Origin of the sequence: Parvibaculum sp. (assembly GCF_049671045.1) — a bacterium.
Classification (GTDB): domain Bacteria; phylum Pseudomonadota; class Alphaproteobacteria; order Parvibaculales; family Parvibaculaceae; genus Parvibaculum.
Window position 1 is genome coordinate 1 of the sequence record NZ_JBATUH010000043.1, and the last position, 57,671, is coordinate 57,671.

Genomic DNA, 57,671 nt, shown 5'->3' on the forward strand with positions numbered 1-57,671 from the left:
CGCTGCCCCCGTGCGCGCTGCCCCCGTGCGCGCTGCCGGAGTGCGCGCCGTCTTGCCGCTTCCGCTCCTGCGTCTTTCCGTCATGCCGATCCCCGTTCGATGTTCCATGCACGGCGCCGGCCTCGACGCCTTCATTGATCAGAGTGCCGACATTGCCCCTCCCGTTCAAGAGCGCCATTGTGGGGGCGCGGCCGCGCGGCGATACCCAATTCGATCCGCATTCCGCATAATGTTGGCAGTTTGGTAAGCGTTCCTGTCGTTAAATCCGCTCACACATGGGGAAACGCCGGTGCCCGTTGGCGCGCCCCTTCATTTGGGGATTATGTCCCCCGAGGAACAAAGAGCCGCCACATGGCAAAATTCCTGTCCCTCACCAACGCCCCCAGGCGAGACATTCCGCGCTGCGCGAGCGGTCCTCGGACATGAACACCGCAGACAGAACGCGCATGGGTGACGGCACGCCCGGCGAACGGACGGTCATGCTCATTCACGGCATGTGGAGCGGCCCGCATGTCTGGGAGAATTTCCGGGCCTATTTCGAGGCGAGCGGCTACAGGGTCCTGACGCCCACGCTTCGCCACCACGATGTTGCGCCCGGCGCCCCCGTGAACCCGGCTCTCGCCACGACGAGCCTTGCTCATTATGCGGACGATCTCGAGGCCGGCATTCGCGCCCTCGGCGTCACGCCGTTCATCGTCGGCCATTCCATGGGCGGGCTTCTCGCCCAGATGCTTGCCGCGCGGGGCCTTGCGCGCGGCGCGGCGCTGCTTGCGTCCGCCCATTGCGCGCCTGTCTTCGCGCTCGATCCCATGGTCGCATGGTTCTTCCGCCGGGCATTCCTCACGCCCTTCTGGCGGAGGACGCAGCTTCCCTCCTACGGCACCATGCGCTGGGGCGCGCTCAACGGCCTCGACGAAGAGGAGGCGCGCAGACTTTATACGACGCTCATACCGGAATCGGGACGGTGCCTCGCCGAAATGGCCTTCTGGTATCTCGACCCGCGCCGAGCGGCCCATGTCGATGCACGCAAGGTCACCTGTCCGCTCCTCTTTCTCACCGGTAGCGAGGATCGCCTCACTCCCGCATCCATCGCCTGGTCGACTGCCGACTACTATGGCGGCAAGGCGCGCATCGAATTCCTGCGCGGGCGGGCGCATTGGCTGCCGAGCGAGCCCGGCTGGGAGGAGATCGCCGCGAGGGTCGAGCGCTTCTTCAGGACGGAAACGCCGCTCTCCCGAACGAGAACGGGCGCAGCCGAAGCCGCGCCCGAACGCTTTCTTCCCCTTCCCGCCTGAGCGGACTATTCGGCCGCGCGCAATGCGGGCGCGGGCTGCTCGCCCCGCACGAGCCTGCCCGGAAGGGCGCCCGTCGCCTCGCCATCGCGATAGATCACCTGTCCGCTCGCGATGGTCACGACATAACCTTCCGCTTCCTGCATCAGACGGCGTGCGCCCGAAGGCAGGTCATAGACCATATGTGGCGGCTTCAGGCGCAGGCGCTCGAAGTCGATCACATTGACGTCGGCCTTGTAGCCCGGCGCGACGACGCCGCGATCCCTGAGGCCGATCGCCTCTGCGGTATCCTTCGTCTGACTCTTCACCACGAAAGGCAGATCGAGCCTTTCGCCGCGCGTGCGGTCGCGGCACCAATGGGTGAGCATGTAGGTCGGCACGCTGACATCGCAGATCGCGCCCACATGCGCACCACCATCCGACAGGCCGAACAGCGTGTTCGGATTGCGCATCATGGTGAGCGTGTTGTCGAGGTTGAAATCCGTGTAGTTGTGCAGCGGGAAGAACAGGAATCCCGTGCCGCCATTCGCCGTCAGAATGTCATAGACGATGGCATCGGGGTTCTCGCCCGTGGCCTTGGCGCGCGCGGCGATGCTCTCCTCGGGCGCGGGCTCGTAATTCGGCGGATCGCCGAGATCGAACATCTTGTGATAGGCGCCGGCGAGCGAATTGACGAAGGGATGGCCCGCCTCCGGCGCCTCGGCGATGAGCTTCGCGCGGAAAGCCGGATCGCGCATCACCGCCATGCGCTCGGCGAGCGGCAGATGAGCGATCGCCTGATAGGAAGGCCGCGTGACGAAGGGATGGACCGAGCCCTGAAGGCCGAGCATGAGGCCCACGGGGCGCCCCTGCACCTGCGCCTTGATGGGCAGGCCCTGCGATGCCGCTCCATCGAGGCGCCTCATCAGCTCGCGCCACTGGTCGGGCATGACGTCTGCCTGCACCATGGAGAAGCTGAGCGGCCGCCCGGAAACGCGCGTCAGTTCCTCGATGAGCCCGAACTCGTGATCAATCTCGCGGAAATCTGACACCCATTGCAGAACGCCCGTGCCCGCATCGCGCAGCGCCTCGGCGATGGCGACCATCTCGGCATCGGCGGCGCCGAGCGTCGGCGTGAGGTCGCCATCGGCCGTCCTGTGCACCATTGTCCGCGTCGTCGAGAAGCCGATGGCGCCGGCATCGATCGCCTCGCGCGTCAGCCGCTTCATCTCGGCGATCTCGTCGGCGGTTGCCGGCTCGCGCTTCGCGCCGCGCTCGCCCATGACATAGACGCGCAGCGCGCCATGCGGCACCTGCGTCACGATGTCGATGTCGTGCGGCAGCTTCTCGATCGCATCCATATATTCGGCGAAGCTTTCCCACTGCCAGGAAAGGCCCTCATGAAGCGCCGCGCCCGGAATATCCTCGACGCCTTCCATGAGGCGGATGAGCGTGTCGTGATCGCTTGAGCGCACGGGGGCGAAGCCGACGCCGCAATTGCCCATCACGACCGTTGTCGAGCCATGAATGGAGGACGGCGTGACGCGGCTCTCCCAGGTCACCTGCCCGTCATAATGGGTGTGGATGTCGACCCAGCCCGGCGTGACGAGAAGACCCTTCGCGTCGATCTCCTCGCGGCCCTTCGCCGCTACCTTGCCAACCTCGACGATACGGCCCTTGTCGATCGCCACATCGGCCTCGCGCGGCGCGCTGCCGGTGCCGTCAACAAGCATTCCGCCTCGAATGACGATATCCACTTCCGCCATGTCGTTACCTCCTGGAGTTTCGATTTCTTGTTGGGAGGCAGTCTAGACGGGGGAGGCGGCTGGGGGAAGACGTGCAAACCTCCCCGAACCGGGCGCAGATCCGCGCGGATCGATGCCTTGCCGGGTCAGAACCTGAAGGTGATCTTCCCCACCTCCGCCAGTTCCTCGGCCGAAAGCTCCCACTCGCCCGCCTTCACATTCTGCTCGACCTGTTCGGGCCTCGTCGCACCCGCCATGACGCTCCCGACATGCGGTTGCGAGGCGAGCCAGCCGATGGCGAGATCGAGCAGCGAGCGGCCGCGCGCGGCGGCGAAGGCTTCGAGCTTCTCGACGAGGTCGAAATTCGCCTCCGTCAGGATGGCTTTCGCGCGGTCGCCCATGAGGGTGAGGCGGCCATCCCCCGGCCCGCCCGTTCCGCGCCTGTACTTGCCTGTCAGCATGCCGCTCGCCAGCGGGAAGTAAGGAAGGATGCTCGCCCCATAGGTCCTGGCGGCGGGCACAAGCTCCAGCTCGATCTTGCGGTCGAGGAGGTTGTAGTGGTTCTGCGCCGAGATGAACCTGGCGCCGCCTGCCTCCCCTGCCAGATACCACGCCTCGACGAGCTGCCAGCCCGCGAGATTGGACGAGCCGATATAACGCACCTTGCCCGAGCGGACGAGATCGTCGAGAGCTGCAAGCGTCTCCTCGATAGGCGTCTCGGGGTCGGGGAAATGAAGCTGGTAGAGGTCGATATAATCCGTGCCAAGACGTTTGAGGCTTGCCTCGACGGCCTGCACGATATAGCGGCGCGAGGCCCCTCGCATATAGTCGCCATCGCCCATCGGCAGGCCGAACTTCGTCGCCACGACGACATCCTTGCGGCGCTGTCCCAGCGCCTTGCCGAGCATCGTTTCGGAGCCGCCCTTGTTGCCATAGGCATCGGCCGTGTCGAAGAAGGTGATGCCGAGATCAAGCGCCTTTCCGACCACCGCGTCGGTTGCCGCCTGATCGCATTTCATCCCGAAATTATTGCAGCCGAGACCGACGACCGACACCTTGAGGCCCGACCGGCCAAGCACCTTCATGCGCATCGCATCCTCCCGAAATTTCCCGCGACCGAACCGGATGCAGCATAGCGCCATTGGCGTCCGCCTGCGCTAACAGCGCTGTCAGCAATGGCACATGCGGCGCAATTGCACCCCCTGGGCAAATTGACTAGAATCCCGGCCTAGGGGAATTACCCTAAAAACAAGGACGGGCCGCAACAGACCCGAAAATGGGCGCGCTCCCCCGGGGCAAGCGGACCGGGCCTGTCTCAGGAGGAGGAGACGCATGAAGTTCACATGGTTCAATCTGATGCCATGGCCCTATCTGCCGGACGACTTCCGCGAGAAGTACCGCTCGGTCTGGGTCGACATCCCCTCGAAACTCTTCGATCCGGCGAAGAGCCATGAGGTCTACAACACTCATATCGACCTGCTCGAATATGCCGCGACGCTCGGCTTCGATGGCATCGGCGTCAACGAGCACCACCAGAACGGCTACGGTATCATGCCGTCTCCGAACATCATCGCGGCGGGGCTTGCCCGGCGCACGAAGGATGTCGGCATCGTCGTACTCGGCAACTCGATCGCGCTCTACAATCCGCCGGTGCGCGTCGCCGAGGAATTCGCCATGCTCGACTGCATCTCGGGCGGCCGCCTCGTCGCGGGCTTCCCCGTCGGCACGTCGATGGACACGAACTATTGCTACGGCCAGATCCCGGCGCTGACCCGCGAGAAATATCAGGAAGCGCACGATCTCATCATGCGCGCCTGGCACGATCCCGAGCCCTTCGCCTTCAACGGCCGCTACAACAAGCTCCGGCATGTGAACATCTGGCCGCGGCCGATCCAGCAGCCCAATCCGCCGATCCACATTCCCGGCGGCGGCTCGGTCGAGACCTACGACTTCTGCATCGACAACACCTATTCCTATTCCTACCTCTCCTTCTCGGGCTATATCCGCGCGCGCGCCCTTCTGCAGGGCTATTGGGACCGCGTCGCCCAGCGCAACGCGCCCGACACCTCGCCCTATCGCGCGGGCTTCGCGCAGACGATCTGCGTCGCCGAGACGGATGAGGAAGCCGAGCGTCTCTACTCGGAGCATGTGAGCTACTTCTACAATCGCTGCCTCCACGTCTATCCGGGCTTTGCCGACGCGCCGGGCTACCGCACGATCAAGACGATCCAGACCGGCGCGCTCTCGCAATACGCGCCGCCCATCGGCGGCTATGCGTCGCTCACCTGGAAGGACCTCGTCGAGCAGGGCCACGTCATCGCCGGCAGCCCCGAAACGGTGCGCCAGCGCATGGAAGAGCTCATCAAGGGCCTCCATGTCGGCAACATCTTCTGCCTCCTGCATGTCGGCGACATGCCGAAGGACAAGTGCATGTATTCGACCCGCCTCTTCGCCGAGAAGGTCATGCCGAAGCTCCGCAACATGTTCCCCGAACATGCCGATGACGGACGTTTCTGGTGCAAGCCGCTGGCGAAGCAGGTAACGCCGGGCAACCTGCCGAGCGAGGCGGCGGTGGCGGCGATGGTGGGAGGAAAGGACTGATGGAAACGAAAACCGTCAAGACGCATCACGCGCCCGTTCGCTACTTCGAAGGCGGAAAAGGTGCGCCGCTCGTCTATCTGCATGGCGCGGGCGGCGTCACCGCGGAGGACCCGCTGCTCAACAAGCTCGCGGAGAGCCATCACGTCTTCGCGCCGCTGCTGCCGGGCTATGGCGATTCGGAAGAATGCGGCGAAATCCGCGACATGCTCGACTTCACGCTGCATACGGCGGATGTGGTCGAGGCTCTCGGGCTCAAGGACCCGATCCTTGTCGGCCATTCCATGGGCGGCATGATCGCCGCAGAGATGGCCGCCATCGCGCCCAACGACTTCTCGCGCCTCGGCCTCATCTGCCCGGCGGGTCTCTGGCTCGACGATCATCCGATCCCCGATCTCTTCGCCATGCTGCCCTATGAGATGCCGCAATATCTCTTCCACGACGTGGAGGCGGGCACGAAGCTCATGACGGCGGGCGTCGCGCTCGACGATCCGGAATGGCTCAAGGGCTTTCTCGTGCAGAACGCCCGGCAGATGGGCATGGCGGGCAAGATCCTCTTCCCGATTCCCGAGCGCGGCCTCTCGCAGCGCCTCTACCGCATCAAGGCGAAGACCGTGCTCGTCTGGGGCGACAGCGACAGGCTCATTCCGCCGGCCTATGCCCATGCCTGGAAGAAGGCGATCAGAGGCGCGGAACTCGTCTCCATCCCGGAGGCGAGCCACATGGTGACGCTGGAAAAGACCGCCCAGGTCGCCGCGGCGCTCGCCAGGCTCGGATAGCCGGACACGACATCGACATTCGGCGTCACATAATAAGAAACGGACGTTGGATAGGAGCGAAGGGCCGTCCCGAAAGGGGCGGCCCTTCTGCTATGCGGCGCCCTCTTCTCAGAGATGCGTCGCGATGGCTGCCATCACCAGGGCGATGAGATCGCCGACGACAAGGATCCCCGTCGCGATGATGCCGATGCTGAAGCCCAGCTCGCGCTTTTCGGCGGCCTTGTAATAGCCGAGCGCGTAAACGACCCGGCCGATCGGATAGAAGACGCCGACAAGCGCCGCCCAGAGATCGCCGATGGTGAGCGCGAAAAGCCAGAGCGCGGGCAGGAAGAGCACGAGACCTTCCAGCGTGTTCTCATGCACACGGATGACGCGCATGAGTTCGTCCGGCCCGCTCATCGCGGGCGCGGGCACCTTGTGCCGGCCACGGGCGCGGCCGACCTGGAGGGCCATCCAGAAATAGACGAAGAGTGCGAGCAGGGTCACAAGACCCGTATGCGGATAGGCAAATGACATGCGTTGCTCCCCCTGAGCCGGTTCGATGGAACGAGGTTACACGGCCGCTTGCGCGCGCCCAAGAGCCATGCCGGGCGAAGCCCTCTCAGATCTTCTTCTCGCCCTGCCAGTAGCGGTCGCGCACCGAGCGCCGCACGATCTTGCCCGAGGGCATGCGCGGCAGATCGTCGGTGAAATCGACCGAGCGCGGACGCTTGTAGCCCGGCAGACGCTCGGCGGCGAAGGCGAGGAGCTCCGCCTTGAGCGCGTCGCCGGGCTCGACCCCCTCATTGAGCTGCACGACCGCCTTGATCTCCTCGCCCCATTCCTCATTGGGCACGCCGACAACGGCGACATCATAGACGGCGGGGTGCTTCAGCATCTCCTCGTCGATTTCCGCCGGGTAGATGTTGACGCCGCCCGAGATGATGACCTCGGCGCTGCGTCCGGTGAGGAAGAGGAAGCCGTCGGCGTCGAGATAGCCCATGTCGCCCATGGTGAAGTAGTCGCCGCGATAGGCGCCCTCGGTCTTCTCCGGCGCCTTGAAATATTCGAAGCGGCCCTGCGCGGGCGCCTGGAAATAGATGGTGCCGACCTGATCGGGCCCGAGCGCGCTCCCCTCCTCATCGACCACCTTCATGACGACGCCGGGGAGAGGCTTGCCGACCGTTCCCTTCTTCTGCAGCCATTCGCGGCTGTCGACGAAAATGCCGCCGCCCTCCGTCGCCGCGTAATATTCGAAGAGGATCGGCCCGAGCCATTCGATCGAGCACTCCTTCACATGCGCCGGGCAAGGGGCCGCGCCATGCAGCACCCAGCGCAGGCTCGAATAATCGTATTTCTGCCGCAGCTCCGGCGCGAGGCTCAGCATGCGGTGGAGCATGGTCGGCACGACATGGGTGTGGGTGATGCGGTGCTTCTCGACGAGACGCAGCGTGTCCTCCGCGTCCCATTTGTCCATGAGCACGCAGCCGACGCCCGCATTGAGCGGGAAGTTGAGATTGAGCGCCAGCGGCGCCGCGTGATAGAGCGGCCCGGTGACGAGCGCCATGTCCTCGCCGGGGCGGAATTGTGCCGTCTCCGCGAGCTTCGCGTTCAGCGGCGTCACGGGCGGCGCCTCGCGGCGGAAAACGCCCTTCGGATGGCCCGTCGTGCCGGAGGTGTACATCATCTGCGTGCCGAGCACGGGATTGTCGATGTCGTGCCCGGCCTCGGCCTCGACCATGGCGTCGTAAGGGGCAAAGCCCGGAATCTCTCCGCCGACGGAAAGCCTGATCGCGGCGAGCGGCGACATGGCGGCCGCCTCCTGCGCGCTCGCTGCAAACCGCACATCGGCGACAAGCGCCTTCGCCTCGCAATTACCGACGATATAGCCGACCTCGGAGCCCTTGAGGTGCCAGTTGATCGGCGTCAGCCGGAAGCCGCCGCGCTGGCAGGCGGCCACCACCTCGGCGAATTCCGGGCGATTGGAACAGAGAAGCGCCACCGCATCGCCGGTCTTGAGCCCCGCGCCGCGCAATGCGCGCACCAGGCGGTTCGCCCGCGCGTTGAGTTCGCCATAGCTCCGTCCGCCCGCCTGCGAGATGATCGCCGGCCTCTCGGGCGCCTGCGCCGCGTGCCAGGCGATGAGCATGCCCTTCGCCTGCGCTTCCTCCCTGCTCATGCGAGCCGCTGTTCCAGCCACATTCATGTCATCCTCCCCAATTGCGGTTTCATGTTATTTTCTTCCGCGCGATCATTGGACAGCGGCCGGTTTCCCGCCGTCAAGCTCTCCTCGAAAGGCCACTGGACTCCGGTATGACGAACACGCCCGGCCCTGCCCTCCGTCTGATTGCTCTTTCCCTCCTCGCCACCATCCTGACCGCTTTTCAGCCCGCCTCGGCGGAGAGCGCGGAGCCGGCCGATAACGGCTTTCTGACCGTTCAGGCCGAGAACGACCTCTTCGCCAAATTCGCCAATACGGACCGGCATTACACGAACGGCGCGCAGATATCCTGGCTGTCGGGCCCGCGCGACGATCTGCCGGAATGGCTGCGGACGCTTTCCGCGCCGCCGGTCTTCGCTCTTTTCACCGACGATGCGGAGGTCGTCCGCACGAGCCACCGGATCGGCGTGAGCGTCGCCCAGGCGCTTTTCACGCCGGATGACACCAATCAGAGCGCGCCCATTCTCAACGACCGGCCCTATGCCGCATGGCTCCACACCACCTTCACGCTGCAAAGCGTGCGCGAGAACGCGGCGCATGAAACCTGGCAGGATCAGTGGAAGCTCGATCTCGGCGTCGTCGGGCCCTGGGCGCTCGGACGGCAGACGCAGAACGGCTGGCACCGGCTCATCGGCGTCGATCAGGCGAGCGGATGGACGAATCAGCTTCGCAACGAGCCCGGAATCAATCTGAGCTTCGAGCGCGCCTGGCGCTCGGCGACCTTTTCGACGCCGCGCATGTTCGGCCTCGAAACGGATATCATCCCCTATGGCATCGTCGCGCTCGGCAATGTGCAGACCTATGCGGGCGGAGGCGGCACGTTCCGCATCGGCCCCGCGCTGCCCAATGATTTCGGCCCGACGCGCATCTATCCCGGCATTGGCGGTTCGGAATGGTTCCACAGCGCCAACGGTTTCGACTGGTATCTCTTCGCGGGCGCCGAGGCGCGCGCCATTGCGCGCGACATCTTCCTCGACGGCAACACTTTCCGCGACAGCCAGAGCGTCGACAAGAAGGTCTTCGTCTTCGACGGCAAGCTCGGCGCCGTCGCTGTTCTCGGCGCGACGCGGGTGAGCTTCACCCATGTCTTCCGTACACGGGAATTTTACGGCCAGCCCAAGCCCGATCAGTTCGGCTCGATCTCCGTGAGCTTCGGCCTCTGAAGCTCGACCCTCGCCCCAGCCGGCTTGTAATTCGCCCGACGTTCCGCATGATGAACGCCATTGAACGAGTTACGCGGGAATGGACATGACGGGCTCACTCATCTCGGCCGATAACAGTTTCGGCCTCGTGGCCGCTTTTTTGTGCGCGGCGGCCTTCGGCGTCTGGTCGGAGGGAACGAGGCTCGGCAAGGTGCTGTCCGGCGTCATCCTCACCATCGGCGCGGGCGCGCTTCTCTCCAATCTGCGCATCCTGCCCTTCGCCTCGACCTTCCACGATCTCGTCTGGAGCTACGCCGTTCCGCTCGCCATTCCGCTTCTCCTCTTCAAGGCGGATCTGCGGCGCATCATTCCGGAGACGGGACGCCTGCTCTTCGCCTTCGCCCTTGCCTCGGTCGGCACCATCGCCGGGGCGATCGCGGGATTTCATCTAATCGATCTCGGGGCTGACGGGCCGAAGATCGCCGGCACGATCGGCGCAAGCTGGATCGGCGGCTCGGTGAATTTCGCCGCCGTCTCGCAGATGCTCGAGCTGAAGGACGGAGCCGTTCTCGGCGCGATGGCCGCGTCCGACAATGTGGGCGGCACGCTCTTTCTCACTCTGCTCGTTCTCCTGCCGGGCTCGGCGCTCATCCGCCGCCTCTTTCCCTCGCGCGTGATCGACGAAGCGCCGGTCGAGGACGACGCCATCGAGGCGCAGGAGCGCAACCATTTCCATATCGCCGATCTCGCAACGGCGCTTGCTCTCTCGGCGCTTTGCTGCTTCGTGGGCTATGTGGTCGCGGGCCTTGCAGGCATTCCGCAGTTCGGCGTGCTCTTCGTCACCATCGCGGCGCTCGCGCTCGCCAATTTCTTTCCGCGGCGCATGCACAGGCTCAATGGCGACTTCGATCTCGGCATGTACTTCATGTACATCTTCTTCGCGGTCGTGGGCGCGGGCGCCGACGTGCTGCTCATGGTGCAGACGGCGCTTCCCATCTTCGCGTTCACGGGCGTGATGGCGGCGGTGCATCTTGCTTTCGTCCTTGGCGGGGCGAAGCTCTTCCGCATCGACCTCGCCGAAGCGCTCATCGCTTCCAATGCCTGCGCGCTCGGCCCCGCAACGGCTGCCGCGCAGGCCGCGAGCCAGCGCTGGCGGACGCTCGTCACACCCGCCGTGATGTTCGGCGTGCTCGGCTATGCGATCGCCAATTTCATCGGCGTGGCGCTGGCGCAGTTCCTCGGTTGAAATGAGGGCCGAGGCGGTCAGACCTCGGTCTTGGTGCCCAGTTCGACCACGCGGTTCGGCGGGAGCTGGAAATATTCCGTCGGCCCCAGCGCATAGTCCATCAGCAGAATGAAGAGCCGGGACTGCCAGGCCGGCATCTTGGACGAGTGCTCATGCACGAGCGTCTGGCGGCTGACGAAGTAGGACGTCTCCATTGGCGGGAAATCGAGGCCGAAGGTGCGGCAGCGCTCGAGCTGCTCGGGCACGTCCACCTGCTGCATGAAGCCATGCCTGATCTCGATGCGGGCGAAACCGTTCGACAGGGTCTCGACCTTGAGCTGCTCGGCGAGCGGTACGCGCGGCGTGTCCTCCGTGCTCACGCGCAGCAGCGCCACGCGCTTGTGCAGAACCTGATTGTGCTTGAGGTTGTGGAGCAGCGCCGTCGGCACGACATCGAGATTGGCGGTGAGGAAGACGGCCGCGCCCTTGACGCGCTGGATCTTCTGTTCGGATGCCTGCCGGAGCAGCGTGTCGAGCGGCACGGCGCCGTCGAGGAACTGCTCGGCGAGGAGCTTGCGCCCGCGCCGCCACGTCTCCATGACGATGACGATGCTGATGCCGACGGCGATTGGAAGCCAGCCGCCCTCCAGCACCTTCGTCAGATTGGAGACGAGGAAGCTCAGATCGACCGTCAGCAGCAGGAGCGCGAAGGCGGCGACGGGGATCAGCGGCCATTTCGCGATGCGGTAGTAATAGTAAAAGCCGATGCAGGTCGTCATGACCATGGTGCCGGTCACGGCGATGCCATAGGCATAGGCAAGGCGCGAGGACGTCTCGAAGCCGAGCACCACGGCGAGCACGCCCACCATCAGCGCGGCGTTGATCTGCGGAACATAGATCTGGCCCGATTCGCGCGCCGAAGTGTGGCGGATGCGGAAGCGCGGCAGCCAGCCGAGCTCGACCGCCTGGCTCGTCACGGAGAAGGCGCCCGAGATCACCGCCTGCGAGGCGATGATCGCCGCCATGGTCGCGAGGATGAGCAAAGGCACGCGCAGGATTTCGGGCGCGAGGAGGTAGAACGGATTTTCGATGGCCGTGGGTTCGTAGAGAAGAAGCGCGCCCTGGCCGAAATAGTTGAGAATGAGCGCGGGCCAGACGAGCGATATCCAGACACGGCGGATCGTCGCGCGTCCGAAATGGCCCATATCGGCGTAGAGCGCTTCCGCGCCGGTGATGGCGAGGACGACCGCGCCGAGAAGCGCCAGCGGATGCGTGTGCCCGGCTATCAGAAGCGCGAAGCCCGGCCGCGGATCGAGCGCGGCGAGCACGGCCGGATGCTGGACGACACCATAAATGCCGAGCGCACCGATCGCCACGAACCAGGCGGTCATCACCGGGCCGAAAAGCGCGCCCACCCGCGCCGTTCCGTTGCGCTGGGCGAGGAAAAGGCTGACGAGGAGCGCCGCGGCAATGGGCATGGTCATGCCGCTGAAGACGGGCGAGATGACTTCAAGACCCTCGACCGCGCCGAGCACTGAGATCGCCGGCGTCAGAATGCCGTCGCCATAAAAGAAGGCCGCGCCGAGCATGCCCGCGCCGGTGATCGCGGTGGCGAGCAGGCTTCCCGAGCGCGCCTTCTTGAGCGCGAGCGCCGTCAGCGCCAGCACGCCGCCTTCGCCCTTGTTGTCGGCGCGCAGAATGAAGACGACATATTTGATCATCACGACGAGCGTGATCGCCCAGAAGACGAGCGACAGCACGCCGGTGACGGTTTCCGTCGTCGGCTTCAGGCCCACTGCGGGATCAAAGCACTGGCGGATGGTGTAAAGCGGGCTGGTCCCGATATCACCGAAAACAACGCCAATAGCTGCGACATGGAGAGCAAGCCTGAGCGGCTGGCGCTCGACTTCGGACGAGGCGATGCTCAACGGCTGGAGCCCCCTGGGTTGCGAGGGGGCGCATGCTGTCCGATGAGCGCCCCAAGGTCAACACACTCCGCCCGCGAACGAGCCGGGCGGATTGCGGCGTGTTGTCTCCTCTGTTAGAGCAAACCTATCGCAATTTACCAACCCGCACCAATGATTATGGAGAATGTACATGGCTGAGGATCCGGTGCTGCTCGTTGAAAAGTCGGATGGCATCGCCACCGTCACCCTGAACCGTCCGACCGCCATGAACGCGCTGTCACGCGAGCTCCGGCAGGCCATCGCCGAAACCTTCGAGGCGCTGGAAGCTGATCCGGAGGTCCGCGCCGTGATCCTGACCGGCGCGGGCAAGGCCTTTTGCGCCGGGCTCGACCTCAAGGAACTCGGCTCGGGCGCGAGCACGGTCAACGGCACCGTGACCGACAAGGACCCCGTGACCTCGATCGGCCATTTCTCCGGCCCGGTCATCGGCGCGATCAACGGCGTGGCCATTACGGGCGGTTTCGAGCTGGCGCTGGCCTGCGACGTCCTCATCTGCTCGGCCAATGCCCGCTTCGCCGACACCCATGCCCGCGTCGGCATCCTGCCGGGCTGGGGGCTCAGCCAGAAGCTTTCGCGCGCCATCGGCATCTACCGGGCGAAGGAACTGTCGCTCACCGGCAATTTCCTTTCCGCCGAGCAGGCGGCCGAATGGGGCCTCATCAACCGCGTCGTGGCGCCCGAGGACTTGCTGCCCGCCTGCCGCAAGCTTGCCGAGGACATGCTCTCGGTGGTGCCGGACTGCCTGCCCGCCTACAAGAAGCTCATCGACGAGGGCTTCGCGCAGAGCTTTGGCGAGGCGATCCGCACCGAGAGGCGCTTTTCCAGCGAGCGCAATGGCAAGGTCGAGGCCGGCGCCATCGAGGCACGGCGCGAAGCGATCCGCCAGCGCGGCCAGCAGCAGAAGAACTGAGCCCCGTCGGGCTCCTTTTGCTCCACGGAGCTGAAACCGCTAAGCTCCCCGGAAACGCCATTCAGAGCATTTCCGGGGAGACAAAACATGCACGATCTCGTGATCCGCGGCGGCACCGTTTACGACGGAACCGGGCGAAAGCCCATCGAGGCCGACATCGCCATTGACGGCCGCACCATCGTCGCCGTCGGCAAGGTCGAAGGCGGCGGCCGCGAGGAAATCGACGCGCGCGGCCAGATCGTGACCCCCGGCTTCGTCGATGTGCACACGCATTATGACGGCCAGGTCACCTGGGACCCCTATCTCCAGCCCTCGACCTTTCACGGCGTCACCACCGCCGTCATGGGCAATTGCGGCGTCGGCTTCGCGCCCTGCAAGCCCGAGCAGCGCGAATGGCTGCTCGGCCTCATGGAGGGCGTCGAGGATATTCCGGGTACGGCGCTTGCCGAAGGCATCAAGTGGAACTGGGAAAGCTTCCCCGAATACATGAATGCGGTCGAGGCATCGCCGCTCGCGCTCGATGTCGGCTTGCAGGTGCCGCATGCGGCCGTGCGCGCCTATGTGATGGGCGAGCGCGCGCCTGCGCTCGAGCCCGCGACGGAAGCCGAGACTGAAGCCATGGCGCGGCTCGTGGTCGATGCGCTCGATGCGGGCGCGCTCGGCTTTTCGACCTCGCGCACGCTCAAGCACCGCGACAAGCACGGTGCCTCGACGCCGACCTTGAAGGCGGAAGCCGACGAGCTTCACGGCATCGCGCGCGCCATGGGCAAGGCTGGCAAGGGCGTCCTCCAGCTCATCGCCGACTTCAAGGACACGGACGCCGAATTCGCCATGCTGCGCGGCATGGTCGAGCTGTCGGGCCGCCCCATGTCGATCACCATCGAGCAGGATGACCGCTGGCCGACCGTGTGGAAGCGCGTGCTCGACAACATCGCCGCCGCCAATGAGGCCGGACTTCCGATCAGGGGCCAGGTGCCGCCGCGCGCGACGGGCCTTCTTCTCGGCCTCACCGCCTCGCTCAATCCCTTCGTCATGCATCAGACCTTCCGCCAGATCTGGGGCGCGCCGCTCGCAGAGCAGGTGAAGGCGCTGAGGGATCCCGAATTCCGCGCGAAGCTCCTCGCCGAGGAGCCCGCCTATCCCGCGGGCGAGATCATCGAGATGATCTGCACCGCCTATCACAAGATGTTCGCGCTCGGCGAGAAGCCGAACTACGAACCGGCGCCCGAGGAGAGCGTCAAGGCGCGGGCCGAGCGGGCAGGCAAGAACCCGCGCGAGATCGTGCTCGACCTCATGCTCGAACGCGACGGCCGCGCGCTCATCTATTTCCCGCTGATGAACTACCATTGCGGCAGCCTCGCCGATGTCGAGACGATGCTCACCCATCCGAACACGGCCTTCGGCCTTTCGGATGGCGGGGCGCATTGCGGCATCATCTGCGATGCGAGCTTCCCTTCGACGCTGCTGACCCATTGGGGACGCGACCGTACGCGCGGACGCAAGCTGCCGCTCGAATGGCTGATCCACGGGCTCACGGGCCGCAATGCGGAACTCGTCGGCCTCAACGACCGCGGCGTGCTCGCGCCCGGCATGAAGGCCGACGTCAACGTCATCGACTTCGACGGGCTCACGCTCTATTCGCCGCGCATCGTCAACGACCTGCCGGCGGGCGGCAAGCGGCTCATCCAGGAGACGGACGGCTATACGGCGAGCATCGTTTCGGGCGTCGTCGCGTTCCGGAACGGCCAGCCGACGGGCAAACTCAACGGCAAGCTCGTGCGCGGCGCGCAAGCCCGCCCCGCGGGAGCGAGGATTTCTGCCGCTGCCGACTGACAGGCGTCCGGAACATGACGGAGTGGATGGATGGGCCGGCAATCGTGCCGCTCGGAAAATCGCCGTAACGCGGCACGGCCGCGCCCGGCCTCGGCGCGACAAGGCGCCGCTGCGGGCCGGGCGGCCCCTGCCATTCATCGACGGTTCATCGCCCGTCACCTATCTCTGACGATGAAAAAGTCCGATCATGCGGTTTTCACGGCCGCATGCCGGAAGTGATACGTGGCGGACGCGGCAGAGCTGGGCTGCCGGACCGCAGGCATTTCGTAACTTTCCCCCAGGCGGTTTCTCTTACGGTAGTTTGAATGGACAACCCCGCCTCACGCACTTCGAGCAGGTCCCCGCTTGCCCGCGTCGCGATTTTCTTCGTCTTCGTGCTTCCGGTCGTGATCGCTGCCAATCTGGCGATCTGGGCCTCGTTCAATCAGCCTCACGAGGCCGAGGCATGGACCGGCGAAATCGTCGGCTTCTCCTACAGCCCCTATCAGCTCGGGCAGGACCCGACGAAGAACGTCAATCCGACGCGCGAGCAGATCGAGTCCGATCTCAAGCTGCTTGCGGGCACTGTTCAGGCCATTCGTACCTACAGCGTCATTCGCGGGCAGGAAGACATCCCCGATCTCGCGGCGGGTCATGGCCTGTCGGTCGCCGCCGGCGCCTGGATCGGCACCGACGAGAAGCGCAATGACGAGGAAATCGCCAACCTCATCAAGCTCGCGCCGAAGCGCAACGTCGTGCGCGTTCTGGTCGGCAACGAGGCGCTGCTCCGAAACGACCTGCCGGTGAGCGAACTCATCGACAAGATCCGCGAGGTAAAGAAGAAGGTCTGGAAGCCCGTTTCCACCGCCGAGCCGCCGCATATCTGGCTGAAGCACCCCGAACTCGTGAAAGAGGTCGACTTCATCGGCGTGCAGATCCTCCCCTACTGGGAAGGCATTCCCGTGGACCGCGCGGTCGATGCGGTTTTCGAGCGCCTCGACGAACTGCACAGGGCCTATCCGGACAAGCCCATCGTCATCACCGAAGTCGGCTGGCCGAGCCGCGGCAAGATCATTCCGCGCAAGCCCTATCCCGGCATCCCCGAGGCCGAGCTTTCCGGCGAGGCCGTGCCCTCGCTCGTCAATCAGGCGACCTTCCTGCGCGAGTTCCTCAACCGCGCGAAGAAGGCCGACCTCACCTATTACGTGATGGAAGCCTTCGACCAGCCCTGGAAGGCGGCCGAGGAAGGCGCGGCGGGCAGCTACTGGGGCATCTACAATGCCGAGCGCCAGCCGAAATTCCCGATGGCGGGCAGCATCATCGAAGCGCCGCACTGGCGCTTCTGGGCCTCGATCGCGGCGGGCCTCGCGCTCGTTATGGCCGTGGTCTTCATGCTGCGCCGCCAGCATGTCGAGACGGCGGGCGTCGTCATCTTCACCATCATGACGCAGATCGCCGCTTCCGCGCTCGCCTGGGCGGGGCTCTCGGTCACGGGTCTCTATCTCACCTCGGTCGATACCTTCGTCTGGAGCTTCCTCTTCCTTGCGCAGGGGCTGCTGCTCATCGTGCTTCTCGCCGAGGCGATCGAATTCGTCGAAGTGATCTGGACGCGGCATGGCGAAAGACATTTCGAGCCCTTCGAGAAGGCGGAAGCCTATCCGCCGAACAAGGTTTCGATTCACGTCCCGATCCACAACGAGCCGCCGGAAATGGTGCGCGAGACGCTGCTGGCGCTCTCGAAGCTCGACTACCCGAATTTCGAGGTGCTCGTTCTCGACAACAACACTGTCGATCCGGCCGTCTGGCAGCCCGTGCGGGACTATTGCGCGCAGCTCGGGCCCCGCTTCCGCTTCTTCCATCTTGAGAACTGGCCGGGCTTCAAGGCGGGCGCGCTCAATTTCGGCCTGAAGATGACCGCGCCCAACGCCGACATCATCGCCGTCATCGACAGCGACTATCAGGTCTCGCCGAACTGGCTGCGCATGATGGTTCCCTATTTCGCCAAGGAAGATGTCGGCTTCGTGCAGTCGCCACAGGACTATCGCGACCGCCATGAGAGCATGTTCAAGAACATGTGCTACTGGGAATATGCCGGCTTCTTCCATATCGGCATGGTTCAGCGCAACTACTTCAACGCCGTCATTCAGCACGGCACGATGACGCTGGTGCGCAAATCGGCTCTGGAAAAGGTCGGCGCCTGGGCCGAGTGGTGCATCTGCGAGGACGCGGAACTCGGCATCAAGCTTTACCGCTCCGGCTATGACAGCGTTTACGTCAACCACTCCTTCGGCCGCGGCCTCACGCCCGACACGCTTGCGGGCTATATCAGCCAGCGCTTCCGCTGGGCCTATGGCGCGGTGCAGATCGTGAAGCATCACTGGGACGCGCTCGCGCCCTGGGCGCGCAAGGGCGGGCTCACCCCGGCGCAACGCTACTATTTCCTCGCAGGCTGGCTCCCCTGGTTCGCGGACGGGCTGGCGCTGCTCTTCACCATCGCCAGCATCGGGCTTTCGCTCTTTGCGCTTTACGCGCCGAAGATGGTGCAGCTCCCCGTCGCGGCGTTCCTCATCCCGACGATCGGAAGCTTCATCTTCAAGTTCGTGCGCTCGCTGCTGCTCTACGCCGTGCGCGTGAAGGATTGCAGCTTCATCGAAAGCCTCGGCGCGGGCGTCGCAGCGCTCGGCCTCACCCATACGGTCGCCAAGGCCATGCTCAACGGCATGATCACCACGAGCAAGCCCTTCATCCGCACACCGAAATGCGAGGACAAGCCGCCGCTTGCCGCCGCGATCATCCAGGTGCGCGAAGAAGCCGTGATGCTGACCCTGCTCTGGGGTCTCGCCATCGCCTTCTTCCTCAATCAGGATTTCTCCGACAGCCTGTCGCGTCTCTGGATCTGCGTGCTTCTCGTGCAGTCGGTGCCCTATGCGGCGGCGGTGCTGCTCTCCTTCATCAACGTGCTGCCCTCGCTCTTCAAGCGCACGAAGAAGGAGCCGAGCGGCGCGCTGTCGCCAGCGGAGTGAGAAACTCACCGTAAGAAGAAAAAGGCCGGCATCTCTGCCGGCCTTTTTTATTGGCTCCGGGCCGCACGTGCGACGCCCTGCCAGAAAATGGATGGCGGGACGCTCTGAAGAGCGCCCCGCCATCCTCGCCCGGGTACATGGGGGGTACTAGGGGTTCCCGGGGTCAATCCATCCAGTTCGGAAGGATTTCTGTCGCCCACAGTTCCAGATTGCGCATCTGGATGTGGTGCGGGACGGGGCCGGCGTACTGCCACATGAGGAAGTATTCCGGATTGTGCAGCTTCACCATCTTCTCGATCTGACGGTTCACCTGGTCCGGATTGCCGACGAACTCGAAGCCCTTCTCGACGAGGTAGTTGTAGTCGCACTCAGGCCCGATGCGGCCCGTCTCGCCCTTCTTGCGGAACGCCTCGTTGAAGCCGATCGGCGCGAACCAGGCCGGCCAGACGAAGCCATTGCCCATGGCCGCATATCTGTGCGCCTCGGCCGCGTCGTCGAGTACGAGCGCGTCACGGAAGATGCCGATGTTCTGGCCGAGCTCGTAATTGTGGCCAGCGGCCGCCGCTTCGTCCTTATAGGCGTGGAAGAGATCGCTCAGCGTATCGTCGTCGGTCGCAAGCGCGAAGGGCACGATGCCTTCACGGGCGCAGAAGCGGAAAGTGTCCTCGCTGAAGGAGAAGGGCTGGAAGATCGGGGGATGAGGGCGCTGGTAGGGTCGCGGCGCGATGCCGATCTCCGTGATGATACCGTCCTCATTCTGACCTTTGCCGAAACGATTGACCACGTCGTGATGGAAAGCGAGATTTTCCGGCGGGATCGCCCAGTGCTCGGAGCGATGGCTGAAGACGTCGCTCGTCCAGGCCTTCTTGATGATCTCGTAATGCTCGAGGAAGAGCTGGCGGTTCTTCTGGTCGACCTCGGACTTGTCCGACATCGTGCCGCCCACGCCATAGACCTGGCCCATCACGTCGGCCCAGCGCTTCTGATAGCCACGCGCGATGCCGAAGAAGGTGCGGCCCTGCAGCATCTGGTCGAGCATCGCCATGTCTTCGGCGAGACGCAGCGGATTGTGGAACGGCAGCACATTGGCGAGCTGGCCGACGCGGATACGCTTCGTCTGCAGGCCGAAATAGAGGTCGAGCAAGATCGGGTTGTTCGAGGTCTCGATGCCTTCGATGTGGAAATGGTGCTCGGTGAAGGCCGCGCCCCAGAAGCCGGCATCGTCGGCGAATTTGATCTGATCGCGGATCTGCCAGAGCATGTTCTGGTAGTTCTGCGTCTTCTGACCGGCCATGCCGTTATGCGTCTGCGCCACGGTGCCGACCGAGGGCAGATAGAAGAGGATAAATTTCACGATCTCACTCCCTTTCCTTGAGATGTTCGTGCTTGGTTTTTGGTGCCAACAGGCGCCTGAGTTTCTCGGCTGCCGTCATCCGCCCTGCCCATCGGGGGAAGCGCGACCGGCGCCTTTCTGTCCGGTTTACATCTCCGCCTCCGGTCTGATGTCGCGTTCGACCCGCTCACGCAGGGCGCGCTTGTTGATCTTGCCGACGCCGGTCTTGGGGATTTCGCCGACGACCAGGTAGTGATCGGGGAGCCACCACTTCGCGAAACGGGGTTCGAGCCAGGCGCGCAATTCCTGCGCCGTGAGGACCGCGCCCTCCTCGCACACCACATAGGCGCAGGGCCGCTCGAGCCATCTCTCGTCGGGCACTCCAACGACCGCGGCCTCGCGCACGCCGGGATGCGCGACGAGCGCGTTCTCCAGATCGACCGAGGAAATCCACTCGCCGCCGCTCTTGATGAGGTCCTTCGCCCGGTCCACCAGACGCAGAACGCCGTCCGCATCGACGGTCGACATGTCACCGCTCTTCCAGTAGCCGTCGACGAATGCATCCGCGGTCCGTTCGTCGCGGTAATATTCGGTGGCGCTCCAGGGCGTGCGCACATAGATCTCGCCGATCGTCCTGTCGTCCCAGGGAACCAGGCGGCCTTCCTCGTCGAGCACCTTGAGCTCGGCTCCCGGAAGCGGAATGCCCTGACGCACGCGCGTCTTGATGTGCTGGAGCTGGGGCTTGTGGAGATCGGCGCGGCGGATATGAACACTCGTCGCCAGAGGCGCTAGTTCGGTTGAGCCCCACGCCGTCTGGATCGGAATTCCAAACTCGTTGATGAAGAACTCCATCACCGCGGCGGGCGTCGCCGATCCGCCGAGCATGAGAGCACGCAAGGATGACAGATCGCGGCTCTGGCGCTTCAGCTCCGCCACCATATCGATGCCGACGCTGACGGCGGCGGCCGCGAGCGTCACGCGCTCCTCCTGCATCAGCTCGAGAATATCGGGCGCATGCGGACGCTCGCCCGGCAGAACGAGCTTCGAGCCCATGCCCGTTGCCGCGAACGGAAGTCCCCAGGCATTGGCGTGGAACATAGGCACGACCGGCAGCACGGTGTCGCGCTCGCGGATGTTGAGCGCATCGCCGAGCGATTCCGTGATCGAGTGCAGATAGATGTCGCGATGGGTGTAGACCACGCCCTTCGGCAGTCCCGTCGTCGCGGAGGTGAAGCACATGCCCGCAGGCGTGCGCTCGGGAAGCTCATGGAACGGAAATTCCGGATCGCCCGCGGCGATGAGATCCTCATAGGCGACGACGTTGGAGAGCGACGTCGGCGGAATGCGGTCCGCCATGACGACGACGATCTTGACGGATTGAAGCTGCGGCGCGAGGCGCTCGACTGTCGGCAAAAGATCCGGATCGACGAAGAGCACCCGGTCTTCTGCATGGTTGATGATGTAGACGAGATGCTCGTCGGCCAGCCGCAGATTGATCGTGTGCAGCACCGTACCCGCGCAAGGCAGGGCGAAATAGAGTTCGAGATGGCGGTATGTATTCCAGGCGATCGTGCCCGCGCGATCACCGGGCCTGAGGCCGAGCATCGCAAGGCGGCTCGCGAGACGCCGCACGCGCGCGTCGAGATCGCGATAGGTGTAGCGATGCATCCTGCCGTCCGGCAGGCGGGTTACGATTTCATTGCCCGGAAAATACCGCGCGGCCCTTTCGAGCAGCAATCGAAGGTTCAGTTCCACCGGGTAGCTCCTCTCACTTCACAACGAGCGGGGAGCGGGGAGCGGCGCGCCGAAGCGCGGCGCCTCTCATCCGCCTCAATCAAATTCGTTTTCCAGCGCGCCACGTCCTTCATCCCGCGCTCACGCCGCCATCGACAGTGAGAGCCTCGCCGGTGACGAAGGCGGACTTTTCGGAGACGAGCCAGGCGACAGCCGCCGCCACCTCGTCGGGCGAGGCCATGCGGCGAATGGCGGCGCGGTCGATGCCGGCCTGCAGCTTGCGCTTGGGGAAGATGGAGCCGTCGCCGACCGTCATGGCCGTCTCGACATAGCCGGGGCAGACCGCGTTGATGCGAATGCCGTCGCGCCCATATTCGAGCGCGGCGGCGCGCGTGAGCCCGATGACGCCGTGCTTGGCCGCGCAATAGGCCGAGCCGCCCGGCGCGCCCAGCTTGCCCATGATGGAGGCCGTGTTGACGATGGCGCCGCCCGCCGCCTTCATTGCCCTGATTTCATGCGTCATGCAGTTGAAGACGCCGGTGAGGTTCACGTCGATGACGCGCTGCCAGTTCTCCACGCCGTAATCGGCGGTGAAGGCCGCGTAGCCGATGACGCCCGCATTGTTGAAGGCGATATCGAGACGGCCGAAGCGCTCGAGCGCCGTGGCGACGAGCGCGGCGCAGTCGCTGTCCTTCGTGACGTCCGTTCGCACGAAGACGGCCTCGCCGCCGCGCGCGCGGATGAGGTTCGCCGTCTCCTCGCCGCCCGCCTCCCCGACATCCGCCACGACGAGGCGGGTTCCTTCTCCCGCCAGCAGCAGCGCTGTCGCCCGGCCAATGCCGGATGCGCCACCCGTGACGATCGCAACCTTGCGCGAGCCCGAATCCATCGAACGTCCCTCCGGAAGCATGCGCGATCAGACGCTGACGGACAGCGGATCGAGGCCGGTGCGGATGTTCGGAATGACGACTTCGGCGGGCTTCATGCTTTTCTCCTCCCCGTTTCTCCGGGAAGCGAAATCCTCCGCATGCGCACCTCGGCGTTCCGGCCGAAGCAACACAGGCGGAAGAAAACTTCCGACGGATTTTGAAGAGAGAAAGGCATGTTGCATGCCAGATGCTCGCGCATCCGGCTGACTGCCCATGTTTCAATGGTTTAGGCGTTTCGCGCCGCCGCGCGCGAGGGGCGTGGACCGTCCGCGTTTCGGACGCCGAACGATCGATCGTCCGGCGTCCGGACGCAGGCTTCGTCAGGCGTCGTTCGGACGCTTGCCCTCATAAGCCGCAAGACGCAGATAGAGCGTCGAACGGGCAATGCCGAGCTTCTTGGCGGCGCGTGTCAGATTGCCGCCGCAGGCTCGGATGGCGGCCTCGATGCTACCACGCTCGACATATTTCAGATTCAACCCGAGATGAGGCATCGGCGCGGCATCGCCGCCCGGCATCGGCCCATCGGCCGCATGGCAGCGTATGTCTTGCGGCAGATCCTCGAACCGTACTTCCGCCGCCCTGGACAGCAGCATGTGCTCAGCCGCATTGCGCAACTCGCGCACATTGCCCGGCCAGGGATAGCTCAGCAGCGCATCCTCGACCTCGTCGCTCAGCCTCGGCGTCTGCCTGTCCTGGCGCCCCGCGATCTCGCGCAGGAAGTGCTCCGTAAGTAGGAGTATGTCATCGCCCCGCTCGCGCAGCGCCGGAATGCGGAGCTGCAACGCGCCGAGACGATAGTAGAGGTCGCTGCGGAAGCGGCGCGCCTCCACCTCCTGCCGCAGGTCGCGGTTCGTCATGGCTATGAGCCGCAGATTGACCTGCCGCGGCTCATTGCTGCCGACGCGATAGATGATGCCATCCTCGAGCACGCGCAGCAGAAAGGGCTGCATTTCGAGCGGCAGTTCGCCGATTTCGTCGAGGCAGAGAACGCCATTGTCGGCGGCCTCGACCTTGCCCACCCGCCCGTCATCGCGCGCGCCCGTGAACGCGCCCTTTACGTAGCCGAAAAGCTCGCTCGCGATGAGCTCTCGCGGCAGCGCGCCGCAATTGACCGGCACGAACGGACCGGAGGCAACATCGCTCAGGCCGTGAATCGCACGCGCGAATAGCTCCTTGCCAACTCCCGTCTCGCCGGTGACGAGAACGGGCGCGCCGCTCTCCGAAAGGCAGAGAACGCGCTCCTTCGCCTCCCTGATGGCGGGGCTTTCGCCGCGTATCTCGTCGAGGCAGATAACCTTTTCGGTGTGGGCCAGGGTGGCCATGGTCCGGCTCGACGAGCGCGCTGCGCTCCGGCGGCGATTATGCAGGACGACGATCGCGCCGATGCCATCGCCATCCTGCTCGACAAGCTCCACGCCCGCATTCGGCACCGCATCGTTGATGCGCGAGCGCCAGGACGAGAAAGGCGCCGATTTGAGGAACGGCATGGCGCCCGAACAGATGGCCTCCGCATTCTGCCGGTTCACATCGCGCAGCCCGCGTTCGGAAGCGTGGACGATGAGCCCGCGCCGGTCGACCATGATGAACTCGTCGCTGGACCAGCGGGCGCGCTTGCTCAGAAAGTGACGCAGTAGGACGTCGTGATCGCGCTGCGTCGCGCGGGCGACCTCGGCCGACACCTGCTGGCTTGTGACCACGGCGAGCGCGAGGCTCTGCGGATTGAAGTGCGCCGCCATGCCGGCGATCACGATGGCTCCCATCACATGCCCATCGGCCGGATGGTGAACCGGGCTGCCGGCGCAAGCCCAGCGCTGGAATTCAGGACAGAAATGCTCGCTGCCATGGATCTGGACCGGGCGTCCGAGCGCGAGCGCGGTGCCGACGCCGTTCGTTCCCGTATCATCCTCGTTCCAGCGCCCGCCGCGCGCGGCATGAATTTCATGGCCGAGATCGATTACGCGCTCGTCGCCCGCCGTCTCGATGATGACGCCGGTGGCATCGGTGAGAATCATCATCGCGCCAGCCTCCGACAGGAAGTGACGCGAGGATGCGAGCGCGGTCTGCGCCGCATGCAGGAAGGTGTTGTTCTCCGCCTGACGACGGAACAACTCGGCTTCGGCGACCAGCGCCGCCCGCTTCTGCTCGAGGTCGATGCGATGCCGCTGCGACCGTTTCCAGGATTCGATGACGGCGTCCCTGACGCCAGCCTGAATATGCCGACCTCCGACGAAGTCCTCCCAGGCTTGTCTTACGTGTCGATCATCCACTTGCAATATTCCCTCCCTCCGCCGAGTTGACCTCCCCGGAGCGTCTAAGCTGAATTTTGTGTCGTGGCGGCCTGGACGCCCCTCCCCGGCAATTTTTTCATTGCTCGAAAAGCGTCTCGGCCCTCTCTCCCATCTATATTGTGGCTTGCCTCATCAGCGCGGTCTAGCAATTTATAATCACTCAATTAATGCGGGTATTAGCGAAGTAAAAAAAGCAGCCGCGGCGGACGAAGATTGGTTCATCAGGCGCGCCCTCCGGACCATTTGAAGATGTTGTTGCGCTGGACCGCGGACGATCCGCCGATGATCGGCAAAAGAAGCGCGTCGCGCACATAGCGCTCCGTATCGAAATCCTTCACATAGCCATAGGCGCCGAAGACCGTCTGGCTCTCGAGCGCAATATATTTTGCGGCCTCGGTTGCGAAGAGTTTGGTCATCGACGTTTCGACACCGCAGCGGGTGCGGCTGTTTGCCAACCATGCCGCGTGGTAGAGCATCAGCCGCGACGCATGAAGCCGCGTCTTCATGTTGGCGAGCTTGTGCTGGATCGACTGATAATTGCTGATCGTCTTTCCGAATTGCCGCCGCTCGAAGGCATATTCCCATGCATCGTCGAGCGCGGCGCGCGCAATGCCGACCGCGATCGCCGCAACTTCGAGTTTCTCGACGTCGAGACCGGCTCCGACGATCATCCGCCAGCCATCGTTCCAGCCCTCCTCTCCGCCGACGACATTGGCAAAAGGAACCTCGACATCCTCGAAGGTCACGTCGGTGGTCGCGGCCCCTTTCATCCCCAGCCCTTCGATGGTCGAAATGGACACGCCGCTTGCCGTCGGCGGGATCAGAACCAGAGAGAGGTTCCTGTAGCGCGCTTCCTCGGGCCCCGTGCGCACCAGAGCGTAGATATAGTCGGCTATGGCCGCGCCCGAGCAGAAGCGCTTCGCCCCGTTGATGCGCAACATGTCGCCCGAGCGTTCGGCCCGCGTCTTCACGCTTGCGAGATCGGCGCCGACATCGGGCTCCGTCCAGCCATAGGCGAAGATGAGCGAGCCATCGACCACCCTCGGCAGAAGCTCGCGCTTCTGCTCCTCGGTCGCGCATTCCTCGATATTCATGCCCGCATAGCAGGTGGCCATGATGTAAGGCACGGACACGGCGAGGCTGCGGCGCGACAATTCCTCGATCGTCACCATGGTGGCGAGGATATCGCGCCCCGTGCCGCCATATTCCTCGGGCACGGTCAGCCCCATCATGCCAAGATCGGCGAGCTTCCGGAACACTTCGCGCGGGAAGTGATTGTCCTTGTCCCACCGGCCGGCCTCGACACGGGGCATTTCCCTGTCGATGAAACGGCCCAGCGTCGCGCGAAGCTGACGGATGTGATCGGGCTCGGCGAAGTTCATCACTTCCCCCGGCCGAAGACGGGCTGGCGCTTCTCGCGGAAGGCCGACACCGCTTCCTGATGGTCGGCGCTGATATTGGACAACGCCTCATAAGCAAGAGAGGCGTCCATGATCGAATGGGCGAGCTGCTTCAGGCCGATATTCGCCGACACCTTGCTCCATCGGATTGCCTTGGTCGCGCCGCGCGCCAGCCGGTCGGCAAAGTCGTCGACGCGCTTGTCGAGTTCGCCCGCCGGAACGGCATGGTTGATGAGACCGATACGCGCGGCCTCGACAGCGCTCATGAGATCGCCCGTCATGAGATATTCCTTGGCGCGCGCATAGCCGATGAGCTGCGGCCAGATCACCGCGCCGCCATCGCCCGCCACAAAGCCGACGCTCACATGCGGATCGCCGATCTTCGCCGTTTCGGCCGCGAAGATCACGTCGCAGAAAAGCGCGATCGTGGCGCCGAGCCCTGTCGCATGTCCGTTCAGCTTGGCGATGACCGGCTTTTCGCAATCGAGCAGCGAGAAGACGATCTGCTTGCCCTCGCGCGCGGTCTTCTCGAAGAGCACCGGGCGGTCGATCATGCCCTGCATCCAGTCGATATCGCCGCCTGACGAGAAGGCGCGGCCAGCGCCCGTGATGACGATGATGTCGCTTTCCGCATCGTTCGCCGCATCGACGAAGACGCGGGCCAGCTCCTCATGCATGAGCCCATCGACAGCGTTGAGCTTGTCGGGGCGGTTGAGCGTGATGGTCAGCACGCGCTCGCGACGCTCGAAAAGCAGCGTCTGGTAGTTGGAAAAATTCATGATCGCCTCTCGCTTCCGGATTGGGTTTCCAGCCTCCGCGCCTCTGGAAACAGCTTCAGGATTGCCACGACGCGGATTCGCTTTCCGGAAACCCCGATTTGGCCAAATGGTAGGCATCCGAGAATTATGAGTCAACAGTCACTGACTAATGATTCATTTTTTGACGCAAGGGAAGCGCTGCCTCGCGGCACAATTCTTCAGACGTCGGATGACAGAAGGAGCGCGCGCCCCTGAATGCGCGCCCTTGCGCCCGCGTACGAGACGCTAGGAGAGACCACCCCGGATGATCTTCATATAGGCCCTGACGACCTTTTCCGGCAGCTTCCTGTGTCTCTCATTGCCCTTGACGTAGCGCAGGTAGAGATAGCTGCGGGCCGCCATCATCATATAGGCGACCGTCTCGAGTTCGTCGCGATCGAAATTGCGGATCTCGCCTCGCTTCACGGCGCGCTCAAGCGCCACGAGATAGCGATCGGCGAGGATCTTGAAGTGCTTGCGATGCGCGAGCGGCGCGGCCGTCTCCGCCTCGTTCAGAACGCGGATGAAGCCCGGATTGGCGTCCAGATATTCGAAGAAGGCGCGAAAGCCGCGCTCCTCCATGTCGTAAATGTCCCTGGAGCCGCGCACCCGCTCGCGGATGAAGTCGAGCATGGCGACGCCGGCATGGGGAAGAAGCTCGTCGAACAGCTCCTGGCGAGAGCCGAAATAGAGATAGAAGGTACCCTGCGCGAAGCCCGCCGCCTCCGTGATCCGGGAAATCGAGGCGCCCGCATATCCATGCTGGCGTATCACGCGCGTGGCCGCATCGAATATGGCCTCACGCACATCCGCCGAGCGTTCCTCGCGCGACAATCGCTTGCGGGGACGAACGGGGGCTGGCGGCACGGATTTTTTGTTGCGGACTTTCTCAGCGGTCTTTCTCACGGTGTCCTCTCGTCGCGCGCGCCACATCGAGGGTTTGGGCATACAGGGGCCGGGCGAGATATTCCGTCCTGGCCGCTTCACCGGCTTGCTCGGGGCATTGCAGGCCGCCTCTGGCTTGCGCCCTGTCTTCCCGGCAAGGAAAGCGGGCGGAAAGCCCCGCTCCCGCCCGGCGGTGAACGTACAACTTCGCGCCCGAAGACAGCAAGGGCAGCAGCCAACTTCGTGAGCTTCTTCGCAAATAAAGTCCGCGGCGGCGTTCCGAATCGCCCCGGCGGGCGGCCATGCGCCTTTCGGGCGCGATTCGGAACCTGGTGAAGGCCGGCCGATGCGCCTCAGGCCAATCCGAGCCTCGGGCGCACCCACTCGGCCATGCGGGCGATCGCGTCATCGGCCTCCGGAGCATGCCCGGCCATGAACTCGAAGACGTGCTGCATGTCGGGGAAGAGATCGAGCCTGACCTCCACGCCGGCCTGCTTGGCGCTTTCGGCAATGCGACGGCTGTCGTCGAGAAGGGTCTCGGCCTCGCCAACCTGGATATAGATCGGCGGAAAGCCTCTGTAGTCCGTGTAGAGAGGGTTGGCCAGCGGATGCTTCGGATCGCCGTTCTCGCCGATGAAGAGGCTTCCAAGCGCCGTCGTCGTCTCCCGCGACACCAGCGCATCGCGATGACCGTTGCTGTCATAGGTCGCGCCCGACGTGTCGAGCCCCGCCCAGGGCGACATCGGCATGGTGGCGACGGGGAGCGGCAGCCCCTGCTCGCGCGCCCCGGCGATGGTCGTCAGCGCGAGCGCCCCGCCCGCCGAATCGCCCGTGAGCGCGACATGCTCCGGCTTCAGCCCTTCGCTCGTCAGGAGCCAGCGATAGGCCCGCACCATGTCGTTGACCGGGCCGGGATGCGGGTTCTCGGGCGCAAGGCCGTAATGCACGATGAGCGCGCGGCAGCCGACGGCCTTCGCGATATGCGCGAAGAGCTTGCGATGGCTGTACATCGAGCCGACGACATAGCCGCCGCCATGCGAACAAAGGAGCACGCGGTCCGTAGCGCAGCCTTTCGGTATGGCCCACATGGCGGGAACGCCGCCCGCATCGACCTCGATGTAATCGACGCCGCCGGGCTCCGCCGTCACGTCGCCCCAATGACCGAAAAGGCGCCGCAGCTCCTCCACGGACATGTCGGGATTGGCGGTCATCGCATCGACCCACCCCTTGTACAAATTCTTCAGATCATCCGATTCCCGGCTCGCCATGAATTCCTCCCGACATAAGTTCCGGATTGGCAACATGACGAAATACTAGTGAGCGAAATTTCTCTGAGTCAACAGTCAGTGACTATCAACTCATATGAACAGCAAGCGTGCACGATTTTCGCATGGACGTAAAAACGTCCGAATTTCAGACACTATTTGATCTTCTGCACCAACGACCGCGCTTTTCCGTAATTGAACACTCGTTGTATCTATTTACAACGAGCGTTCAACATGCGCATGCTTTCAGGGAGATCGGGGAGAGATCGACGAGCCGGCAGCGCCGGCGCCACAAGGGAGGAACTGCGTCATGCCCATGACCGTCAATCGCATCGTCACCGGCCACAACGCAGAGGGGAAATCGACCATCCTCTTTTCCGACAACGGAACGAATGTGACGCATATTCCATCGTGGAAGGGCCTTTACGTGACCGAACTCTGGGTCACGAACGAGACGCCGGCCGACAATTCCGGCCATGAGGACCGCTCGCTCCGACCGATGAGGCACGATCCGGCGCCGCGCGGCACGATCTTTCGTCTGGTCGAGATTCCGCCCGAATCGCAGACGACCTTTGACGCTGTGGGAATCTTCGACGAGCTGGGCAGCGAGAACAAACCTACCTCCGAGGACAGCGCCCGCCACCCCTCCATGCACAAGACGAACTCCATCGACTATCTCGTCGTCATCAGCGGCGAGTGCATCATGGGCATGGATGAGGGCGAGATCGTCGTGCGTCAGGGCGACTGCATCGTCCAGCGGGGGACGAATCACGCCTGGATCAACAAGACGGACAAGCCCTGCCTTCTCGCAGTCATTCTGATCGACGCAGTCCCGGCGCCATGACAGGCGGCAAGAGCGGTTGTCTCCCGCCGTCCGGCTTGCTATCGGTGTCGAGGTTTCCGCTCGATGCCGGACGTGTCACGATGAAGAGCCGAATATCAGGACGCGGCGAGAAGACGGCGAAGGACGCCCTCCGGGGAACGCGGCGCGACGGGCGCGCGACGAGGCAGGCGATCCTCATGACGGCCGAACGGCTCTTCGCCGAGTCCGGGCTCGATGGCGTCTCGATCCGCGAGATCACCAGCGCCTCGGGTGTCGATCTCGCGCTGGTGAACTACCATTTCAAGTCGAAGGAAAATCTTTTCGCTGCGACGCTGTCGATGCGCATCGACGAGATGAACGGCAAGCGTCTCGCGCTTCTCGATCAGGTCGAAATCGCCGAATACAGCATGCGCACGCTGCGCGACATACTCGATGCGTTCACGAAACCCTATGTGGGCCTGACGCGCAAGGAACAGCGCGATCTGTCCAACTATCGCCGCCTCGTCGCGCTGGTCGCCAACTCCCAGCGCTGGCAAGCAGTGATTTTCGAGCAGCATTATGACCCGACGACGAAGCGCTTTATCGAGGCGCTGCACCAGACGCTGCCGAGTGCTGACCCGGCCAAGCTCTACTGGTCCATGAGCTTCTTTCTCGGCGCGATGGTGAACGCCTTTGCCGAGACGGGGCGCGTCGACAGGCTCTCCGGCGGCCTTTGCCATTCCGGACGGCTCGAGGACATCCGCCGCAACATCGTGGATTTCATGATCGGCGGCCTCCTGCAAAGCGCCGGCATTGGCGAAAGACAGATGAAAGGAGGCCGCGCATGAGGCTCGTCACCGTCGCGTCCCGGGAGGACGGACGCGAATGGATCGGCGTCATCCGCGAGGGAGCGGACGGCCGGATCGTCGATCTTGCGAGAGGCGCGGCCGCGACCGGCGCGCATGCGGCCGAAGGCTTCTTCACCTCCATGCTCGCCCTCATCGAGGCCGGCGAACCGGGCCTGGAGGCGGCACGCACACTTCTCGCACGCGCCGAGCGCGGAAATGCCGGGGGCTCAGGCGCGGACTGGGGCTCGGTCGATCCCGCAAGCGTCCGCCTGCGAACGCCGCTGCCCAACCCGCCGCAAGTCCGCGATTGCCTGATCTTCGAGGACCACCTGAAAAATTCCTTCACGGCACTGCGCAGGAAAGCCGCCGCCGCCGCGCCCGATCCCGAAGCGGCCTTGCGCGAATATGAGGCAAAGGGCCTCTACACCATCCCGCCGGTCTGGTACCAGATACCGATCTACTACAAATGCAACAGGAATTCGGTCATTGGCGGCGGGGAGGACATCGTCTGGCCGGCCTATTCGGACCTGCTCGACTTCGAGCTGGAGCTTGGATGCTTCATCGGGGCGCGTACGACGGACGTCGACGAGGAAGAAGCGGAACGGCGCATCTTCGGCTATTCGATCTTCAACGATATGAGCGCGCGCGACACGCAGAGCGTGGAAATGCAAGGCATGCTCGGGCCGACAAAGAGCAAGGACTTCGACACCGGCAACATCATCGGCCCCTGCATCGCAACCGCCGATTCGGTCGACATCAACAATCTCACCATGATTGCCCGGGTGAACGGCGAGGAATGGGCGCGCGGCAACTCCGGCAGCGCCTATTGGAGCTTCGGCAAAGTCATCTCCTACATGTCGAGATCCGAAACTCTGGTGCCGGGCGAGTTCATCGGCTCCGGCACGGTCGGCAGCGGCTGCGGTCTGGAGCTTGACCGCTTCCTTCAGCCGGGAGACGTGATCGAACTCGAGGTCGAAGGCATCGGCGTCTTGCGCAATCGCGTCACCCCCCCGCCAAAAACGCGCTGACGCGCTCTGCCCCCTCTACAACCACCAGCATAGGGCGCGCCTTGAATGCGCCCGGCATTTCGCCCTGCCCGCCCCTCCTGTCGGCGTCGCTAGGAGAAGCGCCTTGTCGTCCGTACAAAGAAAAATCCCCGCTAGTGAGGGGCACTAGCGGGGAAGTTGGGGAGGAACGCCTCAGCTAGGCGTATCTGCGCCGCCGGATGTTGGCAACGGCGCAGGCTATCGGGCTCCTTGCAAAGCCCGATCCTTTGAGACGCGCGGACACACTCTCCCTCAGTCCGCGACGTCCATGCTCACCACGGAGCAATCTGAAAATTCGCCGCCGGCTCGTTTGCGCCAGAGCGGCCGGCGCTCACGCGATTTCGTCCGGCCGGTCCTCTCCGCTCTTGCAGCGGGCGCGAAGCACATGCTTCAGAACCTTTCCGGACGCCGTGCGCGGCATTTCGGCGATGACGAAAAGGCGCTCAGGAATCTTCTGCCTTGCGAGCTTCGCTTCCTCCAGGAAGCGCGCCATCTCCTCAAAGCCGAACGAGGCGCCCGGACGCGGCACCACATAGGCAGCCGGCGTTTCGCCCATGCGCGGATGGGGCATGGCGACGACCGCCGCTTCTGCAACGGCGGGATGCTTGTGAAGAATGTCCTCGATCTCCTTGGCGCTGATGTTTTCGCCGCCGCGAATGATGAGATCCTTCTTGCGGCCGCTGATCGTGAGGTACCGGTCATGGCTGATGAAGCCGATATCGCCGGTGCGGAAATAGCCTTCCGCATCGAAAGCATCGAGCGTGTCCTGCCAGCGCGTATAGCCGAGCATGAGTTCGGGGCCGCGGGTCAGGATTTCGCCTTCCTCGCCGGGCGCGACCAGGCTTCCATCCTCCGGGTTCACGATGCGAACCTCGTGATTGACGATGCAGCCATCCGTCACGGCGCCAAGCTCGAGCGGATCGCCTTCCGCAACGCCGAGCGAAACGGTCGGCGCCTCGCTGCTGCCATAGACGCGGAACGCGAGGCAACTCGGCAGAACGCGGCCGGCGCGATGGATGATCTCCGGCGGAACGGGCGCGCCGCCGCAGGCGAAAAGCCGCAAGGTCGGTAGCGTCGCCTGGCGCCGCTCAAGCTCGGTCACGAGCTCGACCAGGAAGGGTGTGGCGCCGATGCTGAACGTCGCCCCGTGCCCGGCGATGAGGTCCACCGCGTCCGACGCATCCCAACGATCCATGAAGACGATCTTGATGCCGAGCGCGAAGCACAATTCAAGCGCGTAGATGTAGCCCGTGATATGGGTCACGGGCGAAGGCATGAGCACGACATCGCCGCGCTTCAGAGCCCAGAAGCTCGACACGGCGTCGACTTCGGCCTGGAGCGTGTTGTGGCTGTGAAGGACGCCCTTCGGATCGCCCGTTGTACCCGATGTGTAGAGAAGGAGCTTGATAGCGTTCGGATCGACGCCGCTCTCGTCGGTGTCGCTCTCGTTCGCCGTCCAGGCGGAAAAGGATTCGTATCCCTCCCTTTCCGCGCGCACCAGCACGACATCGCGCAGCTCCGGAAGGTCCGGCTTCAGGCGCTCCACCATTTCGAGATAGTCGATGCTGCGGAACCGCTCGGGAATGAAGAGCGCGCGCGTTCGCGAGTTCTTCAGAATGAAGCCGACCTCGGCGTCGCGGTAGATCGGAACGATGGGGTTCACGATGAAGCCGCCAAGGCTCGCCGCGACATTCAGGATCGCGGTTTCGTACCAGTTGGGGAGCTGGAAGCTCAGGACGTCGCCGGCCTTTAAGCCACGCTGGCGCAGCGTCGCGGCAAGCGCGTGCGCCTGCCTCAGCACATCGGCGTAAGTGAGCTTCTCCGCGCCATCCACCACCGCAATCTCGGTGCCCATGTCGCGCGCACGGGCAGTGGCGCTTTCCGCAAGCGTCACACCACGCCACTCGCCGCTTGCCGTGAAGCGCTCGATCATCTCAATGGTAAGCCGCGTCTTCCAGCCGCTCACATCCGCGACCGGGTCAGCCTTTTTTCCCGGCATCGGCTTACACCTCCGCCATATCGGCGGCCGGTACCTCGACACGCACGGCCTCGATCGCACCGGCGCGCTTGCGGCAATGAATGTCCTCAAGCTCGCCCGCGAAGGTGCAGCAGAAAAGCGTGCGGCCGTCGCTGCCGCCAAGCTGGCAGGCCACGGCGCGCTTGCCTTCGCACTTCACGACATGTGTCACCCTGCCACCCTCTAGGACGCGCACGAACTCGCCGGTATTGAAGCAGGATACCCAGATGCCGCCTTCCGCATCCGCGCAGATACCGTCAGGCGAGCGGTCGCCGAGATCGGCATAGACGCGGCGGCGCGAAAGCCTGCCATTCGCCGCCCGGTCGAAGGCCGTGAGGCGGTTCGACCAGGTTTCGGCGACGACGAGCGAGCGGCCGTTATTCTTGATGACCATTCCGTTCGGGAAATCGAGTCCGTCGGCCACGACGCGCACCGAACCGTCCGTGTCGACAAGCAGCAGATCGGCGAGCTTCTGCTCCGCGCCACCAAAGAGATCGTAGCCGAAATTTCCGACATAGATGCGGCCATTCGGATCGACGATCATGTCGTTTGCGTCGCCCCGCGCATGTTTCGAGAGGTCGGCATATTCCGCGAGGCCGGGCCCGACGATCTTCATCAGCTTGCGGTCGCTCATGGAGACGACGATCGGCGTACCGTCATTGAGGAAGCCGAGCCCGGAAGGCCGCCGGGAAACGTCGCAAACCAGTTCGCGGTTCCCGTTGGCGGCGATGCGATAGACGCGGAAGTCCCACATGTCGGACACCCAGAGGCGATCCTTGTGCCAGCGCGGTCCTTCCGGAAACACGAAACCGTCAGCCAGCATCTGCGCTTTAAGAAGCTTCATTCGATCACCTCACAAAATCTTCGTAGTTCCGTCCCTGGGCAGCCGATCGGCATCGGCGCTCCGGCCTCTGTGGTGCTGTCACCGGCGCTGAACGAGTTCCACAACATTGCCGTCCGGGTCCCGCAGCATCGCGATCACGACACCGGGTAGCAGTTCCTGTTTTTCCATTTCATAGGTTCCGCCCGACCTGTCGAAGCGCTCGCATGCCTCGTCGATATTCAGGATCGCAAAGGTCAGATAGCGAATGCCGAGCGCGGCCATGAGACCCTGTGGGACCGCCATCGGAACCGTCTTCGGATCGACGAGCTTGACGAAGCTCTCACCGAAGCGGAGCCGGTGCATCAGCCCGAAGGGCAGCGGAACTTCCTCGAGCTTTTCCAGTCCGAGCACGCCGCAATAGAAATCGAGACTCCTCTCGATGTCCCTCACGACGATGCCGATATCGACACATTGCTTTGCCGGCTTGAGCGCCATTCTTTCCTCCATTCCGGTTTCAGGCTTCGGGAGCCGGAGAAGTGTGATCGAGGCGGGAGCGCGGATGCGGACCCGCCTCGACCTTGAGTTTCGAGCGTTACTTCGCGGCGGCTTCGAGCTTGCCGAGGGTCACGTCGTTTTCCGTCACGCCGCGCCGGTTGGCCATGGCGTCGGCCTCCTGCAGATAGACGAAGCCTTCCTGCCGCTTGATGTCGAAGCAGAGGCCCTGCCTCGGCGTCATGGACAGGATGCCGTCGTCACCCTTGATCGGCGTCGTCATGACGAAGGAGATCTTCGCGAACTCGCCCGACTTGTCGTAGTGCTCGACGTTGTAGATGCGCGGGAACTTCGTATCCATGTAGAGGATGCGCTTGCTGTAGGGATGCTCACCCGGCATGCCGAGTTCGATCGCCCAGACTTCGCGCGGCTCCCATTCGACGTTTTTCGCCGGCATGGAGAAGGGCTTTTCCTGCGTGTTGACGGTCGGATACTTCTCCGCGTTGGTCGCGCCCGACGGGTTCACCAGCGTCAAGGGAAGATGCGCGACAGCGAGAACGTGCCGCTTGCCGATGAGCTTGGCCGTGGGATACCAGCTCGGGCGTCCGCTGAGGCCGTCATACTCGTCATTGAGCTGCACGCTGCCCGCCATGTTATCCATCCAGGAGCTGCCCGAAAGCTGGCGCGTGCGGCGGACCGACTTCACATAGGCCCAGTTGTCTTCCAGACGCTTGCTGTCATAGCGGACCGTGAAGATGCCAAGCCCCTTGATGTCGAAGGGCTCGACGGCGAAGAGAAGCTGCTTCTTCACGAGCGTGCCATCGCCGAGCACCGGCTCGCCGGTCTGGCGGCCCTTCATCTTCAGCGAGAAGGTCCACCAGCGCTGCGCGCGGTCGAGACCACGGTTCGAGTCGACGAACAGGAACGTATAGCTGCCGTCGAAGCTGTTGCCGTAGGTGTTCTGATAGTAATAGTTGTTGAGCGCCTTGAAGCCCGCCAGCGGATCGTTGACATCGATATCCGGGAAGGGCGTGCCCGCCTTGTAGCCGGTCACTTCCTTCGTTTCCGGGTCGATCTTCACCTCGCCGGCATATTTCTTCGTGTTCTCGATGTCCTCCTGCGGCACCGGAATCTCTTCCGAGGCGCGGAGCGGAATCTTGAGATTGTAGTTCTTGATCAGGACCTCAACCTTGTCGGTGATGAGATCCTTGATCTTGTGCCCCTCGAAGGTGTCTTCCTTCACCTGGTCGAAGTTGCTCGCGTCGATGACATCGCCGGGCTTGAGCTCGGCGGCGTTCGCCGCGGACATCGCGAAGACTGACGCAAGAGCAACGAGCGTCGAGCTTCGGAGAATGACTGACTTCTTCATAACGTTTCTCCTGGAGTTAAGCGTGCTCTCGGATCAGAACAGCCGCGTGATGCGCACAACGAACTGGTTGTGGCCTGCGAAGTAGCCGAAGAGGTGGGCGTCATCGGAATTGACAGGGAAGCCCGGCGTGGGGGTTGCCTTGCCGCGCGAGAAGAAGATGTCGGCCTCGGCCCGGAAGCGCCAATTGTCACCGGCGACCACTTCGACCGACGGAATGATGAAGCCGCCGGAATTCCACGGATCGATGCCCATGGCGAGCGTCGGATTGATCGTGTTGCTCGCGAAATTGGTCGCGAGGATCGCCGTGAGGACGGTTGAATGCTCCGCCTTCGGCGCCGTGAAGCCGGCGAGATCGACGATCTGGTCGGACTTCTTGTAGTCGAGGATCCACTTGTCGAAGACCTGGAACGACAGGAAGGAGTCGCCGCTGGTGCCGAGTGTCGACTTGAGGTCGATGGGCTTGTCGATGCGCAGCATCGACATGATCGTCTTCTTCTTGATCACGCCGCCAAAGCCGGCCGGGAAGGTGAAGCCCACATTGTAGGGAGCGTTCTTCGTGTAGACGATTTCGGTGCTGACGATCGAGTCGATGGCTTCGACCTGCGTGCTCGCGGTCACGCCGAGAAGATCGATCTCGGGGAAAATCCAGTCGCCGAACGGCCCCGACGGCGTCTTGCTATAGGGCGCGAAAGCCGAATTGACGATCGGGTCGGGATTGAAGGTCCGCATCGCGGCGATCGAGTAAGTGACGCCGCCGGCATCGCCCTTCCAGCGCACGCCGCCCGTTACATGGTCGGCATCACCTTCCGGGTGATTGTAGTCGTACTGCATCGTCTGCAGGCCGTTGAGGAAATCGAGGCCGCCGAAGCCCGACGGCGTCCAGCGTCCGCCATAGAGATCGTAGGTGTTGCCGATGTCGCGCTTGCGGTCGAGGCCGGGACGCACAATCACCTGTAGCGCGCCGTTCGCCGACGGCACCTGAATCATCGCGTTTGCCAGCACGAGCGGCTTTCTCAGCTGCTCGTTCTCGGGCTCGAGGAACGAACGCCAGCGATAGTCGTAGCCATGGATGAGGTCCATGGCGCGGAAGAAGTCTGTCTCGCCCCAGACGACCTGCTGCTTGCCGAGGCGCAGCTTGATGTTGTCGCTGACGTCGATATCCGCATAAAACTCGCGAAGATCGGTCTCGTCATACTGGTCCATGACCCGGCTGCCGGGGCCGCCAGGGAAGACGCCGTTCGTCTTCGATTCCAGATCGCGAATATAGGTCGTCTTGACCTCCTTGTTCGCGCGGACAATGGCCTTCCACGCGATCGGGCCGGTCTTGAAATCGGTGTCGAAGAGCGCCTCGCCGCGGAGCATCGAGAGGCTGCCGCGATCGTTCTGTGTCGTCTGCGAATCATCCTGCAGATTGATCGACGCCCAACCACGGAGCCAGCCATTCACCTGGATGTCGCTGATCGGATCTTTCAGGCTGAAGTCGCCGGCGGCCGCCGCGTTTGTCATCGTCAGGCCAAGCCCGACGGCAAAAGCCGCTCCAATCGCAACTGAACCGTATTTTGGTCGTACACTTCGTTTCACGGGTAAACCTCCCCCTTGTGAAGATTGGACTCGAACAGTTTCACCAACCTCGTCACTTGCCGGCCGGGCCGGCCGTCATGCGGCGCCGACGAGACCCGCCGTCATCTTGGCTGCACCCTGCCGGCGACCCACGACGAAGGCCGGCTTGAAGACGTAGACGAGTGCAGGCATCAGGATCAGAGCTGCGGCCGCCGAAATGGTCAGCCAGATCGCGATCAGCGCGGCCATTTCCGACTGGAGACGCAGCGAGGAGAACGACCACAGGCTGACGCTGACGACGAGCGTGAGCACGGTGGTGAGCACACCCATGCCCGCGCTATGCAGCGCATCCCGGATCGAACGATTGAGATCGCCGTCATGGTGCATCTCTTCGCGGATCGCATCGACGACGTAGAACGAGTAGTCGACGCCGAGACCGATGCCGAGAGCGACGACTGGCAGCGTGTTGATGTTCATGCCGATGCCGTAATAGGCCATGTAGCTGAACGTCAGCGTGTTCGAGAGCACGACCGGGATCATGAAGAATGTTCCCGCGGCCAGCGAACGGTAGGTGACCGCTGCCAGGAGGACGAGGATGAGGAGCGCGAAGGCGATCGCCTCGATCTGGCCAGCAAGGATCACGTCATTGACGGCAGCGAGCACACCGGCAAGACCACCGGCCAGCAGATACTCGCCCTGGGGCGGCGGATTGGCGGCCGTGAACTCCTGAATACGCGCAACGGTGCTGCGGATCGTGTCGCCCTGATGATCGCGCAGGAAGAGCGTGACCGAGGCATTGCGATAGTCCGGCGAGACATAGCGCTGCAAGTCGCCGGGATCGGAACCCGACACGAAGAGATAGCCGAGTTCGCCGTTGACGCCGGCATTGGGGCCGGGCTCCAGATAGCGCGGATTGCCTTCATGGAGCGTGCGGTTCACCGCGGGCAGCACGTCGACGATCGAAAGGCTGCCGCCTACCTCCGGCTGCGCTTCCATGTAGCGCTGCAACGCTTCCATGTTGGAAAGCATCGCCGGATCCTTGATCGTGTCGCCCTTGTCGCCGGAAAGCACGACGAACATGCGGTCGGCGCCCTGGAAGACAGAATTCAGCGCCCTCGCATCCACGTTATAGGTCGCGTCGGAATGGAGGATCGGCGAGCCCGGATTGGCGTCGCCCACTTTCAGGTTGAGGGCGTAGATGCCGGAGCTCATGAGGATTGCGAGCGAGGCAAGGATGACGGCGTGGCGCCACTGCGACGTTGCGAGATAGGAGCAGCCGCGCAGCAGGACATGCATCGGCCCCTTCAGATTGATCGGATGCGCAAACCGGATCGGACCCTTGATCCATGTCGTCGCGACACCGGGAAGAATGACCGCGCAGAAGGCGAGGCTCAGCACCCAGAAGCCGCCGATGAAGGCAATCTTCTGCAGAACCGGAATGGGCGTCATCGCGACCACGATCATGCAGCCCGCATCGGCGACGACGGCAAGCATGGCGGGCCTGAAGAGCTTTTTCAGGGCAGCGCGCGCGGCGCCCTCGGATGTCGGTTCGATTCCGGCCGTGAGCTTGTGATCGAATCGCTGGACGATCTGGATCGAATTCGAGATCGCGAGCGCGGTGATCAGAAAGGCGACCACGACCACGAGCGGATCGAGGTTGAAGCCGAGCGCTCCGGCAAAGCCGATCGCCCAGACCGCGCTCGTTCCCGCGGCAAGCAGCGGAATGATGGTGCCGTGCCAGGTGCGCGCGATCACGAAGAGCACCAGGAAGAGACAGACGATGGTGCCGAGGAAGAGGCGCTCCGTCTCGCCGAAATAATGGATCACCCAGCCATAGAGCATCGGCTCGCCGACCACGCGGATCTCGATATCCGGCGTCTTGTTCTCGTTGATGATGTGCGTGATGCTGTCGTAGAAGACGCGGTAATCGAGCAGGTGGTCGTAGAAGTCGACCGTGATGAGCGCCGCCTTGAAGTCACGCGACACATAGGCGCCATAGACGAGCGGGTTGTTCGTGATCGCGCGGCGAAGCTCGTAGAGATCCTCATCCGTCCTGGGAAGGTCCGGCCACATCAGCGGATTGGTGGCAATGCCTTCCGTCGTCGCGGTGATTTCCTTGAGCTTCTTCGAGGCGAGCGACGTTACCTGGAAGGGATCGGCGCCGGGAATGAGGGCGACCTCCTCCGTGATCTTCTTGATCTTCGCGAGCACCGGGAGGTTGAGGATATCGCCCTCTTTCACCTCGATCATGATGCTCACGATGTTCGAGCCGCCATAGGCCTGCTTGAACTGCTCGTTGACCTTCACGAAGGGATGATTGCGCGGCAGGAGATCGCCGAAGACCGTCTTGATCTCGACGCGGCTCGCGAAGGCGGCCATCACCGCCGTGACGATCAGCAATGCAACGACGACTGTCTTGCGCGATGCGCAGCACCAGTCCAATACCTTGTCAATCACGGGACTGCTCCGTTGTATCGTTGTTTTCGGACGGCATCTTCACGATGTTGACGCCACGGCCGACCAGCGCGTATTTGCCATCCGACCCGGCGCCCTGCGTGTGCCAGCCGGAATCGGTGAGGCGCGATCGATCGGTCCACTGCTTTCCGTCGGCCGAGCCGATCAGCAGCAGGCCCTTGTCGCCGGAAAGCACCCAGCGGCCGCCATCCCAGAAGGCATCAAAAATGTGCTGTTCGGAGAGTTTCGGGACGATGCTCCAGCTCTCGCCGCCATCATGGGTAACGAGAACGACACCTTCCGTTCCCGCCGCGACGCCGTTCTCCCTGTCGCGGAAATAGACGCTGTTGAGGCTCGACTTCACCGGGCTTTCGATTTCCACCCATGTCGCGCCCGCATCCGTCGTCATCTGGATATGGCCGAACTCGCCGACGACGATGGCCTTGTTCTCATCGACGAGCGCGACGTCGTTCCACGAGGCATCGACGGGCGTCGAGACGGCATGCCATGAGGCGCCGTAATCGCGGGAGGCTATGATGGTGCCGAATTCGCCGACCGCCATGGCCTGGCCGTTGGCAAGGATGCGGACGCGGACGAGCTTGTTCGTCTTGTCGACGCCTTCGGGAGCGGCGGAGGGTTCCCACGACTTGCCGCCATCGGAAGTGAGGAGGATGGTGAGATTGTTTCCGACGACGACGGCGCGCTCGCCGTCCCATGTCGCGATGCTCTGAAGGTGCGTCGTCGCGCCTGACGGCTGACGCTCCCAGTTCGCGCCCTCATCGCTGCTGCGGATGATCTTGCCATTGCTGCCGACCGCCCAGATCTGATCCCTGGCGGGCATCACCACGCCGAAAAAGAGATCACGCTGTTCGATCGAAGGCGGCTCGACGCCGACCGTGCGCACCGTCGGCTTGATGAAAAAGGCGCCGTACAAAAGGAGCGCGACGATGACCGCCGGCAGCGCGCCTCCGACGAAGGAGGCCAGACGCTTTGGCGCGGAGGTGGGCTGCCCACCCATTGATGGGGTGACTTTCTGATGCATCTTACTTTCCGGATTTGGGTTTTCGGAGTTGAGGAGCCCGGCCGGCGCCCCTTCAAGGATGCGCCGCCTGCCGGGGGTCCCCGTCAGCCGCCGCGATCGCGCTCAGGACGCGATCCCGGCCCGGCCGGTCCTCGCACCTACACTGCCTCGGCGATCCGCGTTTCGGCGCGGCGCTCCCCGTTGCGGCTCGCCCGTCCAGCGAGAACGAAATCCGCATATCCGCTGGCGGCGGCTTCGGCGCAGTAGCGCCGGTAATTGCCGATGCCGCCGAAATAGGACAGGCCGGTGCTGGATTTGCCCGGCACATTGGCGCCGACATACCAGCTCTCCGTCAGCGGAAACAACGTCGCGCCGACCGCTTCCGTGCACAGCTTGCCCCAGTTGTCCTCGGCTTCGGGCCTGGGCTCGAGCGCGGCGAAACCATATTTGTCGAGAAAGCGGATGGCGTTTCCGACCCAGTCGATCTGCTCCTCGCACAGCAGCATCGGCTGGAAGAGCGGTGCCGGGCTTCCCGCCGCCGCGATGATGTACATGTTCGGAAAGCTGGCGCTCATCAGGCCGAGATGCGTGCGCGCGCCGCCGTCCCAGTGATCCTTGAGCGTGACACCGCCGCGGCCGCGTATGTCCATGCGCGTGAGAGCACCCGTCAGCGCATCGAAACCGGTCGCGAGTATGATCGCGTCGAGTTCATATTCCTCATCGCCGACCCTGAGCCCCTTCGGCGTGAATTCCTCGATCGGCGTCTTCCTGACGTCGACAAGGCTCACATTGTCGCGATTGAAGGCTTCGTAATAGCCATTGTCCGCGATGAGGCGCTTCGTCAGGACCGGGATGGTCGGCATCAGCAGTTCTGCCGTTGCCCTGTCCTTCACGCGCGCCCTTATCTTCTCGCGCAGGAAGTCGGCGAGCGTGTCGTTCGCCTCGCGGTTCGAATAGATGTCCGGATAGGTGTTGTAGAAGGCAAGGCCGCCGTTCTGCCAGCGCTCCTCGAAATGGGCGCGGCGCTCCTCCTCGCTCACTTCCAGCGCCGATTGCATGACGAGCGGCACCTGCTCGTAGTTGAGCGCAATCCACCCGCCGAACGATTGGTAGCGCTCCTTGTAGCGCCACTCGCCGTAATTCGCCTTCACCTTCTGCTGGTATTCGGGCGGCATCGGATGGTTGCGGAGGGGTACGGCGAAGGCGGGCGTTCTCTGGAACACATAGAGATGCGCCGCCTGCTCGCCGATGATCGGCGTCATCTGCACGGATGAGGAGCCCGTGCCCACGATGCCGACGCGCTTTCCGGTGAGGTCCACACCTTCATGCGGCCATTCGCCGGTGTGGTAGATCTTGCCTTTGAAGCTCTCCATGCCCTTGAAAGCGGGCTTGTTCGGCGCCGAGAGAAATCCCGTCGTCATGACGCAGTGGCGTGCGATGATGCGCTCGCCATTGCTCGTGCTCAGCACCCAGTGGTTCGCTTCCTCGTCGAAGATGGCGGAATTGATCCGCGTGTTGAACTGCATGTCCTTGCGCAGGTCGAGACGGTCGGCCACGAAGTTGAAATATTTCAGAAGCTCGGCCTGCGAAGCGTAGCGTTCCGTCCACTCCCACTCCTGCTGGACCTCATCGGAAAAGGCGAGCGAATACTCCATGCTTTCGATGTCGACGCGCGCGCCCGGATAGCGGTTCCAGTACCAGGTTCCGCCGACGCCGCTACCGGCTTCGTAAAGCCGCGCGCTAAGACCCATGCGCGGAAAGTGATAGATGGCGCAGAGCCCGGCGCAACCGGCGCCGATGATAGCAACGTCGAGTTCGGTCGTTTTGCCGGCGGCCGACTGCCCGCCCCGATCGATATTCGAGCTCACCAGGTCCTCCTCCCGCGTTCCGCAAGCCCGGCAACCCTCCGCCCCGGGCTCACTGTGACGATCTTCACATCACGGCTTATTTTCGTCCGTACACGTTGCGATCGTTTCCATTCGGTAAAAAAGCTAAGCCTCATTTTTTTATGAGTCAATAGTCAGTGACTGACTATTCATTTTCTCACTGGTCGCTTTTTCGCTTTATTGGCGGGCTTTTTTGCGCGCTCTCACTCGCCGCACACACAGCCGCCATGTGCGGGCCTCGCCTCTCCACCGGGCCCGCATCCCCAACGCATGTTTCGTCATCCCTTCCTCTGCGTTAACCGCATGAAGCGTGCCAATTGGGGCCAATCGATCTTCGGAGCCGGCATTTCAACGGCTTAGCGCGCGATGCTGACAGGGGGCCGCGTCGCAATGTGTCCGCGGTTCGGACAGTCTGTCGGACACTATGTCGGACAGGCAATCGGACAGTCCGCCGACAGAGGAGACCGGGCGAGGCAAAGAAAAAGGCCGGCATCTCTGCCGGCCTTTCTTGTTCGTGCCTTGCGGGCGTATCAGTTGCCGCCGCCGTCGATGTTGAGTTTCTGTCCGTTGGCGTATGGATTCGCGTCCGAGACGAGATAGACGACCGCCGCGGCCACCTCTTCGGCCGAGCAGACGTGACCGAAGGGGTGTTTGTCGTCGAGCTCGTGGATGTCCATGTCCTTCTTGCCGGCGCGCGCGGCGGCGAGCCTGCGGCCCATGTCGGTATCGGTGAGGCTCGGCGCCACGATGTTGGTGCGGATGCCGTATTTGCGCTCCTCCTTGGCAAGCGTCAGCGCCAGCGCTTCCGCCGCCGCCTTGCCCATATTGTAGGGCCCGCCATTCGCTGACATGTAGAGCGTCGCCACCGACGAAATGATGATGATGTCGCCGCGCTTCTCCTTGCGCATATGCGGGAGCACGAGCTTCGAGACGAAATGCGGCGCCATGGCATGCACGCGCAGCACGCGCTCGAGCTCCTGCGGATCGGTATCCGCGACCGCCTGGCCGCGCGAGGCGATGCCCGCATTGTTGACGAGGATGCCGATCGAACCAAAATCCTTCAGCACATCGGCGACCATCTTCTGGTCTTCCTCGAAATTCTCGACGGAGGCCGCATAGGCTTTTGCCTTGCGTCCGAGCTTGCGGATCGCCTCGACGGTTTCGTTCGCGGCTTCCTCGTCGCGGCGGTAATTGACCGCAACATCGGCGCCTGCCTGCGCGAGCGCAATGGCGATGGCCCGGCCGATGCCGCGCGAAGCGCCCGTGACGAGCGCGACGCGCCCGCTCAGTGAGATTTCCATCAATCCTCCCGTTTCTGGTTGCCGGCCATCCGCTTCTTCGGCGGCGGCTCAGTTGGTCGCATATTTCTTCATGTCCTGGCGCAATTCCGTTTTCAGGATCTTGCCATTGGCATTGCGCGGCAGCGGCTCATGCCGCAGCTCGATCTTCACCGGCACCTTGAAGGCGGCGAGGAGCCTGCGCACATGCGCCTTAAGCTCTTCCTCGCTCACCTCCTTGCCCGGCGCGATCTGCACGACGGCGCCGACCTCCTCGCCGAGCACCTTGTGCGGAATGGCGACGACGGCAGCATCCATCACCGCGGGATGGGCGTAGAGAGCGCCCTCGACCTCGACGCAATAGATGTTCTCGCCGCCGCGAATGAGCATGTCCTTCGCGCGGTCGAGAATGAAGACGAAGCCTTCCTCATCCACGCGGACGAGATCGCCGGAATGAAGCCACCCATCCGTGATCGCGGCGGCCGTCGCTTCGGGCTTGTTCCAGTAGCCCTTGACGATGTTCGGCCCCTTGATCCAGAGCTCGCCCACCTGGCCCGGGGCCACTTCATTGCCCTTCTCGTCGACGACCTTGAGATCGCAGACGGGCACGGCCGGGCCCGCGCTTTCCGGCCGGTTCTCGTAATCCTCGGCCGAGTTCTGCGTGGTGATGGACGAGGTCTCGGTGAGGCCGTAGCCATTGCCCGGCTGCACCTTCGGGAATTGCTGCTTGATGCGGGTGACGAGATCGGGCGCGGAGGGCGCGCCGCCATAGCCGATCGCCTCGACGCTCGATGTGTCGTGAAGCGCGAAGTTCGGGCTTTCGAGCACCTGCCAGACCATGGCGGGCACGCCGCCGAAGGATTGGATATGCTCCTGCTCGATCAGTTCGAGCGCGCGCTCGGGATTCCATTTGTGCATGAAGACGAGCTTGCCGCCGCCCGCATACATGGGAACCAGGATCGAGTGGCAGCCCGTGGCGTGGAAAAGCGGCACGGAGAGGAGCATGGAGCGCTGCGGCGCGTCGGGATCGGGCGCTGGCGGCGTCTCGCCGCGGCGGAGACAGGCGCGCGCCGGCGCATAGGCCGCGCTCATCAGATTGGTCATCATGTTGCGATGGGTGCCGAGCGCCCCCTTGGGCTTGCCCGTCGTGCCGGATGTATAGAAGATCGTCGCATCGTCATCGGGCTCGAGCCCCGGATCGGGCAGCGCGGCATCCGAGAGCTTCGCATAGTCTTCCGGCTTGCCGATCAGATTCTCGAGCGCGAGCGCATCGCCCAGCGGCTCGCGCGAGGCGCGCGCCGCGATGATGCCGGCGACCTTGAGGTCACCCATATGCGGCCTCAGCCTGTCGAGCCGCTCGCCATCGACCACCACGACCTTCGAGCCTGAATCCGTGATGCAATATTCAAGCTCCGCCCCGCTCCCCCAGGCATTGATCGGCACGGTGATGGCGCCGATGGCGGCCGCCGCCCAGAAGGCGATCGACCATTCGGGGAAATTGCGCATGGCGATGGCGACGCGGTCGCCCTTGCGGATGCCGAAGCGGTCGGCATAGACGCGGGCCAGCGCGCAGACGGCGCGATAGTGGCTGTCGAAATCGAGGCGCTCGCCCTCATAGACGATGAAGTCGCGCTTGCCCCAGCCCTTGCCGAGTTCGAAGATCGCGCGCAGATGCGGCGGCGCATTCTTGTAGACCCGGGTCGGAATGCCCCGGATCGTCACCGTCTCCATTTCGAAGGGCATACCCGGCGCCGTCAGCAGCCGGTTCGCTTCCGCGATGCTCATCGCGGGCCATTTCGTGTCGGCCATCTTCTCCTCCCCTAAGCGCGGTCAGCCAAAGCAAGCCCTCGAGCGAGGCTTGGGGAAAGGGCTTTGCGATGGCCCGCAAATTCGACCTGTCATTCGGGAGCAATTTCGCTGCCCGGAGGGTACCTCCGCCCACCGGACCACGCTCCCCATGCGGTCTTGTTTCAAATGCCGCCTGACATATGAAATAGACCTTTTGAGCGCGGATTTGAAGGCGGGAGGCGGCGCGCCGAAGCGCAAGCCGCCTTCCCTTGCGTCAAGAAGCGGGGGATATCAGAGGCCGAGCTTGCTGACGAAGCCCCGCTCCTCCGCGATCACGGCGGCAAAGCTCGGCCGCGCGTGGATCTCATTCAGATAGCGAACGAGATTGGGCCATGTCTTCGCGTCCGGTGCGTAGCCCGCATGGGCGAGATTGACGAAATGCGTCGCCACGGAAATGTCGGCGACTGAAAATGCGCCGCCCGCGAGAAAGGGCTTCGAGCCTATCGCGGCATCGAGATAGGTGAAGTATTTCGGCAGCTTTTCCGCGAGGGTCTTTTCGGCGGCGGCGCGATCGGGCTCCTTGCCCATCATCTTGGCCAGAACGACGGGGCGGAAGACGCCCATGCCGACATTGGCGGCGAACTCGGAGTCCGCATATTCCTCGAACCAGAGCGCGCGGCCATAGGCGAGATTGTCCTTGGGGTAGAGCGCGGGCTCGGGCTTCAGCCGCTCAAGATAGGCGCAGATGACGGAGCTGTCGGGGAGCGTCGCATCCGGCCCCGCCGCCTCGTCGCGCAGAACCGGGATGCGGCCGAGCGGCGAAATCTCCCTGAACCATTCCGGCGGCTGGAACGGGCTCACCTGCTCCAGCTTGTAGTCGAGGCCCTTCTCGGCCAGAAAAACCCGCACCTTGCGGACGAAGGGCGAGATAGCCCCTCCGTAGACGATCAATGACATTTTACACTCCCTGATGACGATGCCAGATGCTGCGTCGGCGGCTTTGCGCGAGGCAAGTCATTTGTAGATCCGAACGGTGCCGCTCTCCGCCGCCTTGCGGACGCGCCGCTTGCCTGAAATGACACATAGGATCACACGAGCCTATAATCCGGGGTGAATCGATAACCGGCAACGGGTGCAGAGGCCATGGGCAAAGTACTGGTGATCGAAGACGAGCCGCTCGTGCGCGACACGATCCTCCTCGCGCTCGAATCCGACGGGCACAGGGTCGTCACCGCGTCCGACGGCCGGGAGGGCATGATGAAGCTCGGCCTTCAGCCTTTCGACGTGGTGGTGACGGACCTCATCATGCCGGAACAGGAAGGGCTCGAATCGATCCGCATCATCCGCCGCGACTATCCCGGCACGCGCATCATCGCCATATCGGGCGGCGGGCGGCATGTGGGGACGGACTACCTCAAGGCGGCAAGTTTGCTCGGCGCCGATTACGCACTGCAGAAGCCCTTCTCCATGGCGCGGCTGCGCCAATGCGTGGCGGAGTGCCTCGCCCCCTGATCGGGCTCGAATTTCGGGGAGGGAATGGTACAGGCGCCCCGGATCGAACGGGGGACCTCTAGATCCACAATCTAGCGCTCTAACCAGCTGAGCTACGCCTGCACCGGCGGCGCGGGCTCCCTTGTGGGGACTTGCGGCCGATGCGGCCACCCTCGCGATGGCCGGGAACTTAATTCGACCTCCCCGCGAAGGCAAGGGCCACAAATGCAGGTTCGGCCACGGGCATCCGGGATCGCTCGGCCCCCCGCTCCGAGGCGCCGGACGGACGGCCTTGCATCTTGCCGCGCGCCTGAATCGCGTATAGTCGCCGGGGCCGATAATCCAGAAGGCAAATCATGAGCGAGCATCCGATCAGGACGGCATATATCGAGGCGAACGGCCTCGCCTTCGAAGTCGATATGTGCGGCGAGGGCGAGAAATTCGCGCTCTTTCTGCACGGATTCCCCGAGAACAAGTTCTCCTGGCGCTATCAGCTTCCGCTCCTCGCCGAGCTCGGCTACACGGCCTGGGCGCCCAATCTCAGAGGCTATGGGGGCACGTCTCGGCCCAAGGGGGTCGCCGCCTACCGCATGGAGAATCTCAAAGCCGACGTGGCGGGCCTCATCGACGCTGCCCGGGCGCGCGGCATCAAGGGGCCGGTGACCCTCATCGCCCATGACTGGGGCGGCGCCATCGGCTGGGCCTTCGCGCTTTCCGGCGACAGGCCGCTCGAGCGCTTCATCGTCATGAACCTGCCGCACCCCGCCCTCTTCCTTAAGGGCCTCAAGAGCTGGGCGCAGATCAGGCGCTCCTGGTACATCTTCTTTTTCCAGCTTCCCTGGCTCCCCGAAAAACTCTTCACCGCGCGCAATGCGGAGGCGATCGCGCAGGCCTTTGTCGGCATGGCGGTGACCGAGAGCCGCTTCCCGGAAAGCGTGCTCGCCGAATATCGCAAATCCGCGCTCATTCCCGGCGCGATGACGGCGATGATCAACTACTACCGCGCGAGCTTCCGCGACCGCAGCGGCGCCAGCGCGCTCAGCGAGCCGCCGATCCTCGAAACGCCGACCCTCATGCTCTGGGGCGAGGAGGACGCGGCGCTCGGCCGCGAGCTCACGCTCGGCACCGAAAAGCTCGTGAAGGACTTCACCATCCGCTATCTGCCGCAAGTCTCCCATTGGGTGCAGCAGGAAGCGCCGGAGGCGGTCAACGCCATGATCCGCGCCTGGATCGAGGGCCGTCCGGTGCCGCAGGCGGGTCCCAGAGGTCAGCTCCTCATCGAAGGCGGGAGCACGGCCCCGGAGCGCCAGGGCAACTAGAGAGCGAAGCGGCCCAGCGCGCCCGCGACGCCGCGCACGATCCATTTTGGCGCGGCGCGTGCGGCGATGCTCGCCGCGAAATTGATCGCACCTGGCACGCGGATCACCTCGCCCGCCATGCAGGCGGCATAGCCCTGCGCCGCCACATCGTCGACATCGCCGATGAGGAAGGGCGGCACTTGCGAGGCGGCGGCGTTCCCCTCCTTCGCGCGCTCCACCATGCTCGTCTGCGTGATGCCGGGGCAGAGAGCCGTCACGCTCACGCCCGTGCCCTTGAGTTCCTCGGACAGCGATTCCGTCAGCGACAGCACATAGGCCTTGGTCGCGGCATAGGTCGCAAGCGACGGTACGGGCTGGAAGGCGGCGATCGAGGCGACGTTGAGGATGCGGCCCCGCCCGCGCTCGAGCATGGGCGCGAGGAAGCGGCTCGTCATCTCGGTGAGCGCCGCGACATTGAGGCCGATCAATTCCTGATGGCGTTCGGGCGGAATGCTCCGGAAAGCGCCCAGTTCGAGCACGCCGGCATTATTGACGAGGACGTCAATCTGGAGCTTGCGCCGCGTTGTACCGGCAAGAAGCGTCTTCGGCGCGCCGGGCTTCGAGAGATCGGCGGGCATCGCGATCGCCTTCACGCCGAACTCCGAGGCGAGCTGCCGGGCGAGCGCTTCGAGCTTGTCGCGGCTGCGCGCCACGAGAACGAGATCAAAGCCGCCCGCTGCGAACTGGCGCGCGAGTGCCGCGCCTATGCCCGCCGATGCGCCGGTTATGAGCGCGGTTTCGCGCGCCGGTGCCTTCGAACGTGCGGCCATGGTCCCCTCCCTCTCCTGCAAGGAGCATAGCGCTCTTTTTCCTGCGCAGGTTCATGCTTTTTTCCGCAAATCTTCACTTCGCAAGAAATGCGGCAGGCGTCACAATTGTGCCCGACTGTCGTGCTCAATCGACCGCAAATCATCCGCGCGGGGACATATTGATTCTCAGCCGGCCGGAAGCGAAGCGGGCCGTGTTTGCGAACGAAAAGCCCCCGCACACCGCCAAGAGCAGACGAGGGAGAATTCCATGTCGCGTCTCATCGCCATCCTCGCCGGTATTGCCGTCATCCTCATCGCGGTCATCGTCGCGGTGCCGCTCTTCATTCCCGCGAGCGTCTACAAGGAGCGCGTCGTCTCGATCGTGAAGAGCCAGACGGGCCGCGACCTTGCGATCGGCGGCAATGTGGGGCTCTCCTTCTTTCCAAGGCTCGCGGTCAAGGTCGAGAATGTGAGCCTCTCCAACGCCTCCTGGGCGAAGGATCGCGACATGGTCGCGATGCGCGAGATGCGGGCCGCGCTCAAGATCCTGCCGCTCTTCCGCGGCGAGGTCGAAATCGACAGTTTCGTTCTCGTCGACCCCGTGATCCATCTCGAAGTGCGCGCCGACGGCACGCCCAACTGGCAGTTCTCCACCGCGCAGGCGCCCGCCGCCACAGCGCAGGCGCCCGCCGCGCAAGGACCGGGCGGCGCGGCGCTGAAGCAGATCCGCCTCGGCGATGTCTCGATCTCCAATGGCTCGGCCACCTATCGCAACGCCAGGACCGGCGCCTCGCTCGCCTTTGAAAAGGTCAATCTCGATCTCGCCATGCCGAGCCTCGACGAGCCCTTCAAGGCCGATGGCTCGCTGGTCTGGAACAGCGAGCCGCTGAAGCTCTCGCTCGTGGCGGATCGCCCGCGCGCGCTCGCCTCGGGCGGCGAAACGCCCATCACCTTCGCGCTCGCCTCCTCCAAGATCGACGCCACCTACAAGGGCAGCATCCGTCCCCTCGAAGGGCTGCGCTTTGCGGGCGACGTCAAGCTCGCCACCGCCTCGGTTCGCCAGCTTTCGGCCTGGCTCGGCCATCCTCTTCCCGCCGGAAACGGCTTCGGGCCTCTCTCGATAGAAGGCCGCGCATCGGGCGAGAGCGGCAATTACGCCTTCAGCGACGCGAAGGTGAACCTCGACGGCATGAACGCGACGGGCGCACTCACCGTCGCGACCGGCGGCGCGCGGCCGCTCGTCAAGGGAAAGCTCGCGGTCGACCGCATCGACACCAATGCCTATCTCGCAAGCAATGACACCTCCGCCGCGCCGAAGCCCGTGGGCGACGCGGCAGAGAGCGGCAATGGCGGCTGGAGCAACGAGCCGCTCGACCTTTCGGGGCTGCGCGCGGTCAATGCCGACATCGCCTTCAGCGCGGGCGAACTCCTCTTCAAGAAGATCAGGGTCGGCGAAAGCGCGCTCGCCCTGCGCCTCAACGACGGCGTGATGACCGTCAATCTCTCGCGGCTCGCGCTCTATGAAGGCTCCGGCACGGGCATGGTCGCGCTCGACGGCTCGGCGCGCGAGGCGCGCGTCAGGGCGTCGTTCACGATTTCCGGCGTCGCCGCCCAGCCGCTTCTTGCCGATGCCGCCGACTTCAAGCGGCTCGACGGGCGCACCGCGCTCAATTTCGCGATCGAAACAGCAGGCACGAGCCAGCGCGAAATGATCGGCGCCCTTGGCGGCAAGGGGGAGGTGCGCTTCACCAATGGCGCGATCAAGGGCGTCAATGTCGCCCAGCTCATCCGCACCGTCGCCACCAATCCCGTGACCGGATGGGGAAGCGGCGGCACTCAGGATACGGATTTTTCTGAACTCGGCGGCACATTCACCATCGAGCGCGGCATCCTCACCAACAGCGATCTCAGATTGCTGAGCCCGCTCGTGCGCGTCAGCGGCGCGGGCACGGTCGATCTGCCGCACCGGACGCTCAACTACCGCATTGCGCCGAAGCTCGCCGCCACGCTTGAGGGCCAGGGCGGCGCTGCCGACACGAAGGGGCTCGAAGTGCCGCTCATCATCGAGGGGCCATGGGCGGCGCCAAAATTCCGCCCGGACCTTCAGTCCATGCTCCAGAACCCGCAAGGGACGATCGAGCAACTCAAGGGCCTCAAGGGCGAAGGCGGGAAGGAATTGCTGAAGGGGCTTCTCGGCGGCTCGAAGAGCGAAACCCAGCCGCAGACGACCGAGCCCGAAAGTGCCACGCCCCAGGCGCCATCCGGCGAGACGGGCGGCACGCAGCAGACGGCACCGTCCGGCGAGAAGCCGAAGCCCGGCGAAACGCTGAAGAAGCTCTTTGGCGGCTAGGGCGTTTCCGGAAAATACCCAGAGAAGCCAACAGCCGATCAGGTCGCGCAAGTCCGGGCGGGAAACCGCCCGGCACTGCTCGTGGAGCCGCGTCAGACCTTCTTCACATCGGCGAGATCGACATATTCCTTCACACCATCGACCCGGTACATGCGGCGATCGAGGCGGGGATAGGTGCAGATGTCGATGGCCGAGCGGGTGCCGCCCATGAGATAGACGAGGTCCTCGCTCGCCTCCTCCGGCACGCGCATGGAATGGGCGGGCGAATTGGCCGGAAATGCCATGAAGTCGCCGGGGCCGACCGGAAATTCCTCCGCGCCGATGGCCGCCACGCCCCGGCCCGAAAGGATATAGAGGAACTCCTCGTCCTGACCGTGGAAGTGATGCTCGGTGGTGGCGTGGCCGGGCTCCACGCTGACAAGGTGGATGCCCATATCCTTCAGCCCGGCAAGATCGCCGAGCGAGCGCGTATGGCGCACCGCCCCGGCGTTGAACTGGTGGACATGCCGCCGTTCCTCGAGCCCGGCGATGGTTTCCGCGCTCCAGAAGAGCCCTTCGGCCCCCTTCCCCTTCCCGTCCATCCCGTCCTCCCGCCTGAAGCCCGGGCTTTGTCCCGGGGCGCGCGGCGTCTAGACTGTCCCAAGTCGAGATTCACAGGGACGCGAGCCAGCGCCGCCCATGTTCTACAACTTCATGTCGACGCTCGTGAAATTCACCCTGGGAGCGGTCCTCATCGGGGCGCTTCTCAATGAATTCAACATCAGCGCCGATCAGGTCCTCACCGATGTGGGTCTTACGCCGCAGCACATCATGGCGGTGATGCGCGAGGGTGTCGAATGGGCGCTGCCGCATTTCATACTGGGCGCCATCGTTCTCGTGCCCATATGGATCGTCATTTTCCTGCTGAAGCCGCCCAGACTGGGCAAGTAGGCGGCCCCCGGCGGGAAGGCGCACCCGCGGCTTTGCATGCGGCGGCATTAAAATATAGAAGAGCTACATGCTGAAACCTGCCCTCATGACGCGGGCCGCGACCGCCGCCATTCTCATCGCTGCGCTTGCGCCCGGCCTTGTCCATGCCGCGGGGAAGAAGGGCAAGGATGTCGGCGCCGGGCTCGTCGGCAACACGGTCGAGCTCGCGGGACCTCAGGGCACGACCAGAATCTACTATCCCGACCGCAGGGCCATCGTCGTGCGCGCGCCCGACGGCTCCGAGATGAAGGGGCACTGGCGCGTCAAGGGGCGGCAGATCTGCACCCGCATGGAAAAGCAGGCTGAAAACTGCACCGCGCCCATCGACGTTCCCCCGGTCGCCGGAAGCTCCGGCACGCTTCCCGGCGAGGCGGGCGGCGCGGACCTCCAATGGTCGGTGAGAAAGGGCAAGGCGTTTTAGGCCGCCCCTCCTATCCGGCACTCTCGCAAGCGCCTAGAATCCTACAAACCATTGAAGAGCGATTCGCGGAGGGCGATATGGGCAGACTCTCGGGCAAGCGGGCCATCGTCACAGGCGCCGGAAGCGGCATCGGGCGCGCGAGCGCCGTTCTCTTCGCGCTCGAAGGCGCGAGGGTGGTGGCGGTCGACCGGGTCGAAGACGCGGTCGACGAAACAGCGGCCATGATCCGCAAGGCGGGCGGCACCGTGACCTCCGTCGCCGCCGATGTGGGCAACGAGGAAGCCGTGAAGGGCTTCATCGACCATTGCGTCGAGCAGCATGGCGGCCTCGACGTCATCTACGCCAATGCAGGCATCTCCGGCGGCATGGTGCCGCTCGCCGAGCAGACGGTCGACTACTGGGCGGAAATCCTCCGCATCAACCTCATCGGCCCGTTCCTCGCCATCAAGCACGCCTCGCCGCACATGATTCGCCAGGGCAAGGGGTCGATCATCTGCACGGCCTCGGTCGCCGGCCTCAGGGCCAATGCAGGCGGCACGCCCTATAGCGCGAGCAAGGCAGGCGTCATCAGCCTGGTGCAGACGACCGCGAACGAATTTTACGGGACCGGCGTGCGCGTCAACGCGATCTGCCCCGGCCTCATCGAAACGGGGATGACGAAGCCCATCTTCGACAATGCCCGCGCGCGCGGCACGGATACGAAGATCGGCCAGCTCAATCCGCTGAAACGCTACGGTGTGCCGGAGGAGATCGCGCATATGGCGCTTTTCCTCGCCAGCGACGATGCCTCCTATGTGAACGGCCAGGCCATCGCCGTTGATGGCGGGCTTTCGAGCACGCATCCCTTCGCCGGCAGGCGCTAAGCCTTCAGAGGCATCGGCCTGACTGATCGCCCCACGTTCCGGGACCGATCACCTGGCAAGGCCAGTGTTCAAAGCCGGCATTCGACAGCGGCAACATAGCAGCCTTGCCGTCAAGATCATGTTACGAGATCATCATAAAACCGTCTTTCAACGGACGACTTCCGATGGGTCTCGTGCTGAATTCGACCCGGCATCAAGAACACTGCGAGCGGGCGGCCGACCAGAGGATGCCCCCCTTCCGTCGGGCGCCAGATTTTCTTCAGCCCTCACCACATCAGCGAGGAAAATCTCCGCCACTACATAGATCATCTCAACAGGGTCAAACCGCGATGGCTGACGGGACGCCCCTCGCTTATCTCCGAATTGGGGCCATATATCAGCCAAACATGGCATGGTCTCGACTATCAATTGGAGTGGATCACTCTTGGTGCCGAGAACTCGCTGGCGCATCAGAAACACCAGATCCAAACGGCTTTCGGCATTACTCCGGTTCAGCACTACGGGATGGAAGAAGGCGTGGCGAACATCTCGGAGCACCCCGATCACACGCTGCGCATCGACGAAGACTTCGCGGCGGTCGAGCTGGTCCCATCGGACATGCCCGGCTTATGCAAGGTTGTCGGCACCAACTTCAGCAATCCGGCCTTTCCTCTATTGCGCTATAATGTCGGCGATCTCGTATCCGCCAACGAATCGCCGGCCAGAAGCGGCGCATTCAGACGCATCATTCGCACACTCGATGGCCGGACCGAGGCGAAACTCAGGCAGGGAGCCGCAATACACCTGGGAGCCGGCACTCGGATGGACATAAAATATTTGGACACTCTCGTGAAAACCCGGAACAGAAAAATCGACCGGTCATCTCCAGAGCTGGCAGCCTCTATTGATTGATCGTCACAGCACCTTGATCCGCACCGACAGGAATCGGCCTTCCGTAATCGCTCTCGTTCAGCTTCCGCCGCCCATGCATGGCGCGGCGGCAATGAATTTGCGCGTCGTCGAATCGAAGCTGCTGAACGAAAATTTCGACATCGAAACCATTCCCATTCAGCTCAGCACCTCTCTGGTGGATATGGGAAGCCTCTCATTCCGGAAATTGCTCCGCGTGGTGTCGCTCTCCATGCGGCTGGCGAGTGCGCTCATGCGCCGGAGAGCCGATATCGTCTATTTCACGCTGCCCCCCACAGGTGGCGCTTTCTATGCCGGCCTGCCGCTGGTGGCTCTCGCGAAGACTTCCGGCGCGCGCATCATCTATCATTTCCACGGGAAGGGTATTGGCGCCCATGCGCAGCGATCCGGAATATACCGGCGGCTGATGGAATGGGCGCTCAAAGGCAGCCGGGTAATCCTTCTCTCCCCACGCCTCCATGATGAAGTTGCGCCCTTTGCTCCGCGCGAAGCTGTCCGCTTCATTCCGAACGGCATCCCGATCGCGGCAGCGCCTCTCCGCGAGGGTTCGACTGACGGCAGGCCGCCGCAAATCCTCTATCTGTCGAACCTTGTGCTCACCAAGGGCCCGCTGGTCCTGCTCGAGGCGCTGGCCGATCTCGCGGCGAGCGGTGCAAATTTCCGCGCTGTCATAGCCGGGCGTGAAACGGCCGACCTCAGCGCTGCCCGTCTCGCGGAGGAAATCCGGAAGCGTGGCCTTGAGAGACATGTGCACTATGCCGGTCCGGTCCATGGCGCCCACAAGGAACGGCTGCTCGCCGAATCGGATATCTTCGCCTTCCCCACCTACTACCGGAACGAAGCTTTCCCCATTGCGCTGCTCGAGGCCATGTCAACGGGCCTTGCCATCGTCACCACGCCGGAGGGCGCCATTCCCGATTTCGTGCACGATGGAGAAAACGGCATACTGGTCCCTCAGCAAGATCGCGCCGCGCTCGCGAATGCCTTGCAGCGCCTCATCGAGAATATTCCGTTGCGTGAAAGCATGGGGCGGCAGAACAGGGAAGCCGTGCTCCGCGACTTCACCCTCGAGCGCTTCGAGGAGCGCATATGCGAGGCTTGGCTGCGGATGATGAGGTAGAATAAAAAAAGTTCGCGCCACAGGCACAAGTTCATGGAGTACGGCGGAATGAGTCTTGCCGAGAGAGCCACATATCCGTTTCAACCCGCAAGGGTTGCCTCCTCGCGAGCAGTCCTCGAACCGCTAAGCGACCGCATATTCTTCTGGTGCCTTTTCGTTTTCATATCGCTCTCGCCCCATATCCGGGAGTACGACGGCGCACTCCTGTTTGCGTTTGTCGCCATAGAGATTGCATATGTCATCTGGAGCCGAAGCTTCGTTTTCTATGTGCCGCTGACTGCATTCACCTCGCTGGGCGTGCTTTACGCAGTTCTTTCATACTACGGATTTCTTCCCGACGCCTGGGCGCGCTTCAATCTTGCGTGGGCAATTCCGCAGCAAGCATCATTTCTCGCGATACTTTACCCGACGGTTCTGGCAGCTCGGCAACAGTGGCGCTTCTTGCGTCAAGCGCCCTCAGCTCCCTGGCGCATAGCCGCCCTCGCACTTGCCGGCGGCGTGATTTCGCATGCAATCGCCCCCGCTTTCATCGCTTCCGATTACAGAAACTTCTTCCTTTCTCCCGGGAACGCGGGGTTCTTCATGTTCTTCGCCGCTTCCTACTTCCTGTTTCTATCACCTCGCTCGATTGCAAGCGGCCTTGCTCTCGGCTTGGTACTCTTGGGCATAGTTCTGGCACCCCAACTCCAGACACAGCTTCTTTACCTTCTGATCTTCGTTCTCCTTTTTTCTCCGTGGCCACGCCTTGTCGTAGC

47 protein-coding genes and 1 tRNA gene (1 of these 48 running past the window's edge) are annotated in these 57,671 nt (G+C 63.7%); 20 read left to right on the forward strand and 28 right to left on the reverse strand.

Going from position 1 to position 57,671, the window contains the following annotated elements:
• Positions 1 to 422 precede the first annotated feature (422 nt).
• Positions 423 to 1,295 carry an alpha/beta hydrolase gene (locus WBG82_RS05490; RefSeq protein WP_424422348.1) on the forward strand — a complete coding sequence of 291 codons (873 nt, stop codon included), beginning with the start codon at positions 423 to 425 and terminating at the stop codon, positions 1,293 to 1,295.
• A 5-nt stretch (positions 1,296 to 1,300) separates the two neighbouring features.
• Here the strand turns inward: WBG82_RS05490 and WBG82_RS05495 are convergent, their stop codons facing one another.
• Positions 1,301 to 3,037, reverse strand: a complete 1,737-nt coding sequence (locus WBG82_RS05495; protein ID WP_424422351.1) for an N-acyl-D-amino-acid deacylase family protein — start codon at positions 3,035 to 3,037, stop codon at positions 1,301 to 1,303.
• Between the two features lie 125 nt (positions 3,038 to 3,162).
• Positions 3,163 to 4,107, reverse strand: a complete 945-nt coding sequence (locus WBG82_RS05500) for an aldo/keto reductase (protein ID WP_424422354.1) — start codon at positions 4,105 to 4,107, stop codon at positions 3,163 to 3,165.
• A 241-nt stretch (positions 4,108 to 4,348) separates the two neighbouring features.
• On the opposite strand from WBG82_RS05500, the gene WBG82_RS05505 reads away from it, so the two are divergent.
• Positions 4,349 to 5,617, forward strand: coding sequence for an LLM class flavin-dependent oxidoreductase (locus WBG82_RS05505; RefSeq protein ID WP_424422357.1), 1,269 nt, complete (start codon positions 4,349 to 4,351; stop codon positions 5,615 to 5,617).
• Positions 5,617 to 6,393, forward strand: a complete 777-nt coding sequence (locus WBG82_RS05510; protein ID WP_424422359.1) for an alpha/beta fold hydrolase — start codon at positions 5,617 to 5,619, stop codon at positions 6,391 to 6,393. The genes WBG82_RS05505 and WBG82_RS05510 overlap by 1 nt, the downstream gene beginning before the upstream one ends.
• A gap of 108 nt (positions 6,394 to 6,501) precedes the next feature.
• Here WBG82_RS05510 and WBG82_RS05515 read toward each other — a convergent pair whose 3' ends face one another.
• A complete protein-coding gene (locus WBG82_RS05515) occupies positions 6,502 to 6,909 on the reverse strand; it encodes an MAPEG family protein (RefSeq protein ID WP_424422362.1) in 408 nt (135 codons plus the stop codon).
• Between the two features lie 85 nt (positions 6,910 to 6,994).
• Complete coding sequence (locus tag WBG82_RS05520; RefSeq protein WP_424422365.1) at positions 6,995 to 8,551, reverse strand: AMP-binding protein; 1,557 nt, start codon at positions 8,549 to 8,551, stop codon at positions 6,995 to 6,997.
• Between the two features lie 134 nt (positions 8,552 to 8,685).
• Here WBG82_RS05520 and WBG82_RS05525 point away from each other — a divergent pair, with 134 nt between their 5' ends.
• Together WBG82_RS05525 and WBG82_RS05530 are read left to right on the forward strand one after the other, a co-directional pair.
• On the forward strand, positions 8,686 to 9,756 hold the full coding sequence (locus WBG82_RS05525) for a lipid A deacylase LpxR family protein (protein WP_424422368.1): 1,071 nt from the start codon (positions 8,686 to 8,688) through the stop codon (positions 9,754 to 9,756).
• An 85-nt stretch (positions 9,757 to 9,841) separates the two neighbouring features.
• Positions 9,842 to 10,981 (forward strand): DUF819 domain-containing protein, encoded by a 1,140-nt coding sequence (locus WBG82_RS05530; RefSeq protein WP_424422371.1) that lies wholly within the window; start codon positions 9,842 to 9,844, stop codon positions 10,979 to 10,981.
• A 17-nt stretch (positions 10,982 to 10,998) separates the two neighbouring features.
• Here the strand turns inward: WBG82_RS05530 and WBG82_RS05535 are convergent, their stop codons facing one another.
• On the reverse strand, positions 10,999 to 12,882 hold the full coding sequence (locus tag WBG82_RS05535) for a potassium transporter Kup (RefSeq protein WP_424422512.1): 1,884 nt from the start codon (positions 12,880 to 12,882) through the stop codon (positions 10,999 to 11,001).
• Between the two features lie 175 nt (positions 12,883 to 13,057).
• Between WBG82_RS05535 and WBG82_RS05540 the strand changes: the two genes are divergently transcribed.
• From WBG82_RS05540 to WBG82_RS05550, 3 genes are all read left to right on the forward strand, one after another.
• Positions 13,058 to 13,837 (forward strand): enoyl-CoA hydratase, encoded by a 780-nt coding sequence (locus WBG82_RS05540; RefSeq protein ID WP_424422373.1) that lies wholly within the window; start codon positions 13,058 to 13,060, stop codon positions 13,835 to 13,837.
• Positions 13,838 to 13,924: 87 nt separating this feature from the next.
• Positions 13,925 to 15,670, forward strand: a complete 1,746-nt coding sequence (locus tag WBG82_RS05545) for an N-acyl-D-amino-acid deacylase family protein (RefSeq protein WP_424422376.1) — start codon at positions 13,925 to 13,927, stop codon at positions 15,668 to 15,670.
• Positions 15,671 to 15,975: 305 nt separating this feature from the next.
• Positions 15,976 to 18,672: a glycosyltransferase gene (locus WBG82_RS05550; protein WP_424422378.1), complete on the forward strand. Its 2,697-nt coding sequence runs from the start codon at positions 15,976 to 15,978 to the stop codon at positions 18,670 to 18,672.
• Between the two features lie 163 nt (positions 18,673 to 18,835).
• On the opposite strand, the gene WBG82_RS05555 is transcribed toward WBG82_RS05550, so the two are convergent.
• From WBG82_RS05555 to WBG82_RS05595, 9 genes are all read right to left on the reverse strand, one after another.
• Positions 18,836 to 20,026, reverse strand: coding sequence for an LLM class flavin-dependent oxidoreductase (locus WBG82_RS05555; protein ID WP_424422381.1), 1,191 nt, complete (start codon positions 20,024 to 20,026; stop codon positions 18,836 to 18,838).
• A gap of 126 nt (positions 20,027 to 20,152) precedes the next feature.
• Positions 20,153 to 21,760 (reverse strand): long-chain fatty acid--CoA ligase, encoded by a 1,608-nt coding sequence (locus WBG82_RS05560; RefSeq protein ID WP_424422384.1) that lies wholly within the window; start codon positions 21,758 to 21,760, stop codon positions 20,153 to 20,155.
• Between the two features lie 109 nt (positions 21,761 to 21,869).
• On the reverse strand, positions 21,870 to 22,628 hold the full coding sequence (locus WBG82_RS05565; protein WP_424422386.1) for an SDR family NAD(P)-dependent oxidoreductase: 759 nt from the start codon (positions 22,626 to 22,628) through the stop codon (positions 21,870 to 21,872).
• A gap of 27 nt (positions 22,629 to 22,655) precedes the next feature.
• On the reverse strand, positions 22,656 to 22,883 hold the full coding sequence (locus WBG82_RS05570; protein ID WP_424422388.1) for a hypothetical protein: 228 nt from the start codon (positions 22,881 to 22,883) through the stop codon (positions 22,656 to 22,658).
• 105 nt (positions 22,884 to 22,988) lie between these two features.
• On the reverse strand, positions 22,989 to 24,935 hold the full coding sequence (locus WBG82_RS05575) for a sigma-54-dependent Fis family transcriptional regulator (RefSeq protein WP_424422391.1): 1,947 nt from the start codon (positions 24,933 to 24,935) through the stop codon (positions 22,989 to 22,991).
• A gap of 242 nt (positions 24,936 to 25,177) precedes the next feature.
• Positions 25,178 to 26,338 carry an acyl-CoA dehydrogenase family protein gene (locus tag WBG82_RS05580; RefSeq protein WP_424422393.1) on the reverse strand — a complete coding sequence of 387 codons (1,161 nt, stop codon included), beginning with the start codon at positions 26,336 to 26,338 and terminating at the stop codon, positions 25,178 to 25,180.
• On the reverse strand, positions 26,338 to 27,135 hold the full coding sequence (locus tag WBG82_RS05585; protein WP_424422396.1) for an enoyl-CoA hydratase/isomerase family protein: 798 nt from the start codon (positions 27,133 to 27,135) through the stop codon (positions 26,338 to 26,340). Before WBG82_RS05585 ends, WBG82_RS05580 begins: the two co-directional genes overlap by 1 nt.
• Before the next feature lie 264 nt (positions 27,136 to 27,399).
• Complete coding sequence (locus WBG82_RS05590; RefSeq protein ID WP_424422398.1) at positions 27,400 to 28,059, reverse strand: TetR/AcrR family transcriptional regulator; 660 nt, start codon at positions 28,057 to 28,059, stop codon at positions 27,400 to 27,402.
• Positions 28,060 to 28,391: 332 nt separating this feature from the next.
• Positions 28,392 to 29,306 (reverse strand): alpha/beta hydrolase, encoded by a 915-nt coding sequence (locus WBG82_RS05595; RefSeq protein WP_424422401.1) that lies wholly within the window; start codon positions 29,304 to 29,306, stop codon positions 28,392 to 28,394.
• A gap of 307 nt (positions 29,307 to 29,613) precedes the next feature.
• On the opposite strand from WBG82_RS05595, the gene WBG82_RS05600 reads away from it, so the two are divergent.
• The 3 genes from WBG82_RS05600 (at position 29,614) to WBG82_RS05610 (ending at position 31,981) form a co-directional block, all read left to right on the forward strand.
• A complete protein-coding gene (locus WBG82_RS05600) occupies positions 29,614 to 30,147 on the forward strand; it encodes a cupin domain-containing protein (RefSeq protein WP_424422404.1) in 534 nt (177 codons plus the stop codon).
• 80 nt (positions 30,148 to 30,227) lie between these two features.
• A complete protein-coding gene (locus WBG82_RS05605; RefSeq protein WP_424422407.1) occupies positions 30,228 to 30,953 on the forward strand; it encodes a TetR/AcrR family transcriptional regulator in 726 nt (241 codons plus the stop codon).
• Positions 30,950 to 31,981, forward strand: a complete 1,032-nt coding sequence (locus WBG82_RS05610) for a fumarylacetoacetate hydrolase family protein (RefSeq protein WP_424422410.1) — start codon at positions 30,950 to 30,952, stop codon at positions 31,979 to 31,981. Before WBG82_RS05605 ends, WBG82_RS05610 begins: the two co-directional genes overlap by 4 nt.
• 349 nt (positions 31,982 to 32,330) lie before the next feature.
• Here the strand turns inward: WBG82_RS05610 and WBG82_RS05615 are convergent, their stop codons facing one another.
• The 11 genes from WBG82_RS05615 to WBG82_RS05665 form a co-directional block, all read right to left on the reverse strand.
• Complete coding sequence (locus WBG82_RS05615; protein ID WP_424422412.1) at positions 32,331 to 33,998, reverse strand: AMP-binding protein; 1,668 nt, start codon at positions 33,996 to 33,998, stop codon at positions 32,331 to 32,333.
• Between the two features lie 4 nt (positions 33,999 to 34,002).
• A complete protein-coding gene (locus tag WBG82_RS05620; protein WP_424422414.1) occupies positions 34,003 to 34,860 on the reverse strand; it encodes an SMP-30/gluconolactonase/LRE family protein in 858 nt (285 codons plus the stop codon).
• A gap of 78 nt (positions 34,861 to 34,938) precedes the next feature.
• Positions 34,939 to 35,334 (reverse strand): VOC family protein, encoded by a 396-nt coding sequence (locus WBG82_RS05625; RefSeq protein ID WP_424422417.1) that lies wholly within the window; start codon positions 35,332 to 35,334, stop codon positions 34,939 to 34,941.
• Between the two features lie 97 nt (positions 35,335 to 35,431).
• Positions 35,432 to 36,700 carry a DUF1329 domain-containing protein gene (locus WBG82_RS05630; RefSeq protein WP_424422420.1) on the reverse strand — a complete coding sequence of 423 codons (1,269 nt, stop codon included), beginning with the start codon at positions 36,698 to 36,700 and terminating at the stop codon, positions 35,432 to 35,434.
• 33 nt (positions 36,701 to 36,733) lie between these two features.
• On the reverse strand, positions 36,734 to 38,281 hold the full coding sequence (locus WBG82_RS05635) for a DUF1302 family protein (protein WP_424422423.1): 1,548 nt from the start codon (positions 38,279 to 38,281) through the stop codon (positions 36,734 to 36,736).
• Between the two features lie 75 nt (positions 38,282 to 38,356).
• Positions 38,357 to 40,717 (reverse strand): efflux RND transporter permease subunit, encoded by a 2,361-nt coding sequence (locus tag WBG82_RS05640; RefSeq protein ID WP_424422425.1) that lies wholly within the window; start codon positions 40,715 to 40,717, stop codon positions 38,357 to 38,359.
• On the reverse strand, positions 40,710 to 41,732 hold the full coding sequence (locus WBG82_RS05645; protein WP_424422428.1) for a WD40/YVTN/BNR-like repeat-containing protein: 1,023 nt from the start codon (positions 41,730 to 41,732) through the stop codon (positions 40,710 to 40,712). The genes WBG82_RS05640 and WBG82_RS05645 overlap by 8 nt, the downstream gene beginning before the upstream one ends.
• A 161-nt stretch (positions 41,733 to 41,893) precedes the next feature.
• Positions 41,894 to 43,603, reverse strand: a complete 1,710-nt coding sequence (locus tag WBG82_RS05650) for a flavin-containing monooxygenase (protein WP_424422431.1) — start codon at positions 43,601 to 43,603, stop codon at positions 41,894 to 41,896.
• A gap of 548 nt (positions 43,604 to 44,151) precedes the next feature.
• Complete coding sequence (locus WBG82_RS05655) at positions 44,152 to 44,922, reverse strand: SDR family NAD(P)-dependent oxidoreductase (RefSeq protein WP_424422434.1); 771 nt, start codon at positions 44,920 to 44,922, stop codon at positions 44,152 to 44,154.
• 48 nt (positions 44,923 to 44,970) lie between these two features.
• The gene (locus WBG82_RS05660) at positions 44,971 to 46,707 is read right to left on the reverse strand and encodes a class I adenylate-forming enzyme family protein (protein WP_424422436.1); all 1,737 of its coding nucleotides are present in this window, start codon (positions 46,705 to 46,707) and stop codon (positions 44,971 to 44,973) included.
• 270 nt (positions 46,708 to 46,977) lie between these two features.
• On the reverse strand, positions 46,978 to 47,643 hold the full coding sequence (locus tag WBG82_RS05665; protein ID WP_424422438.1) for a glutathione S-transferase family protein: 666 nt from the start codon (positions 47,641 to 47,643) through the stop codon (positions 46,978 to 46,980).
• A 186-nt stretch (positions 47,644 to 47,829) separates the two neighbouring features.
• Here WBG82_RS05665 and WBG82_RS05670 point away from each other — a divergent pair, with 186 nt between their 5' ends.
• Positions 47,830 to 48,198, forward strand: a complete 369-nt coding sequence (locus WBG82_RS05670) for a response regulator (RefSeq protein WP_424422440.1) — start codon at positions 47,830 to 47,832, stop codon at positions 48,196 to 48,198.
• 25 nt (positions 48,199 to 48,223) lie between these two features.
• Here WBG82_RS05670 and WBG82_RS05675 read toward each other — a convergent pair.
• A tRNA-His gene (locus tag WBG82_RS05675) sits at positions 48,224 to 48,300 on the reverse strand.
• A 233-nt stretch (positions 48,301 to 48,533) separates the two neighbouring features.
• Between WBG82_RS05675 and WBG82_RS05680 the strand changes: the two genes are divergently transcribed.
• Positions 48,534 to 49,496 carry an alpha/beta fold hydrolase gene (locus WBG82_RS05680; RefSeq protein ID WP_424422443.1) on the forward strand — a complete coding sequence of 321 codons (963 nt, stop codon included), beginning with the start codon at positions 48,534 to 48,536 and terminating at the stop codon, positions 49,494 to 49,496.
• On the opposite strand, the gene WBG82_RS05685 is transcribed toward WBG82_RS05680, so the two are convergent.
• Positions 49,493 to 50,305 (reverse strand): SDR family NAD(P)-dependent oxidoreductase, encoded by an 813-nt coding sequence (locus WBG82_RS05685; RefSeq protein ID WP_424422446.1) that lies wholly within the window; start codon positions 50,303 to 50,305, stop codon positions 49,493 to 49,495. The two genes, WBG82_RS05680 and WBG82_RS05685, sit on opposite strands and share 4 nt — an antisense overlap.
• 247 nt (positions 50,306 to 50,552) lie before the next feature.
• Between WBG82_RS05685 and WBG82_RS05690 the strand changes: the two genes are divergently transcribed.
• Positions 50,553 to 52,634, forward strand: a complete 2,082-nt coding sequence (locus tag WBG82_RS05690; RefSeq protein WP_424422449.1) for an AsmA family protein — start codon at positions 50,553 to 50,555, stop codon at positions 52,632 to 52,634.
• Between the two features lie 92 nt (positions 52,635 to 52,726).
• On the opposite strand, the gene WBG82_RS05695 is transcribed toward WBG82_RS05690, so the two are convergent.
• A complete protein-coding gene (locus WBG82_RS05695; protein ID WP_424422451.1) occupies positions 52,727 to 53,215 on the reverse strand; it encodes a cupin domain-containing protein in 489 nt (162 codons plus the stop codon).
• A 97-nt stretch (positions 53,216 to 53,312) separates the two neighbouring features.
• Here WBG82_RS05695 and WBG82_RS05700 point away from each other — a divergent pair, with 97 nt between their 5' ends.
• From WBG82_RS05700 to WBG82_RS05725, 6 genes are all read left to right on the forward strand, one after another.
• Positions 53,313 to 53,564, forward strand: a complete 252-nt coding sequence (locus tag WBG82_RS05700) for a DUF6460 domain-containing protein (RefSeq protein WP_324297242.1) — start codon at positions 53,313 to 53,315, stop codon at positions 53,562 to 53,564.
• 67 nt (positions 53,565 to 53,631) lie between these two features.
• Positions 53,632 to 54,024: a hypothetical protein gene (locus WBG82_RS05705; RefSeq protein ID WP_424422454.1), complete on the forward strand. Its 393-nt coding sequence runs from the start codon at positions 53,632 to 53,634 to the stop codon at positions 54,022 to 54,024.
• 77 nt (positions 54,025 to 54,101) lie between these two features.
• Entirely contained in the window at positions 54,102 to 54,887 is a 786-nt protein-coding gene (locus WBG82_RS05710; RefSeq protein ID WP_424422456.1) for an SDR family NAD(P)-dependent oxidoreductase, read from the forward strand.
• 408 nt (positions 54,888 to 55,295) lie between these two features.
• Complete coding sequence (locus WBG82_RS05715; RefSeq protein ID WP_424422461.1) at positions 55,296 to 55,778, forward strand: hypothetical protein; 483 nt, start codon at positions 55,296 to 55,298, stop codon at positions 55,776 to 55,778.
• A gap of 91 nt (positions 55,779 to 55,869) precedes the next feature.
• Positions 55,870 to 56,916 (forward strand): glycosyltransferase family 4 protein, encoded by a 1,047-nt coding sequence (locus WBG82_RS05720; RefSeq protein ID WP_424422464.1) that lies wholly within the window; start codon positions 55,870 to 55,872, stop codon positions 56,914 to 56,916.
• 48 nt (positions 56,917 to 56,964) lie between these two features.
• Positions 56,965 to 57,671: the 5' portion of a hypothetical protein gene (locus WBG82_RS05725; RefSeq protein ID WP_424422467.1), read on the forward strand. Its footprint extends 508 nt past the window's final position; 707 of the gene's 1,215 nt are visible here — the first part of the coding sequence; the start codon lies at positions 56,965 to 56,967; its stop codon lies off the right edge, out of view.

Coding starts and splice junctions, on each gene's coding strand:
- WBG82_RS05505 (WP_424422357.1), top strand. CDS start 4,349: ATGAAGTTCACATGGTTCAATCTGATGCCATGGCCCTATCTGCCGGAC.
- WBG82_RS05490 (WP_424422348.1), top strand. CDS start 423: ATGAACACCGCAGACAGAACGCGCATGGGTGACGGCACGCCCGGCGAA.
- WBG82_RS05600 (WP_424422404.1), top strand. CDS start 29,614: ATGCCCATGACCGTCAATCGCATCGTCACCGGCCACAACGCAGAGGGG.
- WBG82_RS05620 (WP_424422414.1), bottom strand. CDS start 34,860: ATGAAGCTTCTTAAAGCGCAGATGCTGGCTGACGGTTTCGTGTTTCCG.
- WBG82_RS05565 (WP_424422386.1), bottom strand. CDS start 22,628: ATGGATTCGGGCTCGCGCAAGGTTGCGATCGTCACGGGTGGCGCATCC.
- WBG82_RS05705 (WP_424422454.1), top strand. CDS start 53,632: ATGCTGAAACCTGCCCTCATGACGCGGGCCGCGACCGCCGCCATTCTC.
- WBG82_RS05630 (WP_424422420.1), bottom strand. CDS start 36,700: ATGAAGAAGTCAGTCATTCTCCGAAGCTCGACGCTCGTTGCTCTTGCG.
- WBG82_RS05655 (WP_424422434.1), bottom strand. CDS start 44,922: ATGGAAATCTCACTGAGCGGGCGCGTCGCGCTCGTCACGGGCGCTTCG.
- WBG82_RS05645 (WP_424422428.1), bottom strand. CDS start 41,732: ATGGGTGGGCAGCCCACCTCCGCGCCAAAGCGTCTGGCCTCCTTCGTC.
- WBG82_RS05710 (WP_424422456.1), top strand. CDS start 54,102: ATGGGCAGACTCTCGGGCAAGCGGGCCATCGTCACAGGCGCCGGAAGC.
- WBG82_RS05585 (WP_424422396.1), bottom strand. CDS start 27,135: ATGAATTTTTCCAACTACCAGACGCTGCTTTTCGAGCGTCGCGAGCGC.
- WBG82_RS05700 (WP_324297242.1), top strand. CDS start 53,313: ATGTTCTACAACTTCATGTCGACGCTCGTGAAATTCACCCTGGGAGCG.
- WBG82_RS05570 (WP_424422388.1), bottom strand. CDS start 22,883: ATGGGCAGTCAGCCGGATGCGCGAGCATCTGGCATGCAACATGCCTTT.
- WBG82_RS05520 (WP_424422365.1), bottom strand. CDS start 8,551: ATGAGCAGGGAGGAAGCGCAGGCGAAGGGCATGCTCATCGCCTGGCAC.
- WBG82_RS05695 (WP_424422451.1), bottom strand. CDS start 53,215: ATGGACGGGAAGGGGAAGGGGGCCGAAGGGCTCTTCTGGAGCGCGGAA.
- WBG82_RS05720 (WP_424422464.1), top strand. CDS start 55,870: ATGAATTTGCGCGTCGTCGAATCGAAGCTGCTGAACGAAAATTTCGAC.
- WBG82_RS05530 (WP_424422371.1), top strand. CDS start 9,842: ATGACGGGCTCACTCATCTCGGCCGATAACAGTTTCGGCCTCGTGGCC.
- WBG82_RS05545 (WP_424422376.1), top strand. CDS start 13,925: ATGCACGATCTCGTGATCCGCGGCGGCACCGTTTACGACGGAACCGGG.
- WBG82_RS05525 (WP_424422368.1), top strand. CDS start 8,686: ATGACGAACACGCCCGGCCCTGCCCTCCGTCTGATTGCTCTTTCCCTC.
- WBG82_RS05660 (WP_424422436.1), bottom strand. CDS start 46,707: ATGGCCGACACGAAATGGCCCGCGATGAGCATCGCGGAAGCGAACCGG.
- WBG82_RS05670 (WP_424422440.1), top strand. CDS start 47,830: ATGGGCAAAGTACTGGTGATCGAAGACGAGCCGCTCGTGCGCGACACG.
- WBG82_RS05595 (WP_424422401.1), bottom strand. CDS start 29,306: ATGGCGAGCCGGGAATCGGATGATCTGAAGAATTTGTACAAGGGGTGG.
- WBG82_RS05625 (WP_424422417.1), bottom strand. CDS start 35,334: ATGGCGCTCAAGCCGGCAAAGCAATGTGTCGATATCGGCATCGTCGTG.
- WBG82_RS05540 (WP_424422373.1), top strand. CDS start 13,058: ATGGCTGAGGATCCGGTGCTGCTCGTTGAAAAGTCGGATGGCATCGCC.
- WBG82_RS05510 (WP_424422359.1), top strand. CDS start 5,617: ATGGAAACGAAAACCGTCAAGACGCATCACGCGCCCGTTCGCTACTTC.
- WBG82_RS05500 (WP_424422354.1), bottom strand. CDS start 4,107: ATGCGCATGAAGGTGCTTGGCCGGTCGGGCCTCAAGGTGTCGGTCGTC.
- WBG82_RS05680 (WP_424422443.1), top strand. CDS start 48,534: ATGAGCGAGCATCCGATCAGGACGGCATATATCGAGGCGAACGGCCTC.
- WBG82_RS05515 (WP_424422362.1), bottom strand. CDS start 6,909: ATGTCATTTGCCTATCCGCATACGGGTCTTGTGACCCTGCTCGCACTC.
- WBG82_RS05605 (WP_424422407.1), top strand. CDS start 30,228: ATGAAGAGCCGAATATCAGGACGCGGCGAGAAGACGGCGAAGGACGCC.
- WBG82_RS05550 (WP_424422378.1), top strand. CDS start 15,976: ATGGACAACCCCGCCTCACGCACTTCGAGCAGGTCCCCGCTTGCCCGC.
- WBG82_RS05690 (WP_424422449.1), top strand. CDS start 50,553: ATGTCGCGTCTCATCGCCATCCTCGCCGGTATTGCCGTCATCCTCATC.
- WBG82_RS05580 (WP_424422393.1), bottom strand. CDS start 26,338: ATGAACTTCGCCGAGCCCGATCACATCCGTCAGCTTCGCGCGACGCTG.
- WBG82_RS05665 (WP_424422438.1), bottom strand. CDS start 47,643: ATGTCATTGATCGTCTACGGAGGGGCTATCTCGCCCTTCGTCCGCAAG.
- WBG82_RS05495 (WP_424422351.1), bottom strand. CDS start 3,037: ATGGCGGAAGTGGATATCGTCATTCGAGGCGGAATGCTTGTTGACGGC.
- WBG82_RS05610 (WP_424422410.1), top strand. CDS start 30,950: ATGAGGCTCGTCACCGTCGCGTCCCGGGAGGACGGACGCGAATGGATC.
- WBG82_RS05615 (WP_424422412.1), bottom strand. CDS start 33,998: ATGCCGGGAAAAAAGGCTGACCCGGTCGCGGATGTGAGCGGCTGGAAG.
- WBG82_RS05685 (WP_424422446.1), bottom strand. CDS start 50,305: ATGGCCGCACGTTCGAAGGCACCGGCGCGCGAAACCGCGCTCATAACC.